The sequence below is a fragment of the Paractinoplanes globisporus DSM 43857 genome (assembly GCF_000379645.1).
GTDB lineage: Bacteria > Actinomycetota > Actinomycetes > Mycobacteriales > Micromonosporaceae > Actinoplanes > Actinoplanes globisporus.
In genome coordinates, this window is sequence record NZ_KB903314.1 from 1 (window position 1) to 55,060 (window position 55,060).

Below are 55,060 nucleotides of genomic sequence, written 5' to 3' on the forward strand. Positions count from 1 at the left end.
GGACCGTTCGCCACGAACCCGGATCATCGGCCATGGTGTAGGCGCCCTCAGACAGTCGTTTGCTCAGGCTCTTCGCCCACTCCAGTTCGGTGCGTGCGTGTCCCGCCCACAGTTCGGCCTGATCGCGGACGTGCTCGGGGGCGTCCCGATTGGGGTGCTCCCGCCACTTGGCCTGCACTACGAGCTCCGCTTGTGCGCCCGCCAGGGTGGTGTCAACTCCCACCAACACTAGGGTGCCCTCCTCGTCCGGGTGGTGTCAGCACTGACCTACAAGCGGTGCTGGTGGAGACCTCCAAAGCCAGGGTGTACTCACGCGTCCGGGTGAATCGCTTCGGCGTGAAGTTGGCAAATCCCGTCAGATCAACGAACTTGGGTGATATGGCCGAGAGCGCCGGGTCGAAGGTCGTCGTGCGAGGTCTGCAACCCTGCGTCACGACGATAAGCCCGCAAGCGCCCGGATTTAGCCGATGAGTGGGCGTGCAGTCGTGTCATCGCAAAGCGATGGTGAAGGGTGCGCTGTAGCGCCGTCTCGGTTGGGTGCCGAGTAGGAAGCGGGCCGTCATCGACGACTTCGACATTCGGTACGCGCTACGCCAGAGGGTGACGGCAGTCGGCGTGCTGGACGGGCCATCGGTCGCTACTTCAGCACGGATCGAGTCAAGCGCAGTATGCATGCGCTCGATATCCGGCTCACCGTGTTCTAACTGTCGTGCGAGATGGCGAAGTCGGGCATAGGTGCTGCCCTGTTCGTCGTGTGCGGGCGCGGTGGCTTGTGCCAGCAGGTGGTTGGTGATGGCCAGCGGTGCTGTTTGAGCGTCGATGATGTGTTCGACGTTGTCGCGTTCTCGCTCCCAGATGAATGCGTCGCCGTAGGCATCAGCGATCAAGAAGTGGCAAGTGCTGTAACGGGTGTAGTGCTTGGCGCCGTGCAGCGCCTCTCGCGCCTGCGCGGCGGTGTGACAACGGTCCAGCAGGAACCTCGGTAGCTGAGCCTCGTCCAGGCCTGCTTGCGGTGCGGTCGTCGGCCGGATCGTGTCGCCTTGGCCGTCGGCGAGCTCGACGACGCACAGGCCGGCCTCGTTGATGCCTTCCAGGCAGCCGCTCAGATTGTTCCCGGTTATCGCCACGGAGGAGAGTCCGCGGTCCGGGTGCATCTCGAGCACATATGGTCGGGCCAGGGCGGGAAGGTGCTGTCCGACCCGGGCGGCCGGCTCGGTTTCGATGACCGACATATGAATGTCGAAGTTGCGCACGATCGTGGCCGGCGCCGTCGGCGATGGCGGGCACCACACCGCCGAACACCCGCCCGGTAGGGGCAGTCCGTTGAGCTCATCGACGCACAGCGACGGGTCGTCATCGGCGACGCCGAACGCCGCCGCCATTCCCCGGCAGCGTTCGTGATGCTCGGGCCAGTTCGCCTCGAACCACCGTTTCCGAGCGCGGCCGAGTACCGGCTTCACCGGGCGCGGCGCCGATCCGTACGCGTCGATCGATGCGCGGGCGAGCGCGAAACCTATTTCGGCTTGCGTACCGCGGACGACTAGGTGCGAGACGACGGCAAAGTCACCGGGCACTCCCGCGACGGTCGATATGGTGACTGGTCCGGCGCCGTTGTCATATCGCACGTCAGCGATCCTCACACATCAGACTGGTCAACCAGGCGCCGCACCGAGCTGCGCTCGGTGCCGCACCGAGCTGCGCTCGGGTACAAACCCCCGCCGACGCACGGATCAGCCGCGATCCGATCGCTACGCGCCGTTATGCAGCCCGCGCGGGGGTGTGGTGAGTTGTGATCCGCTACGGTGGCTGCCGGCGCTGGTGGTTGCAGCTTGCCGGGTAGCGGTCTGCGTCGATCTGCTCGCGGGCGTCTTCATGTACGCGACGTCGTCCGGCATGTCGAACAGACCCCGCTGCGTACCCCATCTGTGTCTTCCACCTGGTCAGCCGGAGCGCTGGAACGCGGCGGTCTCGTAGATTGTCCGCTGCGCCAGCAGATCGGTGGGGCCGCAGTCGTCGGTCAGCACGCTGACGCGCAGGCTCTGATCGGACAGTGTCAGCCGGTAGGTGGCTTCGCAGGCGTCGCCGGTGGCCCGGACCTCGATGAGCGGTCCGTCGAGGCGATAGCCGCCCTGCCAGCCGGCTTCCAGCTCGCGGCCGTCCGCGCTGACGAACAACGCCCATTCGGTCGGCGTTACGCGAAGCACGATGCGGTATTCCTTCGCCGGGCCGTCCATGGGCGGGCCGAGGAAGGCCCGCGCCTCGGCGTCGCTCCCGCCGGCCCGCTGGTACGTGACCGCCCAGTTGCCGGCGGCGAGCGACGGCGTCTGCCAGGTGCCGATCAGCTCCGCCCGCGACGGTGCGACCGCATCGACCGTGGTAGGCCCCGATTCCCCACGGAGACCGACGATGCCGAGCGGGATGGCGGCGACGGCCAGCATTGTCGCCAGAACCGCGGCGCGGCGATACCGCAGGTTGCGCCGCCCGCGGACGGTGGCCTCCTCGAGCAGGGCGCCGACCGGCGGATCGACCGCCTCAGCGGCATCGCTCAGTGCCCGCCGCAGCTGGCTGCGCAGATCCGCGTCAGGGGACATCATCCAGCTCCTTCTCGGCGAGCGCGGCGGCGAGTGCCTGCCGGGCCCGGTGCAACATCACCTTGGTCGCGGTGGTGGAGCAGCCCAGCAGATCGGCCACCTCGGCGACGGGGCGATCCTCGTAGTAGTGCAGGGCGACGGCGGCTCGCTGCTTGGCCGGCAACGCCGCGGTGGCCCGGAGCAGGTCGATGTCCATGGGAGCCGGCGCGGTCGCCGGTACGTCCGCGGAGAGCCTGGTCAGCTCGCGCCGTTGCCGATCGCGGTGTGCCGCCCGAACCGCCAGGCGAATGGCGACCCGCCGCACCCAGGCGTGCGGGGCGTCGTACCGCGCGACCTTCGGCCAGTACAGGTAGAGCTGCACGAAGGCGTCCTGCGTGACGTCCTCGGCGTGCTCCCGGTCGTACAGGATCAGATAGACGGTCCGGGCGACCGCCCGGAACTCTGCCAGGTAGAACGCCGCGTAGTCGGCCGCCACCGCCGCGGCGTCCGCCCGGCTCCGCGGCGCGGCCAGTGCGCCGTCCGGGACGTACTCCGACATCGAAGTCAGCGCAATCACCCCCCACCCGGACACAGACGCGGCGTGCCGATCGGGTTACCACGGCCGTAACCCAGTCGGGCCGCGGTGGCTGTGCATGGGTATGAGCACATCGCAGCGAACCGTCCTGGCGGCCGTCGCCGCCGCCGTCATTCTGCTCGCCGGATGCGACTCCGGCGACGGTGGATCCGGCAGCGGCGACAAGGCCCAATCCGCGCCTTCCGCGCAGCCGTCCCCGTCGGCCAGCGCGGCGTGCGAGCCCGAGCTCGGCACCTGCCGTGGCGACCTGGTGGCCGGCACCTACCGCACGGCGACGTTCCGCCCGCCCATCACCTACACGGTTCCGCCCGGATGGTCGAACGGCATCGATCTGCCCCACAACTTCCTGCTGTCGCGTCCCGGCGACCCGGCGCTGGACTTCTACGGCGGCAACGCCATCACCATCATGTCGAACGTGGTGGCGGCATCCCAGAAGTGCGATGACAGGGGCGAGCCGGGCGTAGGGCGTACCGCCGGGGATCTGGCGCGATGGATCGATCGCCTGCCCGGCGTGACCGCGACCACGCCCCGTCCGGCGACCGTCGGCGGATGGCCCGGCTTCCTCCTGGACATCCAGCTCGCTCAGGGTTGGACCAAGACGTGCCCGGTCGCCGAGGAGCCCATGGTCCCGCTGCTGCAGACCGGTGACCCCGCACAGTTCCACCCCACCGGCATTTTCCTGCCGAAAGGCGGATCCAACCGGCTCTACCTCCTCGACGCCCCGGGCGGCGGCAACATCCTGATCGACATCATCGACATCCCCGGCGGCATCAGCCTGCGCGACTACCTGCCGGCGGTCACCCCCGTCGTCGAATCCCTCTACTTCGGCGCCTGACGGCCCGACCGCGTGTGCTTATCAGCCTGGCTGGCGAAGACCCGCGGATCACCATTGCCGGTGGCCCGGACGCGTCGGCCGGGCGGGTCGGCCGGTCGACATCGTCCGCGAACTCGGCCCACTGGCCCGGTATTGCCGGAAGCGTCAGCAGTACTTGTAGGCGCCAGTGCTGCCCCAGGAACACGAGTCGAGCAGCGTTCCGTAGTTGCTGCGCAGGTAGGCGGCGTCGCCGGTGTTGTTCCAGACGTGCCAGCCCAGGCCCCAGTAGCGGTGGACGGTCGTGTTGGTGCCCTTGCCGGTGTGGACGTAGACACTCTTGCCGGGGTAGAGCACGAAGCTCGTGGTGAAGGTGTAGACATGGTTCTGCTTGTCGCGCACCGTGAAGTTCTTGAGGTTGAGCGCGTAGCTGCGCGTGTTCTTCAACCCGAAGTACTCGCCGTTCACGTTGGCGTTCGCAGTCGTGTCGGTTCCGGGCGCGTTGTAGTAGACGATCGTGAGCATGATCGGCGGCGTGGCGGCCTGAGCCGGTGCTGCGGCGGCCAGACAGGCCCCCAATCCGATGGCTGACGCTGAGACGAGACTGAGCAGCCGCTTCTTCATTTAGTTCCCTCTGGTTTCGATCCGATTCGGTGCCGGATGCGTGGCCGCCATCGTTTGCCTGATGACAACGAAGTTCGTGGAATGGTGACGGCGCAAGGCCGAAAGCCGTGCAGGTGGGCGGCGTGAGTCCTAGGAAATTGTTCGACCGTCAGGTCGTTGGCGCTGCACCGCCATAAATTAGGCGTTACGAAAGCCGGAAACAATCCATCAATAGAGTTGCACACTACTCACTTCGTACGATCGCCCGATGGGTCAACTGGTCACTGTCGTGGCGGGATCCGGATCATGGTGGCGGACGTCCCGTATCGTGATCAGCCGATGAAGGACAAGGCAGGCTGGGCGGTTGTCATCCTGGGTTTGGTCCTCTGGACCGGGCTTGGCTACTACTGGGCGATCGGCTCGGCGGTCAAGGTCCATCAGGCGCAGGAGCACCGGAAACAGCTGACCCGGCAGGGCGTACGCATCGATGCGCTCGTCTATGACCGCGACAGCGGCCGCCGGAAGGTGAGCTTTCGCTTCTACTACTCGGTCGCGGGCGTCGCGTACCGGGGCAGCACCGTCTGCGGCGCGAACGACGGCTGCCCCAAGCCGGAGACGCTGGCGATCCGATACGACCCGGCCCGCCCCGAGGCGTACCTGGTGGAGTCGACTGGGTCGACCGACACGAGTGTGTCCCGGTTCGCGCATTGGCAGAACATCCCCGTTGGCCTGGTCATCGGCTCGATTCCGCTCTATTTCTACCTGCGCATAAGGTTCGAGCGACCCAGTCGTACCACTCGTTGAGCGACATCTGGCGCCGCCGTTTGCCTGAGGCGCCGCCGATGTTGTCCTGCACGAGGACCGAAATCCCCCGCCGGAGGTGAGCCCGCCTCATCTCCACGGCCCAGAGGCTGGGACTCCTATCGGCCGCAGGGAGGAAGGAATCGTGACGATCACCATGGGGCTCGCGGGTGCGGGCCGCCGGGCAGCGCGAGTACACGCGCCGGCGTTGGCCTCGGCTCCGGACATCGAGTTCGCCGGCATCTGGGCGCTGAGTCCCGGGCCGGTGCGGAGGCTTGCCGACCGGCACGGTGTCCAGGCGTTCTGGGAGTTCGGCGACCTGTTGGAGAACTGCGACGCGGTGGCGTTCGCGGTGCCGCCGGCGGCGCAACCTGACCTGGCCGCGACGGCGGTCCAGCGCGGCCGCAGCGTTCTGCTGGAGCGGCCGATGGCCGGCGACCTCGCGGGAGCAGAGGCACTGGCCAAAGTGGTACGGGAGAAGAACGTCGTCTCGCAGATCGGGCTCGCCTGGCGGTACGCCGCCGACGTACGGCGTTTCCTGCACACCGAATTGAAGCGGGTACGGCCGGTGAGCGGCTGGGGCCGTGTGCTCTCCAACGATCACCTGGACGACGACCTCGCTGCCACCTGGCGGGTCGAGCGAGGCGTGCTGCGCGACCACGGGGTGGATCTTCTCGATTTGCTGGAGGCCGCGCTCGGCCCGATCGTCGGCGTACAGGCGCACGGCGACCGGCACGGCTGGATCGGCCTCATGCTCGATCACCTCGTCGGTCATTGCAGCGAAGCGTCCATGTCGGCGTCCGTGCCGAGCAGCATCTTCCGCGCCGGTGTCGAAATCTTCGGGCCGGGAGGCGCGGCGGCGCTCGACTGCATCGGCGTCGTTGGGCCGCCCGCCTACCGCACCATGTATGCCGAGTTCGCCGCCGCGGTGGAGCGGCAGGTGACACCGGCGCTGGACGTCGAGCACGGCCTGCATCTGCAGCGCGTGATCGAGTCCGCCGACACGGGCATCGTGCTCGGCGCCTGACTGGATTCAGACATTGGCGGCCAGCTCGGTCGGGACGTAGAGCCCCTCCCGCACGGCGCGCAGGCCGGCCGTGATCCGGTCCGGAACGGCGAGCTTGATCCGGACGCGTTCGAGGTGATCCTCGACGATCTTCAACGAGATGCTCCGGGCAACCGCGATGGACGCCGCCGTCCCACCCTCGACGAGCGCACCCAGGATCTCCAGTTCGGTTCCGGTCAGCCCGCACAGGTCGCCGGGTGCACTCACGGCGACCACGGCCCGCAGATGACGAGGTGCCCGACCATTGCACCCAAACAGAGTGATCCGGACATGTCCGGCTTCGGCCGGCGGCCGATCGTACGGGACCAGGAACATGGCGTAGTCCGGTCTCCCGCCGAGGTGCGTGACCGCGGCCGGGAGGACGGCCGAGTTCGCCTCCAACAGCGGATGCGTCGGCAGCCCGGGAAGGGGCAGCGTCCCGCCGGACATGGTGAGCACCGTCGCCGCGGTCATCCCGCGGACGATCCGGGCCAGCACCGCGAGCGAGCGGAGCGGGTCCACCGCGTACGCGATGGTGGGGGCCAGTAGTTGCACCAGGTTGCACGCGGCCGGGCTCGGGTGTGCCGGATCGTCGGTGGTGAGTCCCAGCAGGCCGACCTGGCGGCCGTCACCGATGACCAGACCGACACCGAGACCTTCCCGGAATCCGGCCGGTCGGAACAGTTCCATCCAACTGCGGATCTCCTCGGCGGGTACCGGAAGATCCTGGACCCGTAGCGGCGCAGTCCCGTGCAGGCCCAGCGACTCGATCTCGTCGTGGTCCGCCCGGGTGGTCATGTAGGCGCGGATACGGTCGTTGTACCCGCGACAGCTCAACAGGTCGTGCTGACGCAGCTCAGGATCAAGCAACGCGATACGGGCAGCCTGGAACGGAATCACCTGACGCAGCGAGTCCAGGATCGCATCCGCGCGTTCCTCGGGGCCGGCCGGCAGGTCCGCGAGCGCGGCCACCTCCGCGGCGACCTCGGCGGCATGCGGCGGCAGGTCGAACATCCCGGCCCCCATTCGCGGCAGCTTGTTTCACATCGACGTTACCCATCGTGCGGCGGCACAGCATCCTCCAGTGGGCAGTTCTGCCAATCGACGCCGGGTCGAGAAGCTGCTGCGATAGGGCTGAGACGAGGAGAGCAGATGTCACGACGCGAGCGCTGACCGCGGGTAGGGGCGAACTGCGGGAGCGGCTATTGCGTCTCGGCTTCATCAAGGTCGACCGCAAGGGTTTCCTCAAGTCCGACGCGTACGTCGCCGCCGCCGAGATCGATCGTGTGCACGACGGTGCCGTCCATCTGACGGTCGCCGACAGGGAAATGCTGAAGGAAGCCGACACCTGAGCCATGACTGTTGTCTCCGACCCGCATGTCGTCATGATCCGGCCGGTCGTCCCGCAGACTCCGGAAGGCTGCGCCGAATGCCTGCGTCTGGGCACTCCGTGGGTGCACCTGCGGCTGTGCCTGACCTGCGGGCATGTCGGCTGCTGCGATTCGTCACCGATGCGGCACGCGCGGGAGCACGCGCACACCGTGGGTCATCCGATCGTCCAGTCGTTCGAGCCCGGGGAGAGCTGGCGCTGGTGCTACGTGGACGAGGCGATGGTCTGACCTGAACGGCACGTACAGCGCCGCGGTGTTCGTCATGGACGAGCACCGCGGCGGACGTACGGATCAAGGTTTACGAGTTGATCGTGATCAGGTTCTCCACCTCGGTAACACCGGGCGCCGACCAGGCGACACGCTCGGCCTCGCGCCGCTCCGGCCACGACCGTACGCTCCCGGTCAGGATCACCTTGCTGCCCTGGGTGGTGACGTGGATCCGTTCCGCATCTGTCTCGGCTGTGCGTACCAGGGCGTCCTCGATCTTCTTCCTGAGCTCAGCGGGCGACGGGCCGGTACGCGGCCGCACGGTGATGAGGTTGCTGACTCCCTTGACGCCGGTGAGTGTGCGGACCACTCGGTGCGCCTCCTGCCGCTGGTAGTCCCAGTCCACGTCGCCGCGCAGGGTGACCCAGCCGCCGGACACCGAGACCTTCACCGTGTCGTCGGGTACGAGTGAGTCCATCTCGAGCGCCCGGGCGACGGATTGGGCGAGGTCGACGTCGGTCTGCTCGTGGCTGGGCGACAGGCGCACCTCGATGTCGTTGACGACGGCCTTGACCCCGCGGACACGAAGCGCCGCGCGTTCGGCGGCCCACTTCTTGCTGAACGTGTCCACCCCGCCGGTCAGCGTCGTCACCCCGTTCCTCACGGCCACGCCGATCTCGTTCGGCGCGACCTCGGCGTCCCATTTCAGCTCGCGCAGCACCTCACGCTGGATGTCCTCATCGGTCTGGGTGGTTACTGTGCTGGCCATGCCGGTCCTCCAAGACCTCTCGTTCGTTGGCCGTGCCGGCCTGCTCGCGCCGCGGTCGGGCGAGGGCCTGTCCGGACCCTCGGCCCGGACCGGATGACTCCGGCTCACCCGCGGCAGGGTAGAAACGCGCCGGCACCTCAGGAGAAGTCGGCGAGCGCATCGCGGACGCGGCCGGCCCCGTACCTCTTCCGGTGGTCCACCGGCGACATCGTCGCGTCGGGTGGAAACTTCTCGACCCGGTGGTTGCCGGGTGCACGGGGCTCACAGCAGGCGCAGATCGCGCGCCAGCCGGACCGCCTCCTTGCGCCGATCGGCGCCGAGCTTGCGGTAGATGTTCTTCACGTGCGTCTTCACCGTGTTGACCGAGATGTACAGCAGGGCCGCGATCTCGGCATGCGACAGTGTGCCCTGCAGATACCGCAGGATGGTCCGTTCCCGCTTGGTCAGCGGCTCCACCAGAGTGCTGGTCGGGGTGGGCCAGGCGTTTTGGTGCACCGGCAGGTGCGGGTCGGACGCCTCGGCGACCAAGGGGTCGGTCGCGCTCGTGAGGGCGGCGGCCACCGGCGGGTACGCGGACATCGCGGGCGCCACCGATTCGATCAGGGCCAGCACCGCGTGCCCGCCGGCGGTGAAGCAGCGCCGGTGCCCTTCCTCGTCGGCCACCTTCAACGCGACCCCGAGACCGTGCATGACCTGATCCCGGTGCCCGGTTGCCTTTCCGGCCAGCGCGGCGACGAGACCCGACCAGGCCCGGAAGGTCACCGAGTTGCCGGCATCGGGACGGGTCAGGCACGGCGCGACGACGGTGCTCGCCTCGGCCGGCCGGCCCTCGGCGAGCAGGACGGATCCCTCGACGACCGCGGTCTGGGCCGGTGACGGCTCCGTGTCCGACCAGGACGTCAGACACTGGCGGGCGGCAGCGGGGTCGCCGCACGCGAGCCGCAGTTCGGCCTCCGCCAGGGTGAGGGCACGCCGGGCCGGTGCCGGTAGGTCCGCGGTGCCGGATTCGTGGTACGCGGCCCGCAGCGCGTCGTGCGCCTCGGTCAGCCGGCCGGTGGCCACCCGGATGCGAGTCTGCAGGATCGTGCCGGTGAGCTGGATCAGCCGGTCGCCGCCGGAGCTGTCCAGGGCCGCGTCGGCGCAGCACCAGGCGTCGTCGAGCCGGTCCCACTGGAAGTGCGCCTCGGCCAGGGCCAGCCTGCTCCAGCTCAGGTCGGTCAGCTGCCCGAGGCCCAGCCGGGAGCCCAGCTCGAGCGCCTCCCGAGCGGTCCGGACCGCGTCGTGCAGATGACCGAGTGCCGCATACGAGGCCGCCAGATAACTGGTGGCGCTGATCTGGACGTGATCGAGGTCGCGCCTCCGGGCCAGGGTCTGCGCCTCGCCGAGATACCGGCGCGCCTCGGTCGATTGTCCGAGGTGCAGCTTGGCCGCGCCCAGGGAAAGCAGGGCGAGTGGCCGGAGCATGCCCGCCGCGGAGGATTCCGGAGCCGGTCCGGCCAGGATCTCGGCAGCCGTCGAGCACACGCGGTGCAGATGACCGTCGAGTCTCGCCGTGGCCAGCCGGAGGGCCGTCATGATGGACGCCGCGGGTTCGCCCTCGTCCGGGTCGGTCTCGGCCAGGTGCAGCAGATGCCGGGCGGAGGCGGTGTCGCCGGCGTCGAGCCGCTCCGCCGCCATCGCCAGGACCACGTGCGCCGGCGCGTCGGGCCCGGGCATGGAGGTGACGATGGGCCCCACGTCGAGCCGCCGGCTGCCGACCAAGATGTCCGGCCAATGGCGGTGCAGCACGTCGGCCGCCCGCTCCCATTCGCGGGCCGCGAGCAGGTGCCGCAGCGCCTCGACCGGTGGTCCTTGAATGAGATGCCAGTCGGCCGCCCGGCGATGGGCCCGGCCGACCCGGTCGTGGTCCTGCCGGGTGAGTTCCCGGTACAACACCCGGCTGAGCATCGGATGCAGCCGATACCAGTCGCCGGGGGTGGGGGACCGGCGGATGAACGCGCCCTGCCGCTGCAGGTCGGCCAGGACGGCGGCGCCGTCGACACGGTCGGTGAGCGTGTTGAGCAGTCCGGCGGTCAGGCGTTCGGCGACCGAGGCCTCCATCAGCATGCGGCGCACCTGGGGATCGAGCGGGGCCAGCACCTCGGCGCCGAGATAGTCGGCGATGAGGTCGATCGCCCCGGTCTCCAGCGGCGCCTGGGCCGGCTCGGCATGGTGCGCCAGGGCAGTGGCGGCGAGCCGGAGACCGGTGACCCAGCCCTCCATCCGGGCGTGCAGATCCGCGACGGCCGGACGGGGCAGCGCCATCTGCTGGCCCGCGAACAGGCCGGCTGCCTCGTCGACCGAGAAGGCGAGTTCGTCCTCGCCGAGCGTGACGAGCTGCCGGTCCATCTGCCACCGATGCAGGGGGAGCGCCGGAATCCCACGGCAGGCCAGCACCAGACGCACCTGCCCGGCGCTGGTCCGCACCATCTGCGCCAGATCTGCCAGCACGTCCGGGCCGGCGACATCGTTGCAGTCGTCGACCACGATGGCCAGGGGCGCCGGCGCGTATCTGAGCATTCCGGCGAGCCGGGCCGGGCCGTCCCGATCGGCGGTGGCGGCCGCCTCGGGCGGAATCGGTGTCCTGGTGGCGACCGCGGTCGTCAGCCGGTGCCAAAATCCGGCCCCGCTGCCACCGGCGACCCAGACGGCACGGCCCCGCTGGCGGTGTGTCCACGACGCCAGCAGGGTCGTCTTTCCCCAACCCGCCGGCGCGGACACCACGGTGAGGCGGGCGTGCCGGGTGTCGAGGAGGGACAGCAGGTGCGGCCGCGCGACATGGAACAGCTGCTTGCCGGGTGCGGGGACGCCGGCCGGGCCCGGGTCGAGAGCCGGCGAATTCGACATCGGGCCTGAGCGCCACTCGTCGGTCGGCGCTTCCTCGATGATCGTCATCCGAGCGGCCCTCACCCACGTCGCAGCGGTACGTCCTGTCTCGATCCCACCAACGCGGCCCGGGATTGTCGATTGGCAGGACTACCGATCCGTGGGGCGTGGACTCTCGAGCCACGCCGGATTGGCAGATCTGCCAATCGACACCCGCGGCGGCTGCTGGTGGTCTGGAGGCAAGGGAACGGAGCCCGCGATCCGCGTGTATCCGGGCGTCGCAGCCTGTGGATACCTCAGCCCCATGCGCGATGTTGGAGGAGAGCGTTATGCCCAAGGCAGTCGGCATCGATCTCGGCACCACGAACTCGGTGATCGCGACCGTGGAAGGCGGGCAGCCGACGGTCATCGCCAATGCGGAGGGTTCACGGACCACCCCGTCGGTGGTGGCCTTCACGGAGCAGGGCGAGCGACTGGTCGGTCAGCTGGCCCGCCGTCAGGCGATCCTCAACCCCAAGGGCACCATCTACTCGGCGAAGCGTTTCATAGGACGCCGATTCGACGAGGTGTCCAGCGAGCTGAACGCGGTGACGTTCGACGTGGTGTCCGGCCCCGACGGTGCGGTCCGGTTCAAGATCCGCGACAAGCTGTACGCGCCCGAGGAGATCTCCGCCCTGGTGCTGCGCAAACTGGTCGAGGACGCGTCGAAGTTCCTGGGTGAGCGTGTCACCGAGGCCGTCATCACCGTGCCGGCGTACTTCAACGACGCGCAACGCCAGGCGACGAAGGACGCCGGCCGCATCGCCGGCCTCGAGGTGCTGCGGATCATCAACGAGCCGACGGCGGCGGCGCTGGCGTACGGCCTCGACAAGAAGCAACACGAGACCGTCCTGGTCTTCGACCTTGGTGGCGGCACCTTCGATGTCAGCATTCTCGACGTCGGTGACGGCGTGGTGGAGGTCCGCTCCACCGCCGGCGACACTCATCTGGGCGGCGACGACTTCGACCGCCGGCTCGTCGACCACATGGCCGACGAGTTCCAGAAGACCGACGGCATCGACCTGCGCCGCGACCCGCAAGCCCTGCAGCGGCTCTTCGAGGCTGCCGAGCGCGCCAAGGTGGAGCTCTCGTCGGTCAGCCAGACGACGGCCAACCTGCCCTTCATCACGGCCGACGCCAACGGCCCCAAGCACCTCAACATGACCATCACGCGTGCGAAGTTCGAGGACCTCACCAACGATCTCGTCGAGCGCTGCCTGGATCCGGTAGAGCGCGCCATGTCCGACGCGAAGGTGACCGCGAACGACATCGACGAGGTCATTTTGGTCGGCGGCTCGACCCGGATCCCGGCCGTGCAGAAGCTGGTCCGCCGGCTCACCGGCGGCAAGGACCCGAATATGACGGTCAATCCCGACGAGGTTGTCGCGCTCGGCGCCGCGTTGCAGGCCGCGATCATCAAAGGTGAGGTCAAGGACGTCCTGCTGCTCGACGTCACCCCGCTGTCGCTGGGCATCGAGACCCAGGGCGGCGTGATGACGAAGGTCATCGACCGCAACACCACCATTCCGGCCCGGCGTACGGAGACCTTCAGCACCGCAGCCGACAACCAGCCCGCCGTGGACGTGGTGGTACTGCAGGGCGAGCGGGAGAAGGCGGACGACAACCGGGTGCTCGGCCGGTTCCGGCTGGAGAACATCCGGCCCGCGCGCCGTGGTGAGCCACAGATCGAGGTCACCTACGACATCGACGCGAACGGGATCCTGAACGTGTCGGCCCAGGACAAGGACACCGGCGCCGAGCAGCGCATCACCATCAGCGAGAGCTCCAACCTGGACAAGGGGGAGATCGACCGGATGGTCCAGGACGCCGAACGCCATCGTGGTGAGGACGCCCGGCTGCGCGAGATGATCGACGCCCGCAACGAGCTCGACTCGGCGGCGTACCAGGTGGAACGACGGCTGAACGAGCTGGGCGACGCGGTACCCGTGCATGAGAAGGGCCGCGCCGACATGCTCGTCAACGACGCGCGCCAGGCGATCAAGGATGACGCGCCGCTTGACCGGCTCCGCTCCCTCAGCTCGGAACTGCAACAGGTCTATCAGAGCCTCGGCGCCGGTGCCGGTAGCGGTCCGACGGCCGGTGGAGCGGACGGCGGCTCGTCCTCACGGCGTGACTCGTCGGGTAGCCAGGATGACGACGACGTGATCGACGCCGAATTCACGACCGGATGACCGACGATGACCGATCAGGAACGGGAGCCGGCGGCGACCAGTGCGGCCGGATCGTCCGGCCCGCCGGAGCCGGCCGCCGACGGTGCGGCCCCGCAGGTCCGTGACGAGACCGCCGAGCTGCGTGCCCAGGTGGCCCAGTCGGACGAACGCTACCGGCGGGCAGTGGCCGACTACGACAACCTGCGTAAGCGGATGGCGCGGGAGGTTCAGCAGGAGCGCGAGGAGGAGCGGGCCCGGGTGGCGGCGCGATGGCTGCCCGTCCTCGACAATCTGGAGCTTGCCCTGCAGCACGCCAACGCCGAACCGGCGTCGATCGTGTCCGGGTTGGAGGCCGTCCGCCAACAGGCGCTGACCGTCCTCGCCGACCTCGGTTATCCGTTGCGTATCGACCTGAACCAGCCGTTCGACCCGAGCCGGCACGAGGCGGTGGCCGTGCTGCCGGCCACTGACGCCCCGCCTGGCACGATCCTGCAGGTCGTCCGGCCCGGCTACGGCACTGACGAGCGCCCGCTGCGACCCGCCGCGGTGGTCGTGGCGAAGGGCGCCTGATGGCGCCGTCCCGCGACTTCTACGACACGCTAGGCGTCTCCAGGGACGTCAGCGCGGACGACCTGCAGCGGGCGTATCGCAAACTCGCCCGGACCTATCACCCCGACGTCAACAAGGATCCGGGTGCGGAGGAGCGGTTCAAGGACATCTCCGAGGCGTACGACGTGCTCTCCGATCCGGACCAGCGGCGCCGGTACGATGCCTTCGGCCCGGACTTCCGCCAGGTGCCGCCGGACGTGGATCCGCAGACCTGGGCACGCGCGCGGGCCGGCGCGGGGGCCGGCGCCGGTCGCGCCCGAGGCGGCGGTAGACGCGCTCGTCGCGGCGGCGCTCCGGCTGAGGACGTCTACACCCAGTCCGGTGGCTTCCAGGACATCGATCTGGAGTCCATGTTCGGCGGCATGTTCGGCAGCCGTGGTGGCGGTGGCTTCGGCCCGATTCCGGGCGCGGACCAAGAGGCCGAGATCGAACTGACGGTCGAGGAGGCGTACACCGGCGGGCGCCGGACGATCACGTTGTCCGGTCCAGACGGCCGCCGCACGCTGGACGTGACGATTCCGGCCGGGGTGACCGACGGCCAGCGGATCCGGTTGAGCGGCCAGGGCGGCCGCGGCGGCGACGGCGCCACGGACGGCGACCTCTATCTCGTGGTGCGGCTGGCACCGCACCCGCGGTATCGGGTCAACGGGCGGGACATCACCGTCACCCTGGCGTTGGCACCGTGGGAGGCCGCACTCGGCGCGTCCGTCGCGGTTGACACCCCCGGCGGCGAGGCGAAGGTCCAGGTTCCCCCGGGTACCTCCAGCGGCCGGCGGCTGCGGCTCAAGGGGCGCGGACTGCCCAACCCGCGCGGGCGGCCGGGTGACCTGTACGCCGAGGCCAGGATCATGGTCCCGCCCAAGCTGTCCGACGAGGAACGGCGGTTGTTCGAGCAACTCGCCGCGGTCTCCACCTTCGACCCGCGGAGCCGGCCATGACCTACCCCCTCACCCGGACACCGGGGCCGATGATCGGCCGGCTGAGCCTGGCCAGGTTCTGTCAAATCGGCGGTGTGCACCCGGAGATGGTCCAACGGCTTGTCGCGCTGGGCATCCTCGACCCCGAACGCGACGCCGCCGGAAACCTCTGGTTCGGGCGCGACCAGCTGCTCGCTCTGGCTCGCGTCCAGCGCCTCCGCGCCGGCCTGGGCGTCAACTATGCCGCCCTCGGCCTCGTGATCGACCTCCTCGACCGCGTGGCCGCCCTCGAGCGTGAACTTCGTGTCACGACCTCTCGACGCACCGGAGGCACATCGTGGACCTGAACCGCCTTACCCAGAAATCGCAAGAGGCCGTGCACGACGCCCAGACCAAGGCGCTGCGGTTCGGCCACACCGAGATCGACGTCGAGCACCTGCTGCTCGCTTTGATCGAGCAGCCCGAGGGGCTCGTGCCCAGGCTGCTCTCGGCGACCGGCGTCGACCCGGACAAGCTACGGGAACAGGTGGAGGCGGAACTGGGCCGGCGTCCCCGGGTCAGTGGACCGGGCGCCGCACCCGGCCAGGTCTTCGTCACCCAGCGGCTGTCCCGGCTGTTCGATGCCGCCGAGCGCGAGGCGAAACGGCTCAAGGACGAGTACGTCTCCGTCGAGCACCTGGTGATCGCCATGCTTCAGGAGGGGCGGGGCTCCACCGCCGGCCGGCTGCTGAGCGACGCGGGGCTCACCCGTGACAACTTCCTCCAGGAGCTGACGAAGATCCGGGGCAACCAGCGGGTGACCTCGGCGATGCCGGAGGTCGCCTACGAGGCGCTGGCCAAGTACGGCCGCGACCTGGTCGCCGACGCCGCCGCCGGCACCATGGACCCGGTGATCGGACGCGACAGCGAGATCCGCCGGACGATCCAGATCCTGTCCCGCAAGTCGAAGAACAACCCGGTGCTCATCGGTGAACCGGGCGTCGGCAAGACCGCCATCGTGGAGGGCCTGGCCCAGCGGATCACCAACGGCGACGTGCCCGAGGGACTGCGGGACAAGGTCGTGTTCGCCCTGGACATGAGTTCCCTGGTGGCCGGCGCGAAGTACCGCGGTGAGTTCGAGGAGCGGCTCAAGGCCGTGCTGTCCGAGGTGAAGGCCGCCGAGGGACGGATCCTGTTGTTCATCGACGAGCTGCACACGATCGTCGGCGCCGGGGGCGGCTCCGAGGGCGCCATGGACGCCGGCAACATGCTCAAACCGATGCTCGCCCGCGGCGAACTGCACATGATCGGCGCGACGACGCTGGACGAGTACCGCAAGCACATCGAGAAGGACGCGGCGTTGGAGCGCCGCTTCCAACCGGTGCTCGTCGAGGAGCCGACGGAGGAGGACGCCATCTCGATCCTCCGCGGACTGCGGGAACGGCTGGAAGTCTTCCACGGCGTGAAGATCCAGGACGCGGCGCTGGTCGCGGCGGTGGTCCTCAGCCGGCGCTACATCTCCGACCGGTTCCTTCCGGACAAGGCCATAGACCTGGTCGACGAGGCGTGCGCCATGCTGCGTACCGAGATCGACTCGATGCCGGCCGAACTCGACGAGCTGACCCGGCGCCTGACCCGCCTGGAGATCGAGGAAGCAGCTCTGTCGAAGGAGGAGGATCCGGCGAGCTTGACCCGGCTCGACCAGCTCCGCAAGGAACTCGCCGACCTCCGCGCCGAAGTGGACGCGCTGCGCGCCCAATGGGACGCCGAACGGCAGGCCCTGAGGAGGGTCCAGGAGCTGCGTCGGGAGATCGAACAGATCCGGCACGAGGCGGAACAGGCGGAACGCAACTACGACCTCAACCTGGCCGCCGAGTTGCGGCACGGCAAGCTACCCGAGCTGGAACGCCGCCTGCAGGCCGAGGAGCAGCGGCTCGCCGTGAAGCAGAGCGGCAAGCGGCTGCTCCGCGAGGTCGTCACCGAGGCCGAGATCGCCGGCATCGTCTCCCGGTGGACCGGCATCCCGGTCAGCCGGCTGACCGAGGGCGAACGCCAGAAGCTGCTGCGCCTGGACCAGATCCTGCATGAGCGGGTGATCGGACAGGATGAGGCCGTGCAGCTGGTCACCGACGCGATCATCCGCGCCCGCTCGGGCATCAAGAACCCGCGTCGGCCGATCGGGTCGTTCATCTTCCTCGGCCCCACCGGAGTCGGCAAGACCGAGCTGGCGCGCACGCTGGCGGCGGCGTTGTTCGACACCGAGGACAACGTGGTCCGGATCGACATGAGCGAATACCAGGAACGGCACACCGTGAGCCGGCTGGTCGGGGCGCCGCCCGGATACGTCGGCTACGAAGAGGGCGGGCAGCTCACCGAGGCGGTCCGGCGCAAGCCGTACTCGGTGGTGCTCTTCGACGAGATCGAGAAGGCACACGCGGACGTGTTCAACACGCTGCTGCAAGTCCTGGACGACGGACGTCTCACCGATGCGCAGGGCCGCACCGTCGACTTCCGCAACACCGTGATCATCATGACCTCGAACATCGGCTCCCAGTACCTGCTCGAGGGCATCTCCGACGCCGGTGAGATCAAGCCCGAGGGCCGCGAGCTGGTCATGGGCGAGCTGCGGCGGCACTTCCGGCCCGAGTTCCTCAATCGCGTCGACGACATCGTGCTGTTCAAGCCGCTCACCCAGCCGGAGATCGAGCGCATTGTCGACCTGATGTTCAACGAGCTGCGCGAGCGGCTGGCCGAGCGGCGGATGACGCTGGAGGTCACCGACGAGGCACAGCGCTTCATCGCCCGCCAGGGATTCGATCCGGTGTACGGGGCCCGGCCGCTGCGCCGCTTCATCGCCCGTGAGGTGGAGACCCGCATCGGGCGGGCGCTGCTCGCCGGGGACGCCCGGGACGGCGCGGTGATCCGGGTGGACGTGATCGACGGTGAGCTGACCGTCACCTACGAGAACTCCCCGGAGGAGTGACGTGGACAGCAAGGTGATCGAGTGCCCGAACTGCGGGCGCAAGAACCGGGTCCCCGCGGCCGCCGAGGGCATCCCGCAGTGCGGCAACTGCCACCACCCGCTGCCCTGGATTGCCGAGGCCGGCGACGACGACTTCGGCGACGTGGCCGAGCGGGCGAACATCCTGGTCCTGGTGGACATGTGGGCGACCTGGTGCGGCCCGTGCCGGCAGGTCAGCCCCGCGCTGGAACAGGTGGCCCGCGATCTGGCCGGCAAGGTCAAGCTGGTCAAGGTCGACGTGGACAAGTCGCCGAAGGTGTCCGAGCGGTTCACGATCCAGGCCGTGCCCACGCTGATCCTGATCCGCGACGGCAAGGTAGTGGCCCGCCGGGCCGGTGCCGCACCCGCTTCGGCCCTGCGCAGCTGGGTGGACGAGGTCCTGCGGAGCGCAGCATGAACATGGACGAGCAGCGGCTCTCCGAGACACCGGACGTGGCCGGGGCCTATCCCCGCCTTTCCGGCGAGCAGATCGAAATGCTGAGCCGGCGCGGCGAGAAGCGGCCGGTCCAGCGGGGTGACGTGCTTGTCGCCGAGGGCCAGCGGGAACGCGACTTCCTCGTCGTGCTGGCCGGCGAGGTCGCGGTGATCGAGGGGTATGGCACCCCGAAAGCCCGGACGGTCCGGGTACACGGCCCGCACCGGTTTCTCGACGAACTCGGCCTGCTCACCGGCCAGCCATCCTTCGTCTCGATGGTCGCGCACGAACCGGGCGAGGTTCTCGCGGTGCCCCTGAACGGTCTGCACGAACTGGTCCGCGAGGAGCCCGACCTCGGGGACCTGATCCTGCGCAGTTTTCTTGCCCGCCGGGAACTGCTGATCGGCGGCATCACCGGTATCAAGATCGTCGGCTCGCGGTACAGCCCGGACAGCCGTCGCCTGCGAGAACTCGCCGCCCGCAACCGGGTGCCGCACACCTGGATCGATCTGGAGGAGGATCCGGGCGCCGAGGAGCTGCTGCGCCGGCTGTCCATCAGTGCGTCGGACACACCGGTGGTGATCTGGCGGGACAGGGTGCTGCGCAACCCCTCGAACGCGGAGCTGGCCCGGGTCGCCGGCCTGCGGCGTTCCGGCCAGGACGAGGCGATGTGCGACGTCGTCGTGGTGGGCGCGGGGCCGGCCGGCCTCGCCGCCGCCGTGTACGGCGCTTCCGAAGGACTCGCGACGGTCGTCCTCGACGCGGTGGCCATCGGCGGGCAGGCCGGTACATCCTCCCGGATCGAGAACTACCTGGGGTTCCCGGCCGGTATCTCCGGCGCCGAACTGGCCGACCGCGCCGCGGTGCAGGCGAAGAAGTTCGGCGCCGACCTCACCGTCCCGGCCGAGGCGGTACGCCTCGGATGGCACGACAGCGACCAGATCGTGCACCTCGACGACGGGGCACAGCTGCGGACCCGGACGGTGGTGATCGCCACCGGCGCGCGGTACCGGAGACTCGATGTGCCACGCCTCTCGGAGTTCGAGGGTACGAGCGTGTACTACGCCGCCACCTTCATGGAGGCGGTCTTCTGCGAGCTGCAGCCGGTTTCGGTCGTCGGCGGCGGCAACTCGGCCGGGCAGGCCGCGGTCTTCCTGGCCCGGCACGCCGCGCAGGTGCGGTTGATCATCCTGCACGACGATCTGAACCGTGACATGTCCCGGTATCTCGTCGACCAGATCGAGCGACTGCCCAACGTCGAAGTGTTGCGCAACACGGAGATCACCGAGCTGATCGGCGACGAAGGTCGGCTGCAGGCGCTCGGCGTGCGCGACACCAGGACGGGTGAGCGGCAGGAGATCCCGACGACGGTGTTGTTCCCCTTCATCGGGGCGCAGCCGTGCACCGGCTGGCTGGCGTCCAGCGTCGCCTTGGACGAGCGCGGTTACGTCCTGACCGGAGCTCAGGTGCGTACCGACGCGCGGCAGCCGGTGATGCTCGAGACCAGCCGTCCCGGCGTCGTCGCCGTGGGTGACGTCCGTAGCGGCTCGATCAAACGGGTCGCGTCCGCAGTCGGTGAGGGATCCATGGCCGTTCGTCTGATCCACGACCACCTTGCCAGGTTCGGACATCCCGCAGATCGGCAGCGGTCCCGCGCGGCCACCTGATTGCGTACGGCCGGGACAGGTGTGTCTGCGCGGAAGGTCCGGCGGGGCGCCGGGGAGGAGTGCAATGACCGGCAACCCGGAACCTGTCGGCGATTCATCGGTGATCGTGGTGGGCCTGATCGCTACCCCACCCGACCATCCGGCGTGGGTCGCGCAACGGCTCGCCGAGGAGCTTGCCGATCTGCTCGGCCGGCAGGTGGATGACCAAGTGCGCTGGGAGGTCCGGACCGGGTGGGGCTCGGTCGCACCGCGCCGAGACGGCGGAGTGGAGGCATTGCTGGACGACGTGGCGCGCCGCCGTGAACAGGAAGTCTGGGACGTCGCGATCTGTCTGACCGACCTGCCGCTGCATGCCCAGCGCGTACCGATCGTGGTGCGTACCTCGGCCCGTCGCCACGTCGCTGTGGTCTCGCTGCCCGCGCTCGGCCTCCGTCAGCTGACCGCGGTGCGGGCCGTGGTCCCCGATCTCGTCGAGGAACTGCTCCGTGGGTCGTCCGAGGACGGCGAGGGGCTGGAAAAGGAGCCGTTGCGGCAGCTCGTGGGCGTAGTCGCGGCCATCCACCGCGTCCTCGGCCAGGGCGACGACGGCGAGATGGGGCTGGTTGCCTCCCGCATCGGCGGCGGCCTGCGTCTGGTGATCGGCATGGTACGGGCCAACCGGCCAGGCCGGGCTCTGCTCGGGTTGTCCAAGCTTCTGGTCGCCGCTTTCGGCACCGCGGCTTTCGCGCTGACCACCAACACGATCTGGCAGATGAGCAACGCGCTGAGCCCGTTGCGCCTGACGGTGATCATGGTGCTCGGCGTGGGCTCGCTCATCGCGTGGCTCATCGTCGCGCACGATCTGTGGGAGAAACCCGGCAACGGAACGCCGCCTGAGCTGGCCCGGCTCTTCAACATCGGTACGGTGCTGACACTGTGCCTGGCCACCGCGGTGTCCTACGCCGTGCTGTTCGTCGGGACGGCCGTCGCCGCGCTGTTGCTGATCCGCCCATCGGTGCTCGCGCAGTCGGTCAACGGCCGGATCGGGTTGCCCGACTATCTGACGCTCGCCTGGATCGTCAGCTCGCTGGCGACGGTCGGCGGGGCGATCGGCTCGGGTCTGGAGGACGAGGAGACCGTACGGGCGGCGGCCTACGGCTACCACCCCGATCCGGGCGGCTGGTTGGACGAGACCGGCTCGGCGGACAAGCGGGCGGACGTGGGCCTGCCCGACGCCGGCTGAGCGGCAGCCGGGCCCGGCCGGCCGACGTGTACGCCGGCGGAACGGCGGCCGCTGGGCGGCGACAACCGACCGCTCCTGACCCGGTCGTCGCTATGCCAGTCCGAAGGTTGCGATGACCGGAGCGACGTGCGGTGGCACTGCGATCAGGGTGACCTCGACGTGGGCCAGCGCCGCCGTTCTGTAGGCTTCACGAAGCACCGCGACCGCGGCGCCGTCCGCGAGCGGCATGCCGGAAACGTCGATGACCAGACGGCCATGGGCGGCGGCCACCACCGCGGAGTGCAGACCGAACCGCAGTTGGTCGGCGGTGGCACGGTCGACCTCGCCGGTGACCCGTACCGTCACCGCGCCCTTGGACCGGCCGATCCGGATCCGGATGCCGTCCGGACAGCGCGGGTTCTCGCCGGCGGTCCACGGCGGCGGGACGTCGCTGAGCATCGCCGCGCGCAGCCAGATCAGCCCTCGGGCGAGCAGACGAGAGACCTGCATCTGCGAGATGTTGAACTCGGCGGCGATCTGCGCCTGCGTGAGATTTCCGCAGAAGCGCAGGGCCAGCATGCGCCGGATGCGTTGTGGCAGCTGGTGCACCAACTCGGTGACGGCCAGCTTGTCGGTGAGGATCTCCAGATCCGGGTCCGGATCACCGAGCGCGTCATCCAGCTCGAGAGATCCGTCGTGGCCGGTAGAGCTGCTGAGCGGAACCGGGGTGTAGGCCGCGCCGCACAGGCGCGCCTGCCGGATCTGCTCCGCGCTGACGTCCAGATGGTGCGCGAGCTCCTCGATGGTCGGCTCGCGCTGCAGAGCGTTCGTCAGCGTCACGGTGGCGTGCCGCAGGTCGACGCACAGACCTTGCAGACGTCGGGAGACGTGCAGACCCCATGTCTTGTCCCGGAAATGGCGCTTGAGCTCGCCGCAGACGGTGACCACGGCGAACGCGGTAAACGAGCCGCGGCCGGGGTCATAGCGGTCGACCGCGTTGATCAGCCCGATCCGGGCCACCTGTTGAAGATCCTCGAGCGGCTCCCCGCGGCCCGCGTAGCGACGCGCCATCCGGCCGGCGAACGGGAGGCAGCGGCAGACCAGGTCATTGCGGAGTCTGCCGCGCCGTGCTGCGGTCGCGGCCGTCCAGGCGTCGGCGTAGGCGGCCGCCAACTCGTCGAGATCGTCGAGATCCACGCGAGACATCGATTTAGCAAGAATTGACACCGGACCCCCACGGGGTGTAGCTGGACGTGGTTAGGACATGCGGCGCATTACCGCGCGTGGTCCGGTGACAATGTGTCTCGCGAGGCGACCGATACAATGATCATCGACCGCCGGAAAGATCCCAGCAAGCATGACGTTAGCTCCATCCGCGGCTTTATTCAACGCCTGGAACTCTGTGGACTCCGCCAAAATTTGATCTCTCAATCAGCGGACCGACCAGGCGCGAACAGCGATGGAAAAAGCCCGATGTCTATCGGTCGCGGCGGTTCCGGGAATTCGCCGGCGGCAGCAGGTTTAAGTTCCGGCCCCGCGGGGGAGGCCTCTACAGAGCTCCGGCGGACGACCGGCCGAAGTGAGGCGCTCCCTTCGGTCAATTGGGGGGATATTTATTGATTTAGGGGGTATTTATGGATTTTCGCGGCGACGATCTGCGTCGGCCCCAGATGTTTCGGACATCGAGGCCACCCGATACGCGCCCTAACTACGCGCTGTTGTCGTACGCGTTCGGCAACGGGCCCTGTCCGATCTGCGGGGTAGGCGGCTCCGTTCGCCATTGATCGCCTGAGCCGGTGGTGGACCGCGGAAGTGACGACTCACCAACCCGATCGGTGAGGAGAGGACGATGACGGCGACGACGGCAGGCGCATTAGATCTTGCGCTGGAGATCAACCGTGTCACGGCAGGCACCAGTGACATGACCCTTAGGCTGGCCGAGCTGTGGCCGCAGCTCAGAACTGTCATACCGTTCGAGGCCGCATGGACCGGTGTCTTCGACACGGGACGGCAGGGATACCGGACCTTGACCGCGGTCGGGCACGACGCGGCGAATCGCGCCTACCTCGAGTCGAGCGGCTTCAATGAGCAGGTGGAGGCGTTCGGGCTGTTCCGGCGGAACCGTCCGCTGTGCCTGCGCGACGTCCCGGTCCCGGCCGCGGAGATACCGTCCTGGGCCGAGCATTGGTGGCCGGCCGGATACCGAGAGGGCCTGGGCGTGCCGCTGGTCGCCCCGGACGGCCGGCACCTCGGCCTCATGACGATGTACACGGACTCACCGGCGTATCCCAGCGACGCGGCGCGCGACGTGATCGGCGCAGTGGCCCCCATGATCTCGGCGGCCATCGACCCGATGACCACGATCGCGGGGCTGGCCTCGCTGGTCGGCGATGCCCGGGCCGGAAGCGTGGTCGGTCGCGGCGGCGCGATGCACAGGTTGCCGGGAATGCCCTCGCATCCACTGCTCACCCAGAATTCCCGCATCGTCCCCACCGCTCTCGCGAAATTGACTCACCGCCGGACTCAAACGGCTTTCCTGTGTCCGGATCCGCGCGGGAGCGACGATTACGTGCGGGTCACCGCAATCGCCTGTCCGCCGCAGGTGCCAAACCATTTTGTCGCCATCATTCTGGTCTCTCCCTCGGGGGATCTGCGCGGATTGACCCACCGGGAACTGGAAGTACTGGGACTCCTCATCGACGGTCAGGCGAATCAACACATCGCCCACGCTCTCTTCATCACCGAACGCACGGTGGCCGCACATCTGGAACACATTCGTGAGAAACTCGATGCGCCCACCCGTACGGTCGCCGCCGTTCGATCCCTGCATCTGGCACTGTACATTCCGCGACAGCTCACCGAAGCGGCCGCCTGACGCACGACTGGCATTTCGTCCAATCGACACGATGGCGGTCGGCTCCAGACGCGCCGTGTCTGACGCCGCAGCGTCCCGGTGCGCTCCCGTTGCTTCACCTCGCCGCTTATCCGCACCTCGTTGTCGCGGAGCTCGATGGCGACGTCGTCCCGCCACGGCGGCCCGGTGTGGTGGCGAGCTGACGGGATCGACGGGGATAGGCGATGGTCACGATGTCGACGTCCTCTCGAAATGGTGCCGGCCGCGGCGCGGGTCGACCGCGGGGACGCGACATTCCGCCGCGCAATCCCATCATCGGGATCCCGGGGGTGACGGCACCTCACCTTCGGGAGGCGATACGAGATGAGCGAACCCTCTCTCCTTCGTTCGCCTCTTGGGGCCGACGGACTCGTGTCGGCCCCAAGAGGCGCGGTGGGGAGGTGGAATCAGACTCGGGGACGGGTGCTGGCCGTTCGGGAGCTGACGACGTCGGGCGGGGACTCCGCTGGGTCGGTCCCGCGCCCGGGCGTGTCAGGGCGGCGATCGTGCGTCGTTGCCGGCGGTGCCGGGTGGGCGGCCGCCGTCGACTGCCGCCGGTGGCGGCGAGGCGCCGGGTTGCGGATGGGAGGGTGCCGGCTGGGCGGCGGATGGGGCGGATGGCGCCGGGGGCTCCGGCGGATCGTCGAAGCCGGCGCCGATGAGGGCGTCGAACTCGGCGCGGACCAGATCGGGGTCGCCGCAGATGAGTTCGGTGAACGCTTCGTCGAAGCCGCGGTCCCACTCGGGGGACAATGCGGTGCCCGCCTGCGCCACGGGATCACTGGTCATACCGGTCACCACCCGCCGCATCCGGTCTTGCTGGGGAGCCGGCTGACCTGGCGAACCGCCAGGTCAGCCGGTGATCACCTTCTGCTCGGTGTGTTCCCGCCCGGCCACGGCGATCTTGCGGGGCTTGGCCTTCTCGGCGATCGGGATCCGCACGACCAGCACGCCGTTGTCATACGCGGCGTCGATGTGATCGGTGTCCAGCGCGTCGCCGAGGAACAGCTGCCGGGAGAACACGCCCAGCGGGCGTTCGCTCAGCTGCACCGTGGCCTGCTCACCCAGGTCGATGGGGCGGCGCTCGGCGCGCACGGTCAGCACATTGCGTTCCACGTCGATGTCGATCGCGTCGGCATCCACCCCGGGAAGGTCGAACGCGATCACGAACTCGTCGCCGTTGCGGTACGCGTCGGCGGGCATCGCCGTCGGCCGTGACCAGGTCCCGGTCGTCGGCACACCGAACAGCTGCTGGGCGATCCGATTGACCTCGGTGAAGGGTTCGCTGCGCATCAACATGGTTCCCACCTCCTGCGGTCTCGACTTGACAGTCAATGCGCGATACCGTCTTTCTAACACGTCATCGCACCGATGACAAGTGGTTAGTCATCAAAACGATGACGCTGGAAGGAGGGCGCATGCCCGACACCTCCGACACCCCCGCCATCAGCGCGGGCCTACCGCCCGCCAGGCACGATCTCACCGAAGTTGCCGCCGCGGTCGCCGCCACCGCGCACGCGGTTCAGCAGCCCACCGTCGACAGTCCGGCGGTCAGCGGCGCTGACCTGCTCCACGCCCTGGTACTGCTGCGCTGGGCCCAGACCGAACTGGCCGGCATCGAGCCAGTCCTCATCTCCGCCGCCCGCGCCGCCGGAGTCTCCTGGCAAGCCCTCGCGCCCGCACTGGGAGTGGCCAGCCGCCAAGCCGCCGAACGCCGCTACCTACGCAGCGCCGCCGCTCCCACCGACCAGCCGGCCGACACCCGCGACGACCGCGTCCAAGCCGAGCGTGACCGCCGCGCCACGCACCGCGCCGTCGCCCAATGGGCCAACGACAACACCGCCGACCTGCGCCGGCTCGCCGGCCAGATCACCGCCCTGACCGACCTCGGCGCCGCCGCCACCAGCGACCTCGCGCAACTACACCAAGCCCTCGGCGACCCTGACGCGACTGCCCTGCCCGATCTCCTCGCCGCGGCCCACCAACACCTGCCCGACCACCCCGACCTAGCCGCACAGATCGACACCGTCACCGACCGCACCAACCAGATCCGCCGCCAACACCCACGCCGCAGAGGAGACACTTCTTAGGCCGTCGATCTCGTTGGCGACGCCCTTGAAGCCCGCACTCGTAGTGCCGCGCGCCCGGCAGCGGTAGATCGAGTTTCCGGTACTGGGTCGCGCCTGGGATTGGCAATGATGCCAATCGACGTCGGCGGCCGGTAGCGGTACTCCTGAAGGACCGGGTCCACAGGGAACCGGTGACATTGTGCGACAGGCAGCGGCGCGCCGCCTGTTCCCGACCCGTGTGACGATGGGAGCCCGATCGTGGTTGAGGTCGTGTCCACCCCCCACCGTACGACCCGGGTACGCCGCGTGTGGCTACGCATGTTCCTGACCGGGCTCGCCCTCTGGATCGCCGCCGTGGTGATCATCTTCGTGTCCGGCAACGCCAACCTGATCCCGACCGCGATGCTGCTCGGTAGCTTCCTGGTGCCGTTGACCTTCGTCGCGTGGGCCTTCGAACGCCGCGAGACCGGAGAGATAACCCCCGGGCTGATTTTCTCGACGTTCGTCACCGGCGGCGTCCTCGGCGTCCTGGGCGCCTCGGTGCTCGAGTCGTTCCTGTTGCACCCGTCGCCGTGGTTGTTCTTCGGCGTCGGACTGATTGAAGAGGCGGTCAAGCTCGGTGCGCTGATGGTGCTGACCCGCCACCTGCGCGCCAGGACACTCCGGGACGGGATGATCCTCGGCGCGGCCGTCGGCTTCGGGTTCGCCGCGTTCGAGTCGGCCGGTTACGCCTTCACCGCGCTCTTCTCGGTCGACGGGTTGTCATTGGTGCAACTGGTGCAGACCGAGGTGTTGCGCGGCTTGCTGGCGCCGGTGGGGCATGGCCTGTGGACCGCGATTCTGGGCGGGGTGCTGTTCGCCGCGTCCCGGCCGGAGCACTTCAGGATCACCGCGAAGGTGGTCCTCGCGTACCTGGGCGTGTCGATCCTGCACGGTCACCGCCGTGGAGTGGGGCGGCCTGGAAGTCGTCTCGATCATCGGCATCGCTTGGCTGCTTGTCCTGTGGCGCTGGACGCCGCGACCGGTTCGCATCAGCAGCGGGACCGTCCGATCGCCGGTCGTACTGACAATGGGCCCTTGAAAGGGGACGACACATGCCTGTCTTCGGTGTCGCGAAGTTCGAACGTTTCTTCCGGGCCGCCGCGGAACTCGACGTCGACAAGAACGATCTCAAGCGATACAGCGATTTCGTCGAACGCAAACTGTACGACATGCTGCTGATCGGGCAGACCACGGCGGGGGCGAACGCCAGGGACATCGTCGAACCCTGGGATCTGCCGATCACCAAGGGACTGCAGGAAAGCATGCACGCGTTCCGCAAGCTCGACGAAGAGATCGAACTGGAGCCGATCCTCGGGCGGCTGGCGACGTACCCGCCGCTCGACCGGGCGCTGAGTGAGCAGACCGAGGCGCGCCTGCCGGCCGTCGTCGGCGGACTCAGCATCGCACTCGCCCGGATCCTTCGGGTGATCGATCCGGACGCCAAGAACCCCCAGTCGCAGCATTGGGAGCGCGTGTTCCAAGTCTTCGACCGGTTGATCTGACGGAGACGAGCTGATGAACGACGTGGCAGCCTTGCGACGCACAAGGTTGTGCGCGTCCCGCTGATCGTGCGCGATCTGGATAGTGACCTCGCGCAGAGGATTGTGGCTTCCAACGTACGTGGCGGAACAAGAACCTCAGGTGGTAGATCTGTCACTGAGCGGTAATGCTGAGCGTGTGCAGCCTGTCACCGTGACCACCTCTGACCTTGATCAGGCACGGGCCGTCCTGGATCGGCATTTCTACTCGAATTTCATCGACGTCCTGTCGCCTGCGGCGGGCTGGCGAGCCCGCTTCGACGTTATGCCGGCGGGCGCTGTGATGCTGGGCGACCTCAATTTCGGTGCCGATGTGCGGATCGACTTCGGGGAGCTCGGCGCTTACCACGTGGATATCCCGATTGCCGGCCGGCTGGTTTGGCACCAGGGCGGCGCGCAGCCGGTGGTCGCCGACCTGAACAGCGCCGCGGTTTTCAACCTGTCGGCGACACCATTCTCGACCGGTGGCAGACCGACTGCCGGCTCTTCGCGGTCAAGGTCGACCAGATCACTCTGGAGAACACTCTCGCGGCCATGCTGGACCGTCCGGTCACCTCGCCGGTCCGGCTCGAGCCGCGGCTCGACATGTCCAGCGGGCTGGGATCCAGCTGGCTGCGCTTGGTCCAACTGATCATGGCGGACATCGCCCAGCAGGCGAGCCTGATTCAACATCCGCTGATTGGCCGGCGCCTTCAAGAGAGCCTCGTCACCGGGCTGCTTCTGGCCACCGACCACCAATACCGCACTCAGCTCGACAGCCGGCGCCAGTTCACCGCTGCGCCCCGCGCGGTGCGCCGGGCCGTCGAGGCGATGCGTGAAGAGCCCGGACGCTCGTTCACCGTGGCCGACCTCGCGGAGGTCGCGGGGGTCAGCCGGCGGTCCCTGCAGCAGGGATTCCAGCGCTACGTCGGGATGTCACCGATGACCTACCTCCGCGAGGTCCGGCTTGGTCGCGCCCAGGACGAGCTCCGGTACGGCGATCCCGCGGACGTGACCGTGGCTGAGATCGCCCACCGCTACGGCTTCCTGCACCTTGGCCGGTTCGCGGCCATGTACCGACAGAGGTTCGGCGAGTCGCCCTCGCAGACACTGCGGTACTAACTCGCGCCGACAAGCAAGCAACTTTCCCCAGGCGTTCAGCCACGTCCCGCTGATCGGCACCGCCCGGACGCTGAGCACCATCGAGACCCGGGCCGAAGAAGGCCTGAAGTAGGCCGGTGGTGTCAGAGCCAGCCGTTCCGGCGTAGATAGAAGAAGAGGCCGCCGGCGAGGACGACCATGACGATGGTGCTGGCGAGGAAGCCAGAGTGGTGGCCGAATCCCGGATACGGGATGTTCTGGCCGTAGAAACCGGTGACCGCGGTGGGCACGGCGATGATGGCGGCCCAGGCTGCCAGCTTCTTGGTGATCTCGTTGAGCTGGGCGCTTTGTTCGTTGAGCTGGGTGGCGGCGATCCGGTCGACCCGGTCGCTGGCCGCGTCGACCGTTTCGCTGGTGCGCAGCGTGTGATCGTGGACGTCCTGGTAGTACGGGCCGAGCTCGGCGTCGACCAGATGACTGTCGGTGCGCATCAGTCGGCCGACCACCTCCTGCATGGGAGCCACGACGCGGCGCAGTGCCGCCAGGTCGGCGCCCAGCTCGTACGCCCGGCGGCGAATGTCGATGGCCGTGCGCTGCCGGAACAGGTTGGTTTGTACCTCGTCGATGGCGTCGTCGAGCTGCTCGACCGCTTGGTAGTGCCCGTCGACGACGGCGTCGAGCAGGCCGTACACCAGAATGCTGATCTGGTTGTCGGCCGTGATCAGGTCCGTGTTGAGGTCCCACCGGGCGATCAGCGCGTCGATGTCGAAGTCGTCCTTCCGCACGGTGATCAACGCGCGGGGCGTGATGAACATGCTGATCTCGCCGGTGGTCAGCCCGTGCGGGTCCCGGCTCGCGTCGACGGCATACAGATTGGCGAACAGATGTGTGCGGTAGCGGTCGACCTTGGGACGCTGATGGGCGTTGATGGCGTCCTCGACGGCGAGCGGGTGCAACCCGAATTCGTGCGTGACTATGCCGAGGTCGGCCTGGGCCGGGTCGTACAGGTCGAGCCAGACGACCGCCGCCGGGTCGGCCGCCAGGCGTTCACTCATCTGCTCGGCCGGGAACCCTTCCTCGAGCAGTTTGCCCGCGCGGTAGAGCCGTGTTCGGGTCGGGCATTGTGGCGGGACGGCGGTGGAGACGCTGGGCGCGGTTGGGCCCGGCGTCTGCGGGTCGCCGTCGGCGGTGACCGGCTGAGCGAGCGGGCCGTCGATGTTCGGATCGTCGGGATCGGGCAACGGTTCACATCCGGACCATGGGATACCTGCGTCGGACCGATGTTTCGTGCCCGCTTCGCGGCCCCGGCAAACAGCTGCCGGAGGCTGCTCGGCATGCTCGCCCGGCCTCATCGGGCGGCTGTCGGGCTGCGGGGCGTCAGAGGACCGGTTTGCCGCCGGTGACCGGGATGATCGCCCCGGAGATGTAGCCGGCCTCGTCCGAGGCGAGCAGGACGTGGACGGGGCGACCTCGTTCGGTTCGCCTGGCCGACCGAGCGGGGTGTTCTTGAAGCGGTATGACCAGGCAACTGGCACGCTGATCCAGCCGTGAACACTGCGCCGACATGTAGATCACTACGCTGCCGACCGGTTCGTCGGGCTGACCCTGCCTCACGGCTGGCCAGACATCAGCGCGATCCCCGCATTGGCCGGCGCGTACGGGCTCGACTCCTATGACCCGCAGTCGGAGCAGCTGACGCCGGCTCATCCGCCGTCACCGGACCGCGGCGCGTTTGACGCCGCCGCGTAGGTCGGCGGATGGGTGAACGAGGACCATGTCGTGCCGTTGCTACGGCAAATCAATGCCTACATCGGCTACGTGTACGACGATCTGGATGAGGTGGCACTTACCGGCGCGCTCGACGATACCGACGACGAGGCAACCGACGGCTGGTTCGAGTACCCGCTGGAAGGCACGCCGCCGCTGACGATCAGGCTGGCGCGGTCACCGGGCAGCGCGGTCGTCAGCGTCCGCGTCGACGGGGCCTTGGATCTGGTCGGGGGCCGCAACGTCGGGTCCGGTCGAGCCGCCGTACGTGGCGATCTTGTACTCGGTCGCCGCCAGGGAGAGGGTCAGCTCACGAATCCGGCGACGGATGATGTCGCGATGTTCAAGCAGCATGTCGAGTCGCTCGGGCACCGTGTCCTGCCCGGCGTCCACGAGCGAGATGTAGTGCTGCAGGTCGCGCATCGGCATCCCGGACAGCCGCATCCTGGTGAGGAACACCAGGCGCCGCACCGCGTCGGCGTCGTAGACGCGATGACCGTAGCGGTCGCGGGCCACCTCGACCAGCCCGGCCCGCTCGTAGTAGCGCAGCGTGTGAGGCGTGATGTCGAGGAGGTCGGCGACCTCTGCGATCGTCATCGGCTCGGGGACGTCGGCCAGGTCGGTGAGGCGGTGGATCACCTCGGCCGACAGGGGGCCGTCGTCCCCCACCGTTTCCAGGGCCCTGGTCATCAGATCGTCGGTGGCCATGACATCAACCCTAGATCGGCCGGGCCGACGCCGTGACGCCGTCGAAGTCGGCGCCGCGGGCGGTTTCGGCCCACCGCTCGACCTCGTCCAGGCCACGCCGGTACACCCCCGAGATGCGCTCGACGGCTTCGCGCCCGAGCGGCAGGCGCAGCGGCACCTCGTCGCCGTGTGCGAGGGACACGATGATCTCGGCCGCCCGCGTGGGGTCACCTTCCTGGCGGCCGTCGGTCCCGGCCATGTCCGTGCGGACGGCGGCGAGCAGGTCACGGTAGGTTTCGGACGCCTCGGTGAACTCGAGCACGTCGGTGGCGTTGAATTCGGTCCGGAACCGGCTCGGTTCGACGATCATCACGCGGATCCCGAACGGTGCGACCTCCCCGGCCAGGGCCTCGGACCAGCCTTCGAGGGCGAACTTCGACGCGGAGTAGGCCGATACGCCGGGAAACGACATCCGCCCGCCCTGGCTGCTCATCTGCACGATCGTCCCGGCGCCCCGGGTACGCATCGCGGGCAGCGCCGCCCGCACGAGCGCGGCCGGGCCGAACAGGTGCAGCTCCATCAGCTCGCGCAGCTGCGCGTCGCTGACCTCCTCGACCGCTCCGACCACGGCCCGGCCCGCGTTGTTGACGAGAACGTCGAGCTGACCGAAGCGGTCGAGGGTGGCCCGCACGAGCGATGCCGCCGAGGCGATGTCGCGGGCGTCGAAGTTCGCGATCAGAACGTCGTCGGGGTATTTGGCCGCCAGGTCGGCCACGCTGTCCGGCCGGCGTACCGCTGCCACCACATGGTCGCCCGCGGCGAGCGCCGACTCCGCCAGTGCTCGCCCGAAACCGCGGGACGCCCCGGTGATGATCCAGGTCAGTGTCGTCATGGCGGCAACGCTATGGCTTTGAGCGCGCGCGAACGCAAACGCAAATCCGCGGCGACGCAAATCCTCTGGCCGGCCGTGAGGGGCAGCGGTCGCCTCCCGCCGGCGCGACGGTGGTCCGCGAGGAGTGGTAGGGCGCCGGCTGGCTTCACGGCCGGCCCGGCCGCCGCTTGATCACCGCCCGGGCCCGGGCCCGCCTTTGTTGCGAGATGTGGGTCAGCCGCACGCGTTCAGTCAGGCCGAGATCGGCCGCCGCCTCCGTCCGGCCCTGCGCGCCGCGATTGCCGATCATCCGCAGGAGATCGAGTTTCGCGGCGGCGTCGGTGCCCTCGACCGGCAGATAGATCCGCATCCGTGCGCCGCTGTCAGGGGCCTCCATGACCTGGCAGCGCAGCTCCAGAAGCCCGAGCTGGGGGTGTTCGAGACGCTTCACATCGGTACGCCGGACGGCGACCTCGTGGCGGTCCCACAGTGCGCGGAACTCCGGGCTGCGGTCGGCAAGTTCGGCGACGAGGCGGCCGATCTCCGGATCTTTGTCGTGCCGCGCGTAGCTTGCCCGCAAATCTCTGACGTGGGCCGCGGAGAGGTGCTGCCAGTCCGTGCCGACGACTCGCTCGCGCAGGTCGGGGTGCAGGAACCAGCTTCTGTACAGGTTGCCCTCGGGACCCGACGGCATGGCGTCGCGGCCATGGAGCGCATCGTCGAGGGCGTTGGTGAACAAGACGTCGCCGAAGTCGTTGTAGACGCACACCGGAAGATGGTCAAGGCTCTCGGCAAGCTGGCGAAGCCCGGCGTCGAGCACAGTGCTGACCTGGCGCGCGGGTACCGGGAAGCCGGCAAGCCGGAACAAGTGGTCACGCTCGTCGGGGGCGCAATGCAGAGCCCGGGCGAGAGCTCCGATGACTGACTCGGACGGATCGGAGCCGCGGCCTTGCTCCAGCCGGGCGTAATAGTCGCTGGAGAGCCCGGCGATGACAGCGACTTCCTCGCGTCGGAGGCCGGGGGTGCGCCGACGGGCGCTCTCCGGCAGGCCCACGTCGGCAGGGCGCAGCTCTTCCCGCCGCCGGCGCAGGAACTCGGCGAGCGCGGCGCGGTCCAACACGATGCCCACTCTGCCACGGGTACCCCAAGCCCAGCCACGCTATCCAGGACCAGGTTGGTCCAGGAGGAGCTGGTCCTTCATCAGCGCGCCCGGCGCGGTGCACGCTGATGGACATGACCGACTTCGACCGGATCCCAGTGTTCAGCTACCTCGTGCAGGCGGCACGCGACCTTCCTGTGCCGGCGCCTGTGCCGACCGTCAGCATGGACCCGATCACACTGCCTGCTCTTGATCGCGGGCTGCCGCTGAAATTGCGCGTCACCGCCCCGGCGACGGGCACCGAGTTGCCGATCGTGCTGATCTCCCACGGCGGTGGCGCTTCCCGGTACATCCCGTCCCGGATCGGCTACCAGCCACTGGTCGATTTCTACGCCGCCCGCGGTTTCGCAGTCGTGCAACCGACTCACCTCAGCTCTCGCAGCGACGGTCTCGGCCTGCGCCAGGACCTGCCCGGCTGGTCCCTGTTCTGGCGCTCGCGCATTGACGACTTCAAACAAATCCTTGACCAGTCCGAGGCCATCGAGGTGCAAGCGCCGATAGTCGCCGGGCGTCTCGACTGGAGCCGAGTCGCGATCGTGGGCCATTCCGCGGGCGGCAATACCGCCAGCATCCTGCTGGGCGCCCGCGGCACCGACCCGGCAACCGGCGAGGAGATCGACCTACGTGAGCCGAGAATCAGCGCCGGCGTGCTGCTCGCCTCCACCGGCACCGCCGAGGGACTGAGCGCGCCGATCCGTCAACGGTTCCCCGAACTGGCCGCTGACTTCTCACACATGACAACCCGCACCCTGGTGGTCTATGGCGACCAGGACGGCGATCCGCGCGAGACCACTCGCGGCGCAAGCTGGCACGCCGAGCCCTACCACCTCAGCCCGGGCGCCGACGCCCTGGTCACGCTACCGGGCGCCAAGCATTTCCTCGGCGGCGTCATGGGCTACGACCTTGCCGAGAGCGACGACGACGATCCCGACCGGCTCGCCGTCACCCAAGCTGTCTCCTGGGCCTATCTCCGCTCCGCCCTCAACGACGGCGACCCGGCGTGGGCCAAGGTGACCGCCGCTCTGACCGACCACGGCGGCACGCTCGCAAATATCGAAACCAAGTGAGGGCAGGCTGCGACGATCCGGACAGACCGTCGGTGGCGTGGTCGATCCCACGTACCGGCTGCTCAAGGTGGGTCCATTGTGCGCCGCATGTGGCAGACGAGTAGATCAGGATTGGGGCGCCGCGGCGGTGGGTACCCCCAACGTCACCACTTAGGAAGCACAGCAGCGAGAGCGGAGCTATTCATGTTGGTACTGGGCGTCATTCTCCTGTTGCTCGGCATATTCCTGCATGTGTCGATCCTGTACACGATTGGCATCATCCTCCTGGTTGTCGGCGCGGTCTTTTGGATCCTGGGTGCCGTCGGCCGTCCGATCGGCGGTCGAAAGTATTGGTATTGATTTCTTCGGGGATCCCATTCAGTCCCCGCCGAGACCAATAACAACAGCCGCCGGGACGCCGCGGCGTCCGTCCCGCTGCCGACCGAAGTGGCATGTGGCCTCAGGCGGCCGCGGCGGTGCTGTTCTGCCGGACCAGGTCGCCGATCGCGGCGGCCGCTCGGATCACCGCCGGCGCCATCGTCCGGGCCGCCTCGCGGTTGGTCATCCGGGACGCGGGGACCGCCACTGCCACCCCGGCCAGTGGCGCTCCCACCTGGTCGGCCACCGCGGCCCCGATCGCGCACACGCCGGTCTCCGCCTCCTCGCTGTTGATGGCCACCCCGCGGCGCCGGATCTCCTGCAGCTCGAACTCCATCGACCGCCAGTCGGTGACGGATCCGGTCGTCCGGGCGGTCAGCGGCTGGCCGGCGTAGCGCCGTTTGAGGTCGGCCGGTGGGAGGGTCGCCAGGATGGCCTTGCCCGACGCGGTGCAGTGGGCCGGCAGCACCAGGCCGGTGCGGGAGCCGACCCGCACGGAGCGGGGGCTCTCCACGCAGTCGATGAAGCGGACGGTTCGTCCCTCCAGCAACACCAGGCTTGACGTCTCCTGGGTCGTGTCGCGCAGCTCTTCCAGAACCGGCTGAGCCAGGCGGCGGATGTCGATGCGGCCGATCGCGGCCAGGCCGATCTCGCTGAGCGCGGGCCCGGGCCGGTACGGCCCGTTGGGGCGGTCCTGCAGGACGAAGCCCCGGTCGCGCAGCGCGGCGAAGAGGCGGTGGGCGGTGGAGCGGCCGACGCCGAGCAGGTCAGCGGCCTCCGAGACGCGCAGGACGCGGTGCTCCCCGACCAGCTGGAGCAGGAACAACGCGTTGTCCACGGAGCTGGAGACCTCGCGGGTGGCGGGCAAGGTGTTCGACATAGAGGAACACTAAGGCCACATCCTTCCGAAAAAAAGAACACTTCCCTACCTTCAAACGTGACCGAACGAAGGAGGCCGTGTGACGACGGAGACGGTGCGGCTCGACGAGTTCTACGCGGACCTCGCCCGCGCGGACCTCGCGCCGCTGTGGAACATCACCGAGCAACTGCTCACCCCGCAGCCCCGCCCGCGCGCGGTCCCGTGGCTGTGGCCGGCCTCGGTGATGCGTCCGCTGGCCGAGCGCGCGATCGAGCTCGTGCCGGTGGAGCGCGGCGGCGAACGGCGGGTGTTGAGCCTGGTCAACCCGGGCCTGGGCGGACGCCCGTACGCGGCCGGAACGCTCTGGGGCGCGCTGCAGGCGCTCGGCCCGCACGAGTCGGCGCCGGCCCATCGGCACACCCCGGGCGCGATCCGGTTCGTCCTCGACGGCCGCGGCGTCTTCACCACCGTCGACGGCGACGCCTGCGACATGCGGCCGGGCGACCTCGTGCTCACCCCGGGCTGGGCCTGGCACGACCACACCAACACCGGCGACGGCCCGATGTTCTGGTTCGACGGCCTGGACCTGCCGATGATCGAGGCCCTGGACGGCGTCTTCTTCGAGGAGTTCCCCGCCCTCAACCAGCCCCACCAGGAAAGACACAATCAATCCGAGGATGCGTACGCCGAGAGCGGCCCCCGTACGATCGCCGGTCGCGCCGAGCGCCTCGACCCCCGCCCGTCCCCGCTGCTGGTCTATCGCCGCGAGGACGCCGACGCGCACCTCGCCCGGCTGGCCGGCGAGACCGGCGCGGCCCAGGTGTCGATCGAGTACACCAACCCTCGCACCGGCGCCAGTGTCCTGCCGACGCTGGCCTGTCACATGCACCGCCTGTCCGGCGACGGCCCGGCCGCCCGCCAGTCCGGCAACCAGATCTTCGTGGTCTACCGCGGCCGGGGGCACTCCGTCATCGACGGGCGGCGGTTCGACTGGGAGCCCGGCGACATGTTCGTGGTGCCGTCCTGGGTGCCGGTCGAGCACCACTCGCCGGACGCCGACCTGTTCAGCATCGACGACAGCCCGGTCCTGCGCGCCATCGGGATCTTCCGCCGGGAGGCGCTGTGAAGCTCGCGATCTTCGACCGCAACCGCCTGGGAGTCGTCGACGGCGACCGGATCCGGGACGTCACCGGCGCGCTGCCGTTCCCGTACGACGAGGACCCGCTGACCGCCGGCTGGTGGCGCCGCCTCTGCCGGGACTTCCCGGGGTTGCGGGACCGGTTCGCCGACAGTCCGTCCCGTCCGTTGCACGAGGTGCAGTTGCGGGCACCCGTCCTCAACCCGACCAAGGTGATCGCCGCCGCCAGCAACTATGCCGACCACGTCGCCGAGATGCACGGCGTGCAGGAACGGACGCTCGGCGCCGTCGAGCCCTGGATGATGAACTTCGACATCTTCCTCAAGGCGCCGTCGTCGATCGCCGGGCCGGGGGAGGACATCGTGCTGCCCAAGGACGTCGTCGCGGCCGGACACGAGATCCACCACGAGTCGGAACTGGTCGTCGTCATCGGCCGCGGCGGCAAGGACATCCCGGTCGACGTCGCCCTCGAGCACGTCTTCGGCTACACGATCGGGCTGGACATCACGGTGCGCAGCCCGGCCGACCGTTCCCGGCGCAAGAGCTACGACACGTTCAGCCCGCTCGGCCCGTGGATCACCACCGCCGACGACGTGCCCGACCCGGGCGCGCTCACCATCGACCTCACCGTCAACGGCGAGACCCGCCAGCACGTGCACACCGGTGACATGATCACACCGGTGGCGGCCATCGTCGCGTACGCGTCGCAATGCATGACTCTGGTGCCCGGCGACGTGTTGTTCACCGGCGCCCCGCCCGGAGTCGGACCCATCGTCACCGGCGATGACCTGCACACGAGCATCAGCGGGCTGGGGGAGTTTCGTACCCGGGTCCGCTGAACGAATAGATTGCTAACATTCCGCCATGGCGAACGACGGGCTGCCGGCAGGCCTCGCCTCGGTTGACAACGCGCTTCGCCTCCTCGAGCTTCTCGGCGAACGCCAATGCCTGCGCGTCGCCGACGCGGCGGGCGAGCTCGGCGTGGCCCGCTCCACCGCCCACCGTCTGCTCACCGCGCTGCGCCAGCGCGGTTTCGCCATCCAGGACCGGCCAAACGGCGCCTACCGGGCCGGTCCGGCGCTGAACGAGATCGGCATCGCCGCGATCAGCCGCATCGACGTGCGTCGCATCGCCCAGCCGGTCCTCGAGGAACTGCGCGACGCCACCGGGGAGACGGTCAGCCTCGCCCTGCTCGAGGGCGCCTCGGTCCGCTTCCACGCGTGCCTCGAAGGCACCCTGTCGGTCCGCGTCGGCGACCGCACCGGCCTCGTGCTGCCCGCGCACTGCACCGCGGCCGGCAAGGCCATCCTCGCCCAGCTGCCGATGCCCGACCTGGAACGCCGCTTTCCGGGCCGCCGCATCGAGCCCTGCACCTCGGCCTCGGTCGGGACCCGCGCGGAACTGCTGACCGAACTGGCCGAGATCGGGGCCACCGGCTTCGCCTTCAACTTCGAGGAGGGCGAGTCCGGCATCAGCGCCGTGGCCACCGCCCTGCCCGACCTGGTCGGCTCGCCGCGGGCGGCGATCGCCGTGGTCGTCCCGGCCGGCCGGATGCCCGGCCTGGCGGCGGCCGAACCCTTCCTGGCCGCGCTGTCGGCCGCCCGCGAGGACATCCTGAAACGGGTGCAATCCGCCTTGTAGCACGGCTCGAATTCCGGCGTGCGGAATGACTTGTTAAATTCTTGTCGCATACCGGAAGACGCCAATAGCGTTCCGAGCCATGGGAACTGCGAAGTACTCGGCCGGACTGCCGGTCGTCATCGTCGGCGCTGGGCCGGTCGGGATGACCGCCGCCGCGATGCTGACCGGGGCCGGCGTGCCCGTGGTCGTCGTCGAGCGCCACCCCGAGCCGCGGACCGACTGGCGGGCCTCGACGTTCCACGCGCCGACGCTGGAACTGCTCGACCGGATCGGCGTCACCGGGCAGATGCACGACGAGGGGCTCGTCGTCCCGCAGTACCAGTTCCGCGACCGGCACGACGGGCTGGTCGCCGCCTTCGACTTCTCGGTGCTGGGTGACGAGACGCCGTACCCGTACCGGCTGCAGCTCAACCAGCAGCACCTGGTGCGCATGCTGCACGAGCGGCTGGCGGAGGAGGCGGTGTTCGCGTTCGGCACCGAGGTCGTGGGCGTCACCGACCAGGGCGACGAGGTGGCGGTGACGGTCGAGACCGGCGGGGCCACCGAGACCTGGCGGGCGGCGTTCGTGATCGGCGCCGACGGGGCCGGCTCGACCGTCCGGCGCGAGCTCGGGGTCGGGTTCGAGGGCTTCACCTACCCCGAGCGGTTCCTGATCGCCAGCGTCGCCGACGACCTGCGCGGGCTCATCCCCGATCTGGCCGACGTCAACTACGTGGCCGACCCGGAGGAGTGGCTGTTCATCCTGCGGACGCCGGAGTCGTGGCGGGCGGTCTGGCCGGTCGCCCCCGGCGCCGAGGAGCCGATGTCCCCGGGCGCGATCCAGGCCGGCCTGCAGCGCATCGCCGCTCACCCGGAGGGCTACCGGGTCCTCGACGCGCAGCTCTACAACGTGCACCAGCGCGTAGCCGCCCGCTTCCGGGCCGGCCGGATCGCGCTGATCGGCGACGCCGCCCACGTCAACAGCCCGATCGGCGGCGTCGGGCTGAACAGCGGCATCCACGACGCGATGGACCTCACCACCCGTCTGATCCGGTCGTTGACCGACGAAGTCCTGGACGCCGACCTCGACGCCTTCGACACCGTCCGGCGGCTGGTCGCGGTCGAGTACGTGCAGGCCGACACGCAGCGCAACACCGAGCGCCTCAAGGAGCGCGACGAGGCCCGCCGCCGCGAGGCCCACGCCGAGATGCGCGCCATCGCCGCCGACCCGGCCCGGGCCCGGGCCTACATGCGCCGCGCCTCGCTGCTGGAGAGCGTCCGCCGGTACGGCATCGGCGAGCCCGTCAGCCCGCCCGTCACCGCCCACGACCGTTGAGGGGTATTCCATGGCATCCGCCCCTACCTACGTAGAAACCACACAAAATGGGGATGTGGCCGCACCGCAGCTGGCCCTCCGCGGGTTGACCCGGCGCTTCGGCGACGTGGCCGCGGTCGACGGCATCGACCTCGACCTGGCCCCGGGGCAGATCTTCGCCCTGCTCGGCCCGAGCGGCTGCGGCAAGAGCACCACGCTGCGGATGGTCGCCGGCCTCGAGCGGGTCGACGCCGGCACCATCACGATGGCCGGCCGGACCCTGGCCGACGGCGGCACCGGCAAGGCCATGCGCCCGGAGAAGCGCAACATCGCGATGGTCTTCCAGTCGTACGCGGTCTGGCCGCACATGACCGTCGGCCAGAACGTCGAGTTCCCGCTCAAGATGCGCGGGGTGGGCAAGGCCGAGCGCCGGCGCCGGGCCGCCGAGATCCTCGAGGTCACCGGCCTCGGCGCGGTCGCCGGACGGTCGGCGGCGATGCTGTCGGGCGGCCAGCAGCAGCGGGTCGCCCTGGCCCGGGCCCTGGTCTACACGCCCGACCTGCTGCTGCTCGACGAGCCGCTGTCGAACCTCGACGCCAAGCTGCGCACCCAGATGCGGCACGAGATCCGCCGGCTCAACCGCGAGCTCGGCACCACGATGCTGTTCGTCACCCACGACCAGGACGAGGCGCTGTCGCTCGCGGACCGGGTGGCGGTGATGAACCACGGCCGGGTCGAGCAGGTCGGCGCCCCCGACGAGCTGTACGAGCGGCCGGCCACCCCGTTCGTCCGCGACTTCCTGGGCCGGGTCGTCATGGTCGAGGGCACTCTCACGCGTACGGCCGATGGGGTCAGGGTTTTCTTCGGCGAGACCCACGCCGACGTCGCGGTCGCGGCCACCGGCCTGGCCGACGGCGACCGGGTCGCGCTCTGCTGCCGTCCCGAGGACCTCGACATCCGCCCGGCCCCGGACGCCCGGCCCGCCCCCAACGAGCTGCGGGCCACCGTCGAATCGGCCGCCTACCTCGGCGACAGCATCGAGTACGTGCTGCGGATCGCCGACGGCACCGCGGTCGTCACCGGCGGCCGCCACCAGCGGTACGAGGCCGGCGACAGGCTCGCGCTGACCGTCGACCCCCAGCGCGCCACGGTGTGGTCGCTGTGACCGCCCTCCTTGAACGGCCGAAGATCGCGCCGCCTCGAACAAGGAGGCGGTTCTCCTGGCGGTCGTGGCTGGTGCTGGCGGTGGTCGCCGCGATCACCCTGGTCCCGGTCACCCTGCTGCTGATCAACAGCCTCAACGTGGCCGCCCCCGGCCAGCCCACCAGCTACGGCCTCGGCAACTGGCGCACCGCGTTCGCCGACCCGGCGCTGCGCGACGCGGCCTGGAACACCGTGCGGCTGGCCGTGCCCCGGGTGCTGATCGGCCTGGTCATCGCGACCGTGCTGTCCTGGCTGATCGCCCGCACCGACCTGCCCGGGGCCAAGGTGGTCGAGGTCGCGTTCTGGTTCGCCTTCTTCATCCCGTCGCTGTCCATGACGCTCGGCTGGATCCTGCTGCTCGACCCGGCCACCGGCGTGGTCAACCAGGTGCTGCGGCCGATCTTCGGGGACGGCGGCGACGGACAGGGCCCGCTCAACATCTACAGCTACTGGGGCATCATCTGGTCGCATCTGACCGCCACCACCGTGCCGATCATGACCATCCTGCTGATACCCGGGTTCCGCCGGATGAACGCGGGCCTGGAGGAGGCGGCGCTGCTCAGCGGCGCGACCCGGTGGCGTACCGCGGCCCGGATCACTGTCCCGATCATGCTGCCGACGTTGCTGGGCGCGGCCCTGCTGAGCTTCATCTACTCGCTCAAGGCGTTCGAGATCGAGCTGCTGCTGGGCACCCCGATCGGCATCAACGTCTACTCCACCCAGATCTACGAGTGGATCCACGACACCCCGCCCCAGTACGGCATCGCCACCGCCCTCGGCGCGGTCTTCATCCCGGTGCTGGTCCTGGTCGCCATCGGCCAGCGGCTGGCCACCCGGCGGCGCAACTACGTCACGGTCACCGGGCACTCGTTCAACGACGAGCCGATGCGCCTGGGCCGCAAGGGCCGCTGGGTGGCCGGCGTCCTGGTCTGGGGCTACGTCGTCATCACCACGGTGCTGCCGATCGCGGCGATCGTCACCGGCTCGTTCATGCGCCGGTTCGGGTTCTTCACCATCAAGCAGCCGTTCACCACCCGGCAGTGGCACACCCTGTTCCAGGACAACCTGTTCGTCTCGGCGATCGGCAACAGCCTGCTCATCGGGCTGATCGCCACCGTGCTCGGCGTCGCCGTGTACTTCGCCGTCGGCTACGCCATCGTGCGCAGCCGGCTCACCACCCGCGGCGGCATCGACCTGATGGCCTGGCTGCCGGCCGCGATCCCCGGAATCCTGCTCGGCCTCGGCCTGCTCTGGCTCTATCTGGCCACCCCGCTGCGGACCGTGCTCTACGGCAACATCCTCGGCCTCACCATCGCCGTGGTGATCAGCCACATGTCCACCGGCACCCAGCAGATCAAGGCCGCGCTCATGCAGGTGAACGCGGACCACGAGACCGCCGCCCGGCTGGCCGGCGCCGGTTTCCTGCGGGCCAACCGGCACATCATGCTCCCGCTGCTCGGCCCGTCGGTGGCCGCGGCCGGCATCCTCACGTTCCACGCCGCCGTCGGCGACATCAGCACCGTCGTGCTGCTCAGCAGCCAGAACTCGCGTCCCCTGTCGATCCTGCTGCTGGAGTACTCGACCAGCGGCGCGCTGGAGCAGGCATCCGCGCTCGGCGTGGTCATCAGCGTCCTCACCGTATCTGTCGCGCTCATCGCCCGGGCGCTCGCCGGCGGCCGCCTGCGCCGCCGCACACCCCCCGCTGATCGGAAGAAGGCATAGTCATGAGAGCTCTCCCCTGGAAGGCCGGGGCGCTGGCCGCCCTGACCGCGTTGACCCTGTCGGTGGCCGCCTGCGGCGACGACTCCACCGACGACACCCCGGCCGCCTCCGGCACCGGCACCGGCTGCATCTCCCCGTCCGACCCGCTCGTCGCCGCGGCCAAGGCCGAGGGCAAGGTCGTCATGTCCGGCCCGCCCGACCAGAACGTCCGCGCCCAACTGCCGGCCGCGTTCCAGAAGGCGTACGGCATCACCGTCGACTACATCGGCACCGGCGGCTCGGACAACGCCGCCCGGCTGCGCTCCGAGCGGCAGGCCGGCATCTACTCGCAGGACGTCTTCGTCGGCGGCGGCGAGACGATGGCCAACACGTACAAGGCGTCGGGCTGGCTCGGCTCGCTCAAGGACGCGCTGCCGGCCTCGGTGCAGACCGCCGACCAGTGGCGGCAGGGCGAGACGCCGTTCATCGACCCGGACGGCAGCATCATGAAGATCAGCGAGTACGTGTCGCTGCCGTTCGTCATCAACACCAACCTGGTCAAGACCGAGCCGAAGACCTGGAAGGACCTGGCCGACCCGCAGTACACCGGCAAGATCCTGATGATCGACCCGCGCAAGTCCGGCGGCGCCGTCTACAACGTCGGGATGTTCCTGGCCTCGCCCGAGTACGGCGAGGACTTCGTCACCAAGCTCTATCACGACCAGAAGCCGGTGTTCGCGAGCGACTCCCGGCAGGGCGTCGACGACGTCGCCAAGGGCAAGTACCCGATCGGCATCGGGTTCGGCCAGGCCGACGTCGACACCGCGATGTCCGACGGGCTGCCGATCAAGGTGATCGTGCCCGACCTGCTGCAGATCACCAGCGGCTTCGGCTACCTGGCCATCGCCGACAAGATGCCGCACCCCAACGCGGGCAAGCTGCTCGCCTCCTGGCTGGCCTGCAGCGAGGGCAACAAGGTCTGGAACGACGCGTACGGGTCGATCAGCACCCGCACCGACGTGCAGCCGGCCGAGGACACCCCCAAGTGGGAGGTGCCGGACCACTCGGTGAAGTACTTCGACGCCGGCACCTGGGACTTCCTCTCCAAGGGCCGCAACGAGGCCACCACGAAGGTCAAAGCAGTCATCGGCTGAGAGGTCATCATGTCGCACCCTGAACTCCCGTCGATCCAGCGGCCCACCGCGTACGAGACGTGGCTCGCCGACGAGGGACTCCGCGTGGTCGAGGGCCTGTACATCGAGGACCTCCGCACGGTCGAGCTCGGCGACTGGGCCCGCCGCGGCTGCAAGGCCGCCGTCGCCCGGCTCGAAGGCGCCGAGGACGTCAACGACGCGCACATCATCGAGCTGGCGCCGGCCTCGTCGACCGAGCCGGAACGCCACCTCTACGAGGAACTCGTCTACGTCGTCTCCGGCCGGGGCACCACCGAGCTGTGGAACGGCAGCGACGACCGCACCTCGTTCGAATGGCACGCCGGGAGCCTGTTCTCGGTGCCGCTCAACACCTTCAGCCGGCACCACAACACCAGCGGCACCGAGGCCGCCCGGTTCTACTCGGTGACCAGCGCCCCGCTGGTGATGCGGCTGTTCCACAACCGCGACTTCATCTACGACTGCGACTTCGACTTCACCGACCGGTTCGGGCCGCAGTCCTCGTTCGCCGGCGACGGCACCGCCTACCAACGGCGGGTCTGGGAGACGAACTTCATCCCGGACGTGGCCGGCATGGAGCTCAAGGCCTGGGAGGCCCGCGGCGCCGGCAGCACCAACATCATGCTGGAGCTGGCCGACAGCAGCATGTGCGGGCACATCTCCCAGTTCCCGGTCGGCACGTACAAGAAGGCTCACCGGCACACCGCCGGCGCGCACGTCATCGTCGTCGACGGCGTCGGCTTCTCGCTGCTGTGGGCCGAGGGCGACCCGATGCAGCAGGTGCACTGGAAGGCCGGCTCGATCGTGGTGCCGCCGGAGCGCTGGTTCCACCAGCACTTCAACACCGGCACCACCCCGGCCCGCTACCTGGCCCTGCGCTGGGGCTCCAAGAAATACCCGGTGTTCCGCAACTTCCAGATCGACAAGCCGACCACCCAGGGCGGCGACCAGATCGAGTACGAGGACGAGGACCCGGCCGTCCGCAAGATGTTCGAGGAGGAGCTGGCGCGCCACGGGGCGAAGAGCCAGATGGTGTACGGCTGATGGCCCCTCTGCCGCTGCGGTTCGCCGACGAGTTCCGGCTCGCCGGCGACCCGCAGACCCTGCTCATCGACTTCTGGAGCTTCCTGAACGCCAGCCAGTCGGCGCTCGATTGGGGCCCGGCCGCCGACCGCGTCTGGGACCTCCTCGAGGAGATGGAACGCGAGCTGGAGGACGGCGAGCCGACCTTTCCCTGGCTCGCGTCGGTCGCCGATCGCTGGCAGTGCACCGGAAATCAGGAACGCCGGGAAGCGGGCGCGATGCTCGCCGAGGCCCTAGCCCTGAAAGGACAGTGAGGACATGCTCAGTGCCGAGCAGAACAGGTTTCTGACCGAGGTCGGCCCGGGCACCCCCGCCGGCGAGTTGCTGCGGCGGTACTGGCACCCGATCGCCGTCGCCGACGACTTCTCCGAGTCCAAGCGCACCAAGCGGATCCGGGTGCTGGGCGAGGACCTGGTGCTCTACCGCACCGACGAGGGCGGGTACGCGCTCGTGCAGGAGGCGTGCGCGCACCGGCGGGTCTCGCTGTACTACGGCTTCGTCGAGGGTTGCGCGATCCGCTGCCCGTACCACGGCTGGCTCTACGACCAGGACGGCCAGTGCCTGGAGCAGCCGTTCGAGCAGGACAACCGGCGGGCCCGCGAACGCGTACGCATCCCTGCCTATCCGGTCCAGGAGTATCGCGGGTTGCTGTTCGCCTACCTCGGCCCGGGCGAGCCGCCGGTGCTGCCGCGCTGGGACGTCCTCGAGCGCACCGACGGGCAGCTGACCCTGTACGTCGAGGAGGACCTGCAGTGCAACTGGCTGCAGCCGATGGAGAACGCGGTCGACACCGTGCACACCTTCTGGCTGCACGGGCACACCATGCACCTCAAGGGCATCGACAAGGGCAAGTACTACTACCGCCCGATCGAGAAGTACGGCTTCGAGCTGTTCGAGTGGGGCATCATCAAGCGCCGGGTCTACCGCAACGCCGGCACCGACGACGTCGAGGAGGAGACCGGCCACCCGCTAGTGTTCCCCAACATCCTGCGGCTGCCCGAGGGCCCGCGCCAGGCGCTGCACTGGCGGGTCCCGGTCGACGACACCCGCACGATGCTGTTCCGGGCCGGGCTGCTGCCGACCCGCGACGGCTCGACGGTCGACGCCCCGCCGGTGGTCGAACGGATCGCCCGCGAGGTCGACGCCGACGGCGACCACGCGATGACCACGTTCTCCAGCCAGGACCGGATGGCCTGGGAGACCCAGGGCGACATCTACGACCGGACCCGGGAGAACCTCGGCGCCGAGGACAAGGGCATCGCCATGTACCGGCGGCTGCTGCGCGAGCAGATCCTCAAGGTGCAGAACGGCGAGGACCCGATGGCCCTGATCCGCGACCCGGCCAACGCCATGGTCAACTTCGAGGTCTCCACGGGACAGGCGCGTGCCGAGTACGCCGGCGGCTGAGCGGGTCGCGCTGGCGTGCCGCATCCTCGGCCGGCTCGGGCTGACCCGCGAGCCGGCCGGGCACGTCAGCGTCCGCGAGCCGGACGGCCGGGTGCTCATCAAATCCCGGGGCGCCGGGGAGTCGGGGTTACGGGACGCCACCGCCGAGGATGTGGTGTGGGCGGACGGCGACTCGGGCGTACCGAAAGAGGTCTTCATCCATCGCGCCCTCTATCGGGCCCGGCCCGACATCGGCGCGGTCGTGCACATCCACCCGCTGACCCCGGTGCTGTTCTCGGTCACCGGGGTGCCCCTGCTGCCGCTGGCCGGCGCCTATGACCCCCTGGCTCTGCGATTACTGCGCAAGGGCATTCCGCGGTACGAGCGTTCGGTGCTCATTGCCGACGACAGCCTCGGCGCCGACCTGGCGACGGTGATGGGTCCCGCCGACGCCGTCATCATGCGCGGCCACGGGATCACCGCGGCCGGCACCGATCTGGAGGAGGCCGTGGTCAACGCGATCAAGGTCAACGAGATCGCCGAGCTGAACTACCGGGCCCGGCTGCTCGGCCCGCCGACACCGCTCGACGACGCGGACCTGGCCACCTTCGGCGACCCGCCGCCGCATGTCGGGCGGCAGCACTACCTCTCGGCCTGGCGGCAGTATGCCAACGAGTGACGGCCTCCCCGACGACATCGTGCTCACCACCGCCGGCGCCGACATCGGCTCGGCCACCACGCACTTCGTGTTCGCCCGGATCGTGTTGCGCCGCAGCGGGTTCACGGCCCGGCACACCGTCGCCGAACGTTCGGTGCTGGCCCGGTCGGTAGTGGCGGCGACCCGGTTCGGGCCGGGCGGGCTGATCGATGCCGCCTTCGTCGACGGCGCCTACGACGACGCCCTCGCGGCGGCCGGACTGTCCACGTCGGACATCGACACCGGAGCGGTCATCGTCACCGGCGCCGCTGCCCGCAAGGCCAACGCCCGTACGGTGGCCGAGATATTCGCCCACCGAGCCGGCGGGTTTGTCTGCGCGGTGGCCGGCGACCATCTGGAGGCCCGGCTGGCCGCGTACGGGTCGGGGGCGGTCGCCGCGTCGCGGGCCGCGGGCAACCGGGTGCTGAACATCGACGTGGGCGGGGCCACGACGAAGCTGGCGGTCATCGAGAGCGGCGTCGTCACCACCACCGAGTGGGTGCCGGTCGGTGCGCGGCACACCGCCGATCCCGGGCCGGTGCTGCGGGCCGCGGGGCGGCTCGGCCGTTTCGACGAGGTGCGATTCTCCGGGGGAGTGGCGGAGTACATCTACGGCCGCGAATCGCGCGATTTCGGCGACCATGGCCGGTTGCTGGGCGCTGCCCTGCTCTCCCGTGCTCGGGAACTGCCCGGGCCGCTCGCGGACGCCCCGATCGGCATCCGCGCCACCGTCATCGGCGCCGCCCAGCACACCGTCCGGGTCAGCGGCAGCACCGTCCTCGCCGACGCCGTCCTGCCGCTGCGCAACCTGCCGGTCTGCCCGGTCCGCGCCCCGATCGGCGACGAGACCGGCGTCCACCGGGCGGTCCGGGCGGCGCTGAAACGGGCCGAGCCGGACGCGGCCCTCGCGCTGCGCTGGGACGGGCCGCCGACGTACGCCCGGCTGCGCGCGACCGCGGCCGGCCTGGCTGCCGCCGTACGGGAAATCCGTGGTCTTGATGTGTTGATCTGCCTGCTGGTGGACGGCGATGTCGGGCGCACCCTCGGCCTGCTGCTGCGCGAGGAGATCGGCTGGGCCGGGCCGGTGGTCTCGGTCGACGGGATCCGGGCCCGCGAGCTCGACCTGGTCGACATCGGCGCGCCGCTGACCGGCTCGACCGTCCTGCCGGTCACCGTGAAGTCCCTACTGTTCCACACAGCGGAATACTGATTTCAGACGTTCCGCTGACCGAGTCACCCTGCCTAGCCTGACATCACCACAACGAGAGGCCGGATTCCGATGTACATCGACGTCCACGGGCACATCAGCGCCCCCGCGGAGCTGTACGCCTACAAGGCGGGGCTGCTCTCGCACCGCGGCGCCCACGGCCGCGGCGGCGCGGGCCTCGACAAGGAGCAGGTCGTCACCGCGCTCGACGCTCCGAACAAGAGTTTCGGCGGCGTCTCGCACCGGGCCCACCTCGACGAGGCCGGCATCGACGTCCAGCTGGTCTCGCCTCGGCCGTTCCAGATGATGCACAGCGAGTCGCCGGCCAAGCTCGTCGAATGGTTCACCGCCGAGACCAACGACGCGATCCACCTCGCCTGCCAGGTCGAGCCGCGGTTCCGGGGCGTCGCCGGGCTGCCGCAGAGCATGGAGCTCGACCCGGCCGCCTGGACCGCCGAACTGCGCCGCTGCGTGACCGAGCTGGGCTTCGTGGGTGCGATGCTCAACCCCGATCCGTACGAGGGAACCGCCCAGCCCCCGGGCCTCGGCGACCGCTTCTGGTACCCGGTCTGGGAAGCGCTCTGCGAGCTGGACGTGCCGGTGCTGCTGCACTCGGCCGGGTGCCGCCCACCGGCCCGGGAGAGCTACTCGCTGCACTTCGTGCAGGAGGAGACCCTGGCCGTGGTCGGGCTCCTGCAGTCGAAGGTGTTCGCCGACTTCCCCGAGCTGAAGGTGATCGTCTCGCACGGGGGCGGCGCGATCCCGTACCAGAAGGGCCGTTTCTACGCCTCGGCCGTCCGGCAGGGCGCCACGTTCGAGGAGAAGCTGCGGCAGCTCTACTTCGACACCTGCCTCTACACCGCCGACGCCATCGAGCTGCTGATCCGTACGGTCGGGGTGGACCGGTGCCTGTTCGGCAGCGAGAAGCCCGGCACCGGCTCGGTCCGCGACCCCGGCACCGGCCGCTGGATCGACGACATCCACCTGCTGATCGGGGACATCGACTGGCTCACCGACGCCGACCGGGCCCGGCTGTTCGAGGGCACCGCCCGGTCGCTGTTCCGGCTGGACGCCTGAGGTGGCGATCCTGGCCTTCGGCGCGGGCACCTCGCACGGGCCACAGCTGAGCACGCCGCCTTCCCAGTGGGGACTGCGGGCATCGGCCGACCATCGGAACGCCGCACTGGCGTTTCGGGGCGGCGATTACACGTACACGGAATTGCTGGCCTTGCGGTCGCCGGGCTTCGCCGCCGAGATTTCTCCCGCCGCGCGGCATGCTGCCTGCCGCCAGGCCATCGATGAGCTGGGCGCGCAATTGAAAGACGCGGCACTGGACGCGCTGGTCGTGGTGTCCAGCGACCACAAGGAGGTGTACGGCGACGAGCTGCTGCCCCAGTTCGCCGTCTACTGGGGCGAGACCATGCGGCACGAGCCGCTCTCGCCGGAATCCCTCGATGCGATGCCGCCGGGGCTGGCCGTGGCCGAGGTCGCCAACGTGCCGGCCGAATCGACAGTCCGCAGTGGACACCAGCCGCTCGCCCTGCACCTGATCCGGCAGACCTCGGCCGCCGGCTTCGACCCGGCCGCCTCGCTGGCCCTGCCGGCCGGACGGCACGGCGACCACGGCATCCCGCACGGCTGGGGCTTCGTCTTCCAGCAACTGCTCGGCGGGGGCGAGACGCTGCCGACGGTGCCGGTGTTCGTCAACACGTTCTGGCAGCCCAATCCGCCGTCGGCCGCCCGCTGCTTCGATTTCGGCGTCGCCCTCGGCGCGGCCATCGAGAGCTTCTTCCCGAGCGACCTGCGCGTCGGCATCATCGCCTCCGGCGGGCTCAGCCACTTCGTCATCGACGAGGAACTGGACCGCGACTTCCTGCGCGCGCTGGCCACCCGGGACGCGGACCACCTGCGGGGGATCGAGGACGACCTGATGCGCTCGGGCACCTCCGAGCTGCGCAACTGGATCGTCGTCGCCGGCGCCCTGCATTCTTCGGATCTGCGGCCACGACTGCTCGCCTACGAGCCCTGCTACCGCACGGAGGCCGGCACCGGCTGCGCGATGGCGTTCCAGGTCTGGGAGCCGGCATGAGTGTGATCGGGCGGCTGCGCGCGCTGGACGTCTGCGCCGTCTCCGACGCCCTCGACACCCTCGGCCTGGCCGGCGTCGCCCTCGGCCCGCGCCCGGTCTGGCCCAGCCGTCGCGTCGTCGCCGGTCTGGTCCGCACCGTCCAGGCCGGCCCCCGCCAGGGGCCCGGGCCGTTCGACCACATCGCGGCCCGCGCCGTCGACGAGTCCGGCGGCGACCACGTGCTGGTCATCGCCAACGACGGCCGGCTCGACGTCTCCTGCTGGGGCGGCATCCTCTCCCGTGCCGCCCGGGCCCGCGGCCTCGCCGGTGTCGTCGTCGACGGCGCCTGCCGTGACGCCGGCGAGGCCGAGGAGCTCGACTTCCCGGTGTACGCCCGGGCGGTGGTGCCGATCAGCGCCCGCGGCCGCATCGTCCAGCTCGCGATGGACACCCCGATCACGGTCGCCGGGCAGGCCGTCACCCCCGGCGACTACGTCATCGCCGACGTCGACGGGGTCGCGTTCATCCCTTCGGAAAACGCGCTCGATGTCGTCGCCCTGGCCGAGCGCATCGCCGACCGGGAGACCCGGATGGCCGCCGACGTGCTGGCCGGCCGCCCGGTCGCCGCGGTGATGCACGACTCGCAGTTCCCCACCCTGGAGCAACCATGACCCACCTCCTCGCGGCCTACTCGACGGCGACCCTCTCCGACGGCCTCGACCGCCTCGGCCGGCCCGGATCGCTGCTCGGGCTGACCGGCCTGTTCCCCGGCGCCCGGCTGTCCGGCCGCGCCTACACCGTCCGCTACGTCACCGCCGGACACCCGGCCGGAACCGTCGGCGACTACCTCGACGAGGTCGAGCCCGGCCAGGTCGTCGTCCTCGACAACGGCGGGCGTACCGACTGCACGGTCTGGGGCGACATCCTGACCGCGATGGCCCACCACCGCGGCGTGTCCGGCACCGTCATCGACGGCGTCTGCCGCGACGTCGCGCGGGCCATCGGCACCGGTTACCCGATCTACAGCAAGGGCCGGTTCATGCGTACGGGCAAGGACCGTGTCGAGGTTTCCGACACCGGCCGCCCGGTGACCGTCGGCGGCGTCCAGATCGCCCCCGGCCAGCTGCTTGTCGGCGACGAGGACGGCGTGGTCGCCATCCCGGCCGACGTCGAGGACGACCTGCTCGACATCTGCGCCGAGATCCACGAACGCGAGGCCGGAATCGTCGCCGACATCCTCGCCGGCGGCACCCTCGCCGCCGCCCGCGCCCGGCACGGCTACCACGCCCTGCAGCGGAGCGCGTCGTGACCGCCGGGCTGCTTTCGCTCGGCACCGCCACGCTCTACGAGGCGTCGAAGCTCGACTGCATTCTTCCGCACCGCATCCGGCCCGCCTGGCCCGGCGCGGCGGTGGCCGGTGTCGCCCTGACCGTGGCCGCCCTGCCCGGCGACAACCTGGCCCTGCACCTGGCGCTCGAACAGGCCCGCCCGGGCGACGTCCTGGTGGTCGACGGGCGGGCCGCGGCCTTCGGCTACTGGGGCGAGGTGCTGGCCGAGGCCGCCCTGGCCCGCGGCGTGCTCGGCCTGGTCATCGACGGCGGTGTCCGCGACGTCGACCAACTGCGCGACCTGCCGTTCCCCACCTTCAGCACGCACATCGCCATCCGCGGCACCGTCAAGAACGGCACCGGCCCGATCGGCGCCCCGCTCCCGTTCGACACGGTCACCGTCCACCGCGGCGACACCATCGTCGCCGACGCCGACGGCATCGTCGCGCTGCCCGCCGCGGAACTGGACCGCATCACCGCCGCCGCGGTTGCCCGGGCCGACGCCGAAACCGAGTATCTGCGCCGGATCCGGGCCGGCGAGTCCACCATGGACATCTACGGGTTCGGCCGGCCATGACCGACGACCGGCAGCTGCGAGTGACCCAGGTGACGTGGGAGGCGGACGGCGTCCTCTCGCTCCGCCTGGCCGACCCCACCGGCGCCACCCTGCCGGCGTGGACCCCGGGCGCCCACATCGATCTGCGTCTGCCCAGCGGCCAGCTGCGCCAGTACTCCCTCTGCGGCGATCCGGGAGACCGCTCCTCCTACCGGATCGCCGTGCTCCGCGAGGAGGCCGGCCGCGGGGGCTCCCGCGAGGTCCACGAGACCCCGCTGGCCGGCCGCATCCTCCAGGTCCGCGGCCCGCGCAACCATTTCGAGCTGTCGGCGGCCCCGCGCTATCTCTTCGTGGCCGGCGGCATCGGGATCACGCCGATCCTCGCCATGGCGCGGGCCGCCTCTTCCCCCTGGACCCTCTGGTACGGCGGCCGCACCGCCACCGCCATGGCCTTCACCGACGCCCTCCCACCCGGCGACGTTCACCTGCACCCCCAGGACACGTCGGGGCTGCTGCCGCTGGCCGACATGGTCGCCGCCACGACTCCGGACACCGTCGTCTACGCCTGCGGCCCGGCTCCGATGCTCGACGCCCTGACCCAGGTCTGCGCGGCCGCGGGCCGCCGGCTGCGCCTGGAACGCTTCGCCGCGTCCGCCACCCCCGTTGCCGCCTCGGCCGACGACCGGCCCTTCGAGGTGGAGCTACGGCAGACCGGCGTGATCCTCCCGGTCCCGGCCCAGCGCACTCTGCTGGACGTGATCCTCGAGGCGGTCCCCGATGTGGCCTACTCGTGCGCGGAGGGCTACTGCGGCTCCTGCGAGACCAAGGTCCTCGACGGCGTCCCCGTCCACCGCGACACCGTTCTGACCGAGGACGAGCAATCGCGCAACGACGTCATGATGATCTGCGTGGGCCGTTCCCAGACCCCTCGCCTGGTCCTCGACCTGTAGCTGTCACACTCCGCCGTCCGGGACCGTCATACCAGTCATGAGATTCCGAACGTACGTCGAGCCGCCCGAACCCATGCGCGGCCTGGAAGTGCCGCCCGAGGTGGTGGAAGGGCTGGGCGGGGGCGCGCGCCCGCCGGTGACCATCACGGTGAACGGGCACACCTGGACGAGCCGTGTCGCCATCATGCGCGGCCGGCATCTCCTGGGCCTCAGCAATGCCAACCGGACGGCGGCGGGTGTGGCGATCGGCGAGGAGGTCGAGGTCGAGATCCAACTCGACACCGTGCCCCGGGTCGCTGTCGAGCCGGCGGACTTCACCGCGGCCCTCGACGCCGATCCGGCCGCGCGCGCCGGGTACGACCGGCTGACCGCCAGCCAGCAGCGCGAGCAGGTGCGCGCCGTCGAGAGCGCCAAGAAACCGGAGACGCGGCAACGGCGCATCGAAAAGGCCATCGCCGCCCTGCGAGGCTGATCAGGTCCGCGATCGCCTACCGGCCGCCTTCCTGGCCTCGGACCGAGACGGCTTCATGACCGGCGCGACCGTCGCGGTCGACGCCGGGCGCACCGCGATCCGACCGAGTGGCTGCGCGGCGCCGAGAGCGGTGGTCAGGCTCTGTTCGCCCTGCGTCGGCCGCTTGTCACGCACGGTCGCCCCAGTGGGCGGACTCGCCGGCTGGGCTGCGGCGCTGCGGCACCTGCCATGGGTTGTCGTCGCGCAGCGGTGCCGGGAGCAGGGTCGCCGGACAGTCCTGGTAGGTGACCGGCCGCAGGAAGCGGTCGATCGCCGCGGTGCCGACCGAGGTGATGGTCGGATTCGTGGTCGCGGGCCACGGGCCGCCGTGCTGCATCGCGGGAGTGACCGCGACGCCGGTGGGCCAGCCGTCGAACAGCAGGCGGCCGGCGCGGTCGTTCAGGGTGGTGATCACGTCGCGCAGCCACGGCGTGTCCTCACCGGCGCCGATGTGCAGTCCGGCGGCCAGCGAACCCTCGATCAGGTCGGCGAGGTGCTCGGCGAGCGGTTCGCCGGGGGTGTAGCGGACCACGATGGACAGTGGCCCGAACGCCTCCTCGAGCAGCGTGCCGCGATGCCGGGCGAGGGTGTCCAGGTCGGTCTCGACCAGCGTGGGGGAGGCGGTGAGCCCGGTGAGTTCGCCCGCCACGACGACCTCGACGCCGGGGGTGCCGAGCACTTCGGCGTGCCGCCGCGCGTACCCGTCGGCGATGCCGGAGTGGAGCAGCCGATGCGTTCCGGCCGCGGCGAAGGCGCCGGCGGCGCGGCCGGCGAACGTGCCGGGTGTGAAGAGCAGGCCGGGCTTGGTGCAGAGCTGGCCGGCCGAGGCGGTGACGCTGGCGGCGAAGCCCGCCGCGATCTGTTCGGCCCGCTCGGCCAGCGCGCCGGGCGTGACCACGACGGGGTTGAGGCTGCCCAGCTCGCCGTAGAACGGGATAGGCCGCGGACGCTCCGCGGCGATCCGGGCCAGTGCCCGGCCGCCGGCCTGCGAGCCGGTGAACGTCGCCGCGGCGATCCGGTCGTCGCGCAGGGCCGCGACACCCTCCGCCTGGCCGTGGA

56 protein-coding genes and 1 pseudogene (1 of these 57 cut by a window edge) are annotated in these 55,060 nt (G+C 69.8%); 40 read left to right on the forward strand and 17 right to left on the reverse strand.

The window, feature by feature from the left end; genetic code table 11:
* The 4 genes from A3CQ_RS62235 to A3CQ_RS54290 all read right to left on the reverse strand — a co-directional run.
* On the reverse strand, nucleotides 1-223 hold a 223-nt coding region (locus A3CQ_RS62235), incomplete at its 3' end, for a hypothetical protein (protein WP_245577351.1).
* A gap of 265 nt (nucleotides 224-488) precedes the next feature.
* Nucleotides 489-1,625: a C45 family autoproteolytic acyltransferase/hydrolase gene (locus A3CQ_RS54285; protein WP_245577352.1), complete on the reverse strand. Its 1,137-nt coding sequence runs from the start codon at nucleotides 1,623-1,625 to the stop codon at nucleotides 489-491.
* Between the two features lie 315 nt (nucleotides 1,626-1,940).
* Nucleotides 1,941-2,591 (reverse strand): hypothetical protein, encoded by a 651-nt coding sequence (locus A3CQ_RS0127970; RefSeq protein ID WP_020514257.1) that lies wholly within the window; start codon nucleotides 2,589-2,591, stop codon nucleotides 1,941-1,943.
* Nucleotides 2,581-3,129, reverse strand: a complete 549-nt coding sequence (locus tag A3CQ_RS54290) for a sigma-70 family RNA polymerase sigma factor (protein WP_020514258.1) — start codon at nucleotides 3,127-3,129, stop codon at nucleotides 2,581-2,583. Before A3CQ_RS54290 ends, A3CQ_RS0127970 begins: the two co-directional genes overlap by 11 nt.
* Nucleotides 3,130-3,223: 94 nt before the next feature.
* Between A3CQ_RS54290 and A3CQ_RS0127980 the strand changes: the two genes are divergently transcribed.
* Complete coding sequence (locus tag A3CQ_RS0127980; protein ID WP_157296427.1) at nucleotides 3,224-4,000, forward strand: hypothetical protein; 777 nt, start codon at nucleotides 3,224-3,226, stop codon at nucleotides 3,998-4,000.
* Nucleotides 4,001-4,144: 144 nt separating this feature from the next.
* Here the strand turns inward: A3CQ_RS0127980 and A3CQ_RS0127985 are convergent, their stop codons facing one another.
* Nucleotides 4,145-4,600, reverse strand: a complete 456-nt coding sequence (locus A3CQ_RS0127985) for a lamin tail domain-containing protein (RefSeq protein WP_020514260.1) — start codon at nucleotides 4,598-4,600, stop codon at nucleotides 4,145-4,147.
* Nucleotides 4,601-4,885: 285 nt separating this feature from the next.
* Here A3CQ_RS0127985 and A3CQ_RS0127990 point away from each other — a divergent pair, with 285 nt between their 5' ends.
* Nucleotides 4,886-5,383, forward strand: coding sequence for a hypothetical protein (locus A3CQ_RS0127990; protein ID WP_020514261.1), 498 nt, complete (start codon nucleotides 4,886-4,888; stop codon nucleotides 5,381-5,383).
* Between the two features lie 142 nt (nucleotides 5,384-5,525).
* Nucleotides 5,526-6,407 (forward strand): Gfo/Idh/MocA family protein, encoded by an 882-nt coding sequence (locus A3CQ_RS54295; protein WP_020514262.1) that lies wholly within the window; start codon nucleotides 5,526-5,528, stop codon nucleotides 6,405-6,407.
* A gap of 6 nt (nucleotides 6,408-6,413) precedes the next feature.
* Here A3CQ_RS54295 and A3CQ_RS54300 read toward each other — a convergent pair whose 3' ends face one another.
* The gene (locus A3CQ_RS54300; protein WP_020514263.1) at nucleotides 6,414-7,451 is read right to left on the reverse strand and encodes a helix-turn-helix domain-containing protein; all 1,038 of its coding nucleotides are present in this window, start codon (nucleotides 7,449-7,451) and stop codon (nucleotides 6,414-6,416) included.
* A gap of 179 nt (nucleotides 7,452-7,630) precedes the next feature.
* On the opposite strand from A3CQ_RS54300, the gene A3CQ_RS61770 reads away from it, so the two are divergent.
* Both A3CQ_RS61770 and A3CQ_RS0128010 read left to right on the forward strand, forming a co-directional pair.
* The gene (locus tag A3CQ_RS61770) at nucleotides 7,631-7,777 is read left to right on the forward strand and encodes a hypothetical protein (protein ID WP_020514264.1); all 147 of its coding nucleotides are present in this window, start codon (nucleotides 7,631-7,633) and stop codon (nucleotides 7,775-7,777) included.
* A gap of 3 nt (nucleotides 7,778-7,780) precedes the next feature.
* Complete coding sequence (locus A3CQ_RS0128010) at nucleotides 7,781-8,044, forward strand: UBP-type zinc finger domain-containing protein (RefSeq protein ID WP_020514265.1); 264 nt, start codon at nucleotides 7,781-7,783, stop codon at nucleotides 8,042-8,044.
* 70 nt (nucleotides 8,045-8,114) lie between these two features.
* On the opposite strand, the gene A3CQ_RS0128015 is transcribed toward A3CQ_RS0128010, so the two are convergent.
* Together A3CQ_RS0128015 and A3CQ_RS61775 are read right to left on the reverse strand one after the other, a co-directional pair.
* Nucleotides 8,115-8,792, reverse strand: a complete 678-nt coding sequence (locus A3CQ_RS0128015; protein ID WP_020514266.1) for a BON domain-containing protein — start codon at nucleotides 8,790-8,792, stop codon at nucleotides 8,115-8,117.
* Nucleotides 8,793-9,053: 261 nt separating this feature from the next.
* The gene (locus A3CQ_RS61775) at nucleotides 9,054-11,726 is read right to left on the reverse strand and encodes a winged helix-turn-helix domain-containing protein (RefSeq protein WP_020514267.1); all 2,673 of its coding nucleotides are present in this window, start codon (nucleotides 11,724-11,726) and stop codon (nucleotides 9,054-9,056) included.
* A 260-nt stretch (nucleotides 11,727-11,986) separates the two neighbouring features.
* On the opposite strand from A3CQ_RS61775, the gene dnaK reads away from it, so the two are divergent.
* The 8 genes from dnaK to A3CQ_RS0128060 all read left to right on the forward strand — a co-directional run bounded on the left by dnaK (nucleotide 11,987) and on the right by A3CQ_RS0128060 (nucleotide 21,698).
* The gene (dnaK, locus tag A3CQ_RS0128025) at nucleotides 11,987-13,888 is read left to right on the forward strand and encodes a molecular chaperone DnaK (RefSeq protein ID WP_020514268.1); all 1,902 of its coding nucleotides are present in this window, start codon (nucleotides 11,987-11,989) and stop codon (nucleotides 13,886-13,888) included.
* A gap of 6 nt (nucleotides 13,889-13,894) precedes the next feature.
* Nucleotides 13,895-14,437 carry a nucleotide exchange factor GrpE gene (locus A3CQ_RS0128030; protein ID WP_020514269.1) on the forward strand — a complete coding sequence of 181 codons (543 nt, stop codon included), beginning with the start codon at nucleotides 13,895-13,897 and terminating at the stop codon, nucleotides 14,435-14,437.
* Nucleotides 14,437-15,414 carry a DnaJ C-terminal domain-containing protein gene (locus A3CQ_RS0128035; RefSeq protein WP_020514270.1) on the forward strand — a complete coding sequence of 326 codons (978 nt, stop codon included), beginning with the start codon at nucleotides 14,437-14,439 and terminating at the stop codon, nucleotides 15,412-15,414. The genes A3CQ_RS0128030 and A3CQ_RS0128035 overlap by 1 nt, the downstream gene beginning before the upstream one ends.
* Nucleotides 15,411-15,740, forward strand: a complete 330-nt coding sequence (locus A3CQ_RS0128040) for a chaperone modulator CbpM (protein ID WP_026206281.1) — start codon at nucleotides 15,411-15,413, stop codon at nucleotides 15,738-15,740. Before A3CQ_RS0128035 ends, A3CQ_RS0128040 begins: the two co-directional genes overlap by 4 nt.
* On the forward strand, nucleotides 15,731-18,355 hold the full coding sequence (gene clpB, locus A3CQ_RS0128045; protein ID WP_020514272.1) for an ATP-dependent chaperone ClpB: 2,625 nt from the start codon (nucleotides 15,731-15,733) through the stop codon (nucleotides 18,353-18,355). The genes A3CQ_RS0128040 and clpB overlap by 10 nt, the downstream gene beginning before the upstream one ends.
* A gap of 1 nt (nucleotide 18,356) precedes the next feature.
* Nucleotides 18,357-18,791 (forward strand): thioredoxin, encoded by a 435-nt coding sequence (trxA, locus tag A3CQ_RS0128050; RefSeq protein WP_020514273.1) that lies wholly within the window; start codon nucleotides 18,357-18,359, stop codon nucleotides 18,789-18,791.
* Nucleotides 18,788-20,476: an FAD-dependent oxidoreductase gene (locus A3CQ_RS54305; protein ID WP_020514274.1), complete on the forward strand. Its 1,689-nt coding sequence runs from the start codon at nucleotides 18,788-18,790 to the stop codon at nucleotides 20,474-20,476. The genes trxA and A3CQ_RS54305 overlap by 4 nt, the downstream gene beginning before the upstream one ends.
* A 64-nt stretch (nucleotides 20,477-20,540) precedes the next feature.
* A complete protein-coding gene (locus A3CQ_RS0128060; RefSeq protein WP_020514275.1) occupies nucleotides 20,541-21,698 on the forward strand; it encodes a hypothetical protein in 1,158 nt (385 codons plus the stop codon).
* A gap of 90 nt (nucleotides 21,699-21,788) precedes the next feature.
* Here A3CQ_RS0128060 and A3CQ_RS0128065 read toward each other — a convergent pair whose 3' ends face one another.
* Nucleotides 21,789-22,874: a sigma-70 family RNA polymerase sigma factor gene (locus tag A3CQ_RS0128065; protein ID WP_020514276.1), complete on the reverse strand. Its 1,086-nt coding sequence runs from the start codon at nucleotides 22,872-22,874 to the stop codon at nucleotides 21,789-21,791.
* 652 nt (nucleotides 22,875-23,526) lie between these two features.
* On the opposite strand from A3CQ_RS0128065, the gene A3CQ_RS54310 reads away from it, so the two are divergent.
* Nucleotides 23,527-24,552, forward strand: a complete 1,026-nt coding sequence (locus tag A3CQ_RS54310) for a LuxR C-terminal-related transcriptional regulator (RefSeq protein ID WP_084699257.1) — start codon at nucleotides 23,527-23,529, stop codon at nucleotides 24,550-24,552.
* Between the two features lie 510 nt (nucleotides 24,553-25,062).
* Here A3CQ_RS54310 and A3CQ_RS0128075 read toward each other — a convergent pair.
* Both A3CQ_RS0128075 and A3CQ_RS0128080 read right to left on the reverse strand, forming a co-directional pair.
* A complete protein-coding gene (locus A3CQ_RS0128075) occupies nucleotides 25,063-25,359 on the reverse strand; it encodes a hypothetical protein (RefSeq protein ID WP_040433069.1) in 297 nt (98 codons plus the stop codon).
* Nucleotides 25,360-25,422: 63 nt separating this feature from the next.
* Entirely contained in the window at nucleotides 25,423-25,869 is a 447-nt protein-coding gene (locus tag A3CQ_RS0128080; RefSeq protein WP_020514279.1) for an Hsp20/alpha crystallin family protein, read from the reverse strand.
* Between the two features lie 119 nt (nucleotides 25,870-25,988).
* Between A3CQ_RS0128080 and A3CQ_RS0128085 the strand changes: the two genes are divergently transcribed.
* From A3CQ_RS0128085 to A3CQ_RS63750, 5 genes and pseudogenes are all read left to right on the forward strand, one after another.
* Entirely contained in the window at nucleotides 25,989-26,660 is a 672-nt protein-coding gene (locus tag A3CQ_RS0128085; protein WP_020514280.1) for a hypothetical protein, read from the forward strand.
* A gap of 237 nt (nucleotides 26,661-26,897) precedes the next feature.
* Nucleotides 26,898-27,860 carry a PrsW family intramembrane metalloprotease gene (locus tag A3CQ_RS59450; RefSeq protein WP_245577353.1) on the forward strand — a complete coding sequence of 321 codons (963 nt, stop codon included), beginning with the start codon at nucleotides 26,898-26,900 and terminating at the stop codon, nucleotides 27,858-27,860.
* Nucleotides 27,818-28,183 (forward strand): annotated as a pseudogene (locus A3CQ_RS0128095) (DUF1931 family protein); the annotation flags it as partial. The gene A3CQ_RS59450 and the pseudogene A3CQ_RS0128095, both read left to right, overlap by 43 nt.
* A 190-nt stretch (nucleotides 28,184-28,373) precedes the next feature.
* Nucleotides 28,374-28,850: an AraC-like ligand-binding domain-containing protein gene (locus tag A3CQ_RS63065; RefSeq protein ID WP_281171514.1), complete on the forward strand. Its 477-nt coding sequence runs from the start codon at nucleotides 28,374-28,376 to the stop codon at nucleotides 28,848-28,850.
* Entirely contained in the window at nucleotides 28,733-29,320 is a 588-nt protein-coding gene (locus A3CQ_RS63750; RefSeq protein ID WP_281171515.1) for a helix-turn-helix transcriptional regulator, read from the forward strand. Before A3CQ_RS63065 ends, A3CQ_RS63750 begins: the two co-directional genes overlap by 118 nt.
* Before the next feature lie 122 nt (nucleotides 29,321-29,442).
* On the opposite strand, the gene A3CQ_RS0128105 is transcribed toward A3CQ_RS63750, so the two are convergent.
* From A3CQ_RS0128105 to A3CQ_RS0128120, 4 genes are all read right to left on the reverse strand, one after another.
* Nucleotides 29,443-30,540 (reverse strand): magnesium transporter CorA family protein, encoded by a 1,098-nt coding sequence (locus A3CQ_RS0128105; protein ID WP_020514283.1) that lies wholly within the window; start codon nucleotides 30,538-30,540, stop codon nucleotides 29,443-29,445.
* 703 nt (nucleotides 30,541-31,243) lie between these two features.
* The gene (locus A3CQ_RS0128110; protein ID WP_020514284.1) at nucleotides 31,244-31,774 is read right to left on the reverse strand and encodes a MerR family transcriptional regulator; all 531 of its coding nucleotides are present in this window, start codon (nucleotides 31,772-31,774) and stop codon (nucleotides 31,244-31,246) included.
* A 10-nt stretch (nucleotides 31,775-31,784) separates the two neighbouring features.
* A complete protein-coding gene (locus A3CQ_RS0128115) occupies nucleotides 31,785-32,645 on the reverse strand; it encodes an SDR family NAD(P)-dependent oxidoreductase (RefSeq protein ID WP_020514285.1) in 861 nt (286 codons plus the stop codon).
* Between the two features lie 145 nt (nucleotides 32,646-32,790).
* Nucleotides 32,791-33,753, reverse strand: coding sequence for a helix-turn-helix transcriptional regulator (locus A3CQ_RS0128120; RefSeq protein ID WP_020514286.1), 963 nt, complete (start codon nucleotides 33,751-33,753; stop codon nucleotides 32,791-32,793).
* 194 nt (nucleotides 33,754-33,947) lie between these two features.
* Between A3CQ_RS0128120 and A3CQ_RS0128125 the strand changes: the two genes are divergently transcribed.
* Nucleotides 33,948-34,850: an alpha/beta hydrolase family protein gene (locus A3CQ_RS0128125; RefSeq protein ID WP_211216704.1), complete on the forward strand. Its 903-nt coding sequence runs from the start codon at nucleotides 33,948-33,950 to the stop codon at nucleotides 34,848-34,850.
* Between the two features lie 183 nt (nucleotides 34,851-35,033).
* Nucleotides 35,034-35,189 carry a DUF6131 family protein gene (locus tag A3CQ_RS61780; protein ID WP_020514288.1) on the forward strand — a complete coding sequence of 52 codons (156 nt, stop codon included), beginning with the start codon at nucleotides 35,034-35,036 and terminating at the stop codon, nucleotides 35,187-35,189.
* A 100-nt stretch (nucleotides 35,190-35,289) separates the two neighbouring features.
* On the opposite strand, the gene A3CQ_RS0128135 is transcribed toward A3CQ_RS61780, so the two are convergent.
* On the reverse strand, nucleotides 35,290-36,087 hold the full coding sequence (locus tag A3CQ_RS0128135) for an IclR family transcriptional regulator (RefSeq protein ID WP_020514289.1): 798 nt from the start codon (nucleotides 36,085-36,087) through the stop codon (nucleotides 35,290-35,292).
* Nucleotides 36,088-36,166: 79 nt separating this feature from the next.
* On the opposite strand from A3CQ_RS0128135, the gene A3CQ_RS0128140 reads away from it, so the two are divergent.
* From A3CQ_RS0128140 to A3CQ_RS0128230, 19 genes are all read left to right on the forward strand, one after another.
* A complete protein-coding gene (locus A3CQ_RS0128140) occupies nucleotides 36,167-37,192 on the forward strand; it encodes a cupin domain-containing protein (RefSeq protein ID WP_020514290.1) in 1,026 nt (341 codons plus the stop codon).
* Nucleotides 37,189-38,043 carry a fumarylacetoacetate hydrolase family protein gene (locus A3CQ_RS0128145; RefSeq protein ID WP_020514291.1) on the forward strand — a complete coding sequence of 285 codons (855 nt, stop codon included), beginning with the start codon at nucleotides 37,189-37,191 and terminating at the stop codon, nucleotides 38,041-38,043. Before A3CQ_RS0128140 ends, A3CQ_RS0128145 begins: the two co-directional genes overlap by 4 nt.
* A 25-nt stretch (nucleotides 38,044-38,068) precedes the next feature.
* Nucleotides 38,069-38,845, forward strand: a complete 777-nt coding sequence (locus A3CQ_RS54325) for an IclR family transcriptional regulator (protein WP_020514292.1) — start codon at nucleotides 38,069-38,071, stop codon at nucleotides 38,843-38,845.
* 79 nt (nucleotides 38,846-38,924) lie between these two features.
* Nucleotides 38,925-40,160: an FAD-dependent oxidoreductase gene (locus A3CQ_RS54330; protein WP_020514293.1), complete on the forward strand. Its 1,236-nt coding sequence runs from the start codon at nucleotides 38,925-38,927 to the stop codon at nucleotides 40,158-40,160.
* Between the two features lie 55 nt (nucleotides 40,161-40,215).
* Nucleotides 40,216-41,304, forward strand: a complete 1,089-nt coding sequence (locus A3CQ_RS0128160) for an ABC transporter ATP-binding protein (RefSeq protein WP_020514294.1) — start codon at nucleotides 40,216-40,218, stop codon at nucleotides 41,302-41,304.
* Entirely contained in the window at nucleotides 41,301-43,064 is a 1,764-nt protein-coding gene (locus tag A3CQ_RS0128165; RefSeq protein ID WP_169516318.1) for an ABC transporter permease, read from the forward strand. Before A3CQ_RS0128160 ends, A3CQ_RS0128165 begins: the two co-directional genes overlap by 4 nt.
* Before the next feature lie 2 nt (nucleotides 43,065-43,066).
* Nucleotides 43,067-44,197 (forward strand): ABC transporter substrate-binding protein, encoded by a 1,131-nt coding sequence (locus A3CQ_RS0128170; RefSeq protein ID WP_020514296.1) that lies wholly within the window; start codon nucleotides 43,067-43,069, stop codon nucleotides 44,195-44,197.
* 9 nt (nucleotides 44,198-44,206) lie between these two features.
* Entirely contained in the window at nucleotides 44,207-45,259 is a 1,053-nt protein-coding gene (locus tag A3CQ_RS0128175; protein ID WP_020514297.1) for a cupin domain-containing protein, read from the forward strand.
* Nucleotides 45,259-45,552, forward strand: a complete 294-nt coding sequence (locus A3CQ_RS0128180) for a hypothetical protein (protein ID WP_020514298.1) — start codon at nucleotides 45,259-45,261, stop codon at nucleotides 45,550-45,552. Before A3CQ_RS0128175 ends, A3CQ_RS0128180 begins: the two co-directional genes overlap by 1 nt.
* Before the next feature lie 4 nt (nucleotides 45,553-45,556).
* Nucleotides 45,557-46,705, forward strand: a complete 1,149-nt coding sequence (locus A3CQ_RS54335; protein WP_020514299.1) for a Rieske 2Fe-2S domain-containing protein — start codon at nucleotides 45,557-45,559, stop codon at nucleotides 46,703-46,705.
* Nucleotides 46,683-47,363 carry a class II aldolase/adducin family protein gene (locus A3CQ_RS54340; RefSeq protein ID WP_020514300.1) on the forward strand — a complete coding sequence of 227 codons (681 nt, stop codon included), beginning with the start codon at nucleotides 46,683-46,685 and terminating at the stop codon, nucleotides 47,361-47,363. Before A3CQ_RS54335 ends, A3CQ_RS54340 begins: the two co-directional genes overlap by 23 nt.
* Nucleotides 47,350-48,591, forward strand: a complete 1,242-nt coding sequence (locus A3CQ_RS54345; RefSeq protein ID WP_020514301.1) for an ethanolamine ammonia-lyase reactivating factor EutA — start codon at nucleotides 47,350-47,352, stop codon at nucleotides 48,589-48,591. Before A3CQ_RS54340 ends, A3CQ_RS54345 begins: the two co-directional genes overlap by 14 nt.
* 69 nt (nucleotides 48,592-48,660) lie before the next feature.
* Complete coding sequence (locus tag A3CQ_RS0128200; RefSeq protein WP_020514302.1) at nucleotides 48,661-49,665, forward strand: amidohydrolase family protein; 1,005 nt, start codon at nucleotides 48,661-48,663, stop codon at nucleotides 49,663-49,665.
* Nucleotide 49,666: 1 nt separating this feature from the next.
* Nucleotides 49,667-50,677 (forward strand): DODA-type extradiol aromatic ring-opening family dioxygenase, encoded by a 1,011-nt coding sequence (locus tag A3CQ_RS0128205; RefSeq protein WP_020514303.1) that lies wholly within the window; start codon nucleotides 49,667-49,669, stop codon nucleotides 50,675-50,677.
* Nucleotides 50,674-51,327 carry an RraA family protein gene (locus A3CQ_RS0128210; RefSeq protein ID WP_020514304.1) on the forward strand — a complete coding sequence of 218 codons (654 nt, stop codon included), beginning with the start codon at nucleotides 50,674-50,676 and terminating at the stop codon, nucleotides 51,325-51,327. Before A3CQ_RS0128205 ends, A3CQ_RS0128210 begins: the two co-directional genes overlap by 4 nt.
* On the forward strand, nucleotides 51,324-51,965 hold the full coding sequence (locus A3CQ_RS0128215; protein ID WP_020514305.1) for an RraA family protein: 642 nt from the start codon (nucleotides 51,324-51,326) through the stop codon (nucleotides 51,963-51,965). The genes A3CQ_RS0128210 and A3CQ_RS0128215 overlap by 4 nt, the downstream gene beginning before the upstream one ends.
* Nucleotides 51,962-52,561 (forward strand): 4-carboxy-4-hydroxy-2-oxoadipate aldolase/oxaloacetate decarboxylase, encoded by a 600-nt coding sequence (locus tag A3CQ_RS0128220; protein ID WP_020514306.1) that lies wholly within the window; start codon nucleotides 51,962-51,964, stop codon nucleotides 52,559-52,561. Before A3CQ_RS0128215 ends, A3CQ_RS0128220 begins: the two co-directional genes overlap by 4 nt.
* Nucleotides 52,558-53,490, forward strand: a complete 933-nt coding sequence (locus A3CQ_RS0128225) for a PDR/VanB family oxidoreductase (RefSeq protein WP_020514307.1) — start codon at nucleotides 52,558-52,560, stop codon at nucleotides 53,488-53,490. Before A3CQ_RS0128220 ends, A3CQ_RS0128225 begins: the two co-directional genes overlap by 4 nt.
* 37 nt (nucleotides 53,491-53,527) lie before the next feature.
* Nucleotides 53,528-53,962 (forward strand): YdeI/OmpD-associated family protein, encoded by a 435-nt coding sequence (locus tag A3CQ_RS0128230; RefSeq protein WP_026206286.1) that lies wholly within the window; start codon nucleotides 53,528-53,530, stop codon nucleotides 53,960-53,962.
* A gap of 166 nt (nucleotides 53,963-54,128) precedes the next feature.
* Here A3CQ_RS0128230 and A3CQ_RS54350 read toward each other — a convergent pair whose 3' ends face one another.
* Nucleotides 54,129-55,060, reverse strand: the 3' portion of a protein-coding gene (locus tag A3CQ_RS54350) for an aldehyde dehydrogenase (NADP(+)) (RefSeq protein WP_020514310.1). It continues 517 nt past the right edge of the window; the window shows 932 of its 1,449 coding nt (coding positions 518-1,449); its start codon lies beyond the right edge, outside the window; it ends in the stop codon at nucleotides 54,129-54,131.

What these genes read in the sequence shown, in the direction of transcription:
- A3CQ_RS0128200 (WP_020514302.1), top strand. Translation starts at nt 48,661, where the DNA reads ATGTACATCGACGTCCACGGGCACATCAGCGCCCCCGCGGAGCTGTAC.
- A3CQ_RS0128015 (WP_020514266.1), bottom strand. Translation starts at nt 8,792, where the DNA reads ATGGCCAGCACAGTAACCACCCAGACCGATGAGGACATCCAGCGTGAG.
- A3CQ_RS54300 (WP_020514263.1), bottom strand. Translation starts at nt 7,451, where the DNA reads ATGGGGGCCGGGATGTTCGACCTGCCGCCGCATGCCGCCGAGGTCGCC.
- A3CQ_RS54330 (WP_020514293.1), top strand. Translation starts at nt 38,925, where the DNA reads ATGGGAACTGCGAAGTACTCGGCCGGACTGCCGGTCGTCATCGTCGGC.
- A3CQ_RS0128060 (WP_020514275.1), top strand. Translation starts at nt 20,541, where the DNA reads ATGACCGGCAACCCGGAACCTGTCGGCGATTCATCGGTGATCGTGGTG.
- A3CQ_RS0128115 (WP_020514285.1), bottom strand. Translation starts at nt 32,645, where the DNA reads ATGACGACACTGACCTGGATCATCACCGGGGCGTCCCGCGGTTTCGGG.
- A3CQ_RS0128225 (WP_020514307.1), top strand. Translation starts at nt 52,558, where the DNA reads ATGACCGACGACCGGCAGCTGCGAGTGACCCAGGTGACGTGGGAGGCG.
- A3CQ_RS0128210 (WP_020514304.1), top strand. Translation starts at nt 50,674, where the DNA reads ATGAGTGTGATCGGGCGGCTGCGCGCGCTGGACGTCTGCGCCGTCTCC.
- A3CQ_RS0128110 (WP_020514284.1), bottom strand. Translation starts at nt 31,774, where the DNA reads ATGGCCACCGACGATCTGATGACCAGGGCCCTGGAAACGGTGGGGGAC.
- A3CQ_RS0128180 (WP_020514298.1), top strand. Translation starts at nt 45,259, where the DNA reads ATGGCCCCTCTGCCGCTGCGGTTCGCCGACGAGTTCCGGCTCGCCGGC.
- A3CQ_RS54305 (WP_020514274.1), top strand. Translation starts at nt 18,788, where the DNA reads ATGAACATGGACGAGCAGCGGCTCTCCGAGACACCGGACGTGGCCGGG.
- A3CQ_RS54325 (WP_020514292.1), top strand. Translation starts at nt 38,069, where the DNA reads ATGGCGAACGACGGGCTGCCGGCAGGCCTCGCCTCGGTTGACAACGCG.
- A3CQ_RS0128080 (WP_020514279.1), bottom strand. Translation starts at nt 25,869, where the DNA reads ATGTTGATGCGCAGCGAACCCTTCACCGAGGTCAATCGGATCGCCCAG.
- A3CQ_RS0127985 (WP_020514260.1), bottom strand. Translation starts at nt 4,600, where the DNA reads ATGAAGAAGCGGCTGCTCAGTCTCGTCTCAGCGTCAGCCATCGGATTG.
- A3CQ_RS54345 (WP_020514301.1), top strand. Translation starts at nt 47,350, where the DNA reads ATGCCAACGAGTGACGGCCTCCCCGACGACATCGTGCTCACCACCGCC.
- dnaK (WP_020514268.1), top strand. Translation starts at nt 11,987, where the DNA reads ATGCCCAAGGCAGTCGGCATCGATCTCGGCACCACGAACTCGGTGATC.
- A3CQ_RS0128230 (WP_026206286.1), top strand. Translation starts at nt 53,528, where the DNA reads ATGAGATTCCGAACGTACGTCGAGCCGCCCGAACCCATGCGCGGCCTG.
- A3CQ_RS0128170 (WP_020514296.1), top strand. Translation starts at nt 43,067, where the DNA reads ATGAGAGCTCTCCCCTGGAAGGCCGGGGCGCTGGCCGCCCTGACCGCG.
- A3CQ_RS0128215 (WP_020514305.1), top strand. Translation starts at nt 51,324, where the DNA reads ATGACCCACCTCCTCGCGGCCTACTCGACGGCGACCCTCTCCGACGGC.
- A3CQ_RS54290 (WP_020514258.1), bottom strand. Translation starts at nt 3,129, where the DNA reads ATGTCGGAGTACGTCCCGGACGGCGCACTGGCCGCGCCGCGGAGCCGG.
- A3CQ_RS0128010 (WP_020514265.1), top strand. Translation starts at nt 7,781, where the DNA reads ATGACTGTTGTCTCCGACCCGCATGTCGTCATGATCCGGCCGGTCGTC.
- A3CQ_RS0128040 (WP_026206281.1), top strand. Translation starts at nt 15,411, where the DNA reads ATGACCTACCCCCTCACCCGGACACCGGGGCCGATGATCGGCCGGCTG.
- A3CQ_RS0127970 (WP_020514257.1), bottom strand. Translation starts at nt 2,591, where the DNA reads ATGTCCCCTGACGCGGATCTGCGCAGCCAGCTGCGGCGGGCACTGAGC.
- A3CQ_RS0128135 (WP_020514289.1), bottom strand. Translation starts at nt 36,087, where the DNA reads ATGTCGAACACCTTGCCCGCCACCCGCGAGGTCTCCAGCTCCGTGGAC.
- A3CQ_RS0128125 (WP_211216704.1), top strand. Translation starts at nt 33,948, where the DNA reads ATGGACCCGATCACACTGCCTGCTCTTGATCGCGGGCTGCCGCTGAAA.
- A3CQ_RS0128075 (WP_040433069.1), bottom strand. Translation starts at nt 25,359, where the DNA reads ATGACCAGTGATCCCGTGGCGCAGGCGGGCACCGCATTGTCCCCCGAG.
- A3CQ_RS0128175 (WP_020514297.1), top strand. Translation starts at nt 44,207, where the DNA reads ATGTCGCACCCTGAACTCCCGTCGATCCAGCGGCCCACCGCGTACGAG.
- A3CQ_RS61780 (WP_020514288.1), top strand. Translation starts at nt 35,034, where the DNA reads ATGTTGGTACTGGGCGTCATTCTCCTGTTGCTCGGCATATTCCTGCAT.
- A3CQ_RS0128085 (WP_020514280.1), top strand. Translation starts at nt 25,989, where the DNA reads ATGCCCGACACCTCCGACACCCCCGCCATCAGCGCGGGCCTACCGCCC.
- A3CQ_RS0128035 (WP_020514270.1), top strand. Translation starts at nt 14,437, where the DNA reads ATGGCGCCGTCCCGCGACTTCTACGACACGCTAGGCGTCTCCAGGGAC.
- A3CQ_RS61775 (WP_020514267.1), bottom strand. Translation starts at nt 11,726, where the DNA reads ATGACGATCATCGAGGAAGCGCCGACCGACGAGTGGCGCTCAGGCCCG.
- A3CQ_RS0128030 (WP_020514269.1), top strand. Translation starts at nt 13,895, where the DNA reads ATGACCGATCAGGAACGGGAGCCGGCGGCGACCAGTGCGGCCGGATCG.
- A3CQ_RS54310 (WP_084699257.1), top strand. Translation starts at nt 23,527, where the DNA reads ATGACGGCGACGACGGCAGGCGCATTAGATCTTGCGCTGGAGATCAAC.
- A3CQ_RS54335 (WP_020514299.1), top strand. Translation starts at nt 45,557, where the DNA reads ATGCTCAGTGCCGAGCAGAACAGGTTTCTGACCGAGGTCGGCCCGGGC.
- A3CQ_RS0127990 (WP_020514261.1), top strand. Translation starts at nt 4,886, where the DNA reads ATGGTGGCGGACGTCCCGTATCGTGATCAGCCGATGAAGGACAAGGCA.
- A3CQ_RS0127980 (WP_157296427.1), top strand. Translation starts at nt 3,224, where the DNA reads ATGGGTATGAGCACATCGCAGCGAACCGTCCTGGCGGCCGTCGCCGCC.